The organism is Aquimarina macrocephali JAMB N27, from assembly GCF_000520995.1.
Lineage (GTDB): Bacteria > Bacteroidota > Bacteroidia > Flavobacteriales > Flavobacteriaceae > Aquimarina > Aquimarina macrocephali.
On the sequence record NZ_JACA01000050.1, the window covers coordinates 1 to 57,671 of the forward strand.

General features: G+C 32.7%; 47 protein-coding genes (1 of these 47 running past the window's edge). 29 read left to right on the forward strand and 18 right to left on the reverse strand.

Annotated elements, in window-relative coordinates:
• Window positions 1-1,544, forward strand: a 1,544-nt coding sequence (locus Z054_RS29080; protein ID WP_035093247.1) for a T9SS C-terminal target domain-containing protein, incomplete at its 5' end; no start/stop codon positions are given.
• Between the two features lie 70 nt (window positions 1,545-1,614).
• On the forward strand, window positions 1,615-2,490 hold the full coding sequence (locus Z054_RS0123135) for a PorP/SprF family type IX secretion system membrane protein (protein WP_024772401.1): 876 nt from the start codon (window positions 1,615-1,617) through the stop codon (window positions 2,488-2,490).
• Window positions 2,491-2,599: 109 nt separating this feature from the next.
• Here Z054_RS0123135 and Z054_RS0123140 read toward each other — a convergent pair whose 3' ends face one another.
• Complete coding sequence (locus Z054_RS0123140; protein ID WP_024772402.1) at window positions 2,600-3,853, reverse strand: ABC transporter permease; 1,254 nt, start codon at window positions 3,851-3,853, stop codon at window positions 2,600-2,602.
• Window positions 3,854-4,004: 151 nt separating this feature from the next.
• On the opposite strand from Z054_RS0123140, the gene purH reads away from it, so the two are divergent.
• The 6 genes from purH (at window position 4,005) to rodA (ending at window position 11,184) form a co-directional block, all read left to right on the forward strand.
• Window positions 4,005-5,537 (forward strand): bifunctional phosphoribosylaminoimidazolecarboxamide formyltransferase/IMP cyclohydrolase, encoded by a 1,533-nt coding sequence (gene purH, locus Z054_RS0123145; RefSeq protein ID WP_024772403.1) that lies wholly within the window; start codon window positions 4,005-4,007, stop codon window positions 5,535-5,537.
• Window positions 5,538-5,580: 43 nt separating this feature from the next.
• Window positions 5,581-6,609, forward strand: a complete 1,029-nt coding sequence (locus Z054_RS0123150) for a rod shape-determining protein (protein WP_024772404.1) — start codon at window positions 5,581-5,583, stop codon at window positions 6,607-6,609.
• A 131-nt stretch (window positions 6,610-6,740) separates the two neighbouring features.
• Complete coding sequence (gene mreC, locus Z054_RS0123155) at window positions 6,741-7,553, forward strand: rod shape-determining protein MreC (protein ID WP_024772405.1); 813 nt, start codon at window positions 6,741-6,743, stop codon at window positions 7,551-7,553.
• A 3-nt stretch (window positions 7,554-7,556) separates the two neighbouring features.
• Window positions 7,557-8,063 (forward strand): hypothetical protein, encoded by a 507-nt coding sequence (locus Z054_RS0123160; RefSeq protein WP_024772406.1) that lies wholly within the window; start codon window positions 7,557-7,559, stop codon window positions 8,061-8,063.
• On the forward strand, window positions 8,060-9,931 hold the full coding sequence (gene mrdA / locus Z054_RS0123165; RefSeq protein WP_024772407.1) for a penicillin-binding protein 2: 1,872 nt from the start codon (window positions 8,060-8,062) through the stop codon (window positions 9,929-9,931). Before Z054_RS0123160 ends, mrdA begins: the two co-directional genes overlap by 4 nt.
• Window positions 9,931-11,184, forward strand: a complete 1,254-nt coding sequence (gene rodA / locus Z054_RS0123170; RefSeq protein WP_024772408.1) for a rod shape-determining protein RodA — start codon at window positions 9,931-9,933, stop codon at window positions 11,182-11,184. The genes mrdA and rodA overlap by 1 nt, the downstream gene beginning before the upstream one ends.
• Window positions 11,185-11,202: 18 nt before the next feature.
• Here rodA and Z054_RS0123175 read toward each other — a convergent pair whose 3' ends face one another.
• Window positions 11,203-12,000: a DNA/RNA non-specific endonuclease gene (locus Z054_RS0123175; RefSeq protein ID WP_024772409.1), complete on the reverse strand. Its 798-nt coding sequence runs from the start codon at window positions 11,998-12,000 to the stop codon at window positions 11,203-11,205.
• Between the two features lie 761 nt (window positions 12,001-12,761).
• Here Z054_RS0123175 and Z054_RS31395 point away from each other — a divergent pair.
• The 5 genes from Z054_RS31395 (at window position 12,762) to Z054_RS31880 (ending at window position 16,196) form a co-directional block, all read left to right on the forward strand.
• Window positions 12,762-12,941, forward strand: a complete 180-nt coding sequence (locus tag Z054_RS31395) for a hypothetical protein (RefSeq protein ID WP_152538656.1) — start codon at window positions 12,762-12,764, stop codon at window positions 12,939-12,941.
• 216 nt (window positions 12,942-13,157) lie between these two features.
• Entirely contained in the window at window positions 13,158-13,337 is a 180-nt protein-coding gene (locus Z054_RS0123185) for a hypothetical protein (RefSeq protein WP_024772410.1), read from the forward strand.
• 405 nt (window positions 13,338-13,742) lie between these two features.
• Window positions 13,743-13,922: a hypothetical protein gene (locus Z054_RS31400; protein ID WP_152538657.1), complete on the forward strand. Its 180-nt coding sequence runs from the start codon at window positions 13,743-13,745 to the stop codon at window positions 13,920-13,922.
• A gap of 479 nt (window positions 13,923-14,401) precedes the next feature.
• Window positions 14,402-15,994 (forward strand): vitamin K epoxide reductase family protein, encoded by a 1,593-nt coding sequence (locus Z054_RS0123190; protein ID WP_024772411.1) that lies wholly within the window; start codon window positions 14,402-14,404, stop codon window positions 15,992-15,994.
• 31 nt (window positions 15,995-16,025) lie between these two features.
• Window positions 16,026-16,196, forward strand: a complete 171-nt coding sequence (locus Z054_RS31880) for a hypothetical protein (protein WP_161635331.1) — start codon at window positions 16,026-16,028, stop codon at window positions 16,194-16,196.
• 72 nt (window positions 16,197-16,268) lie between these two features.
• On the opposite strand, the gene Z054_RS0123200 is transcribed toward Z054_RS31880, so the two are convergent.
• Both Z054_RS0123200 and Z054_RS0123205 read right to left on the reverse strand, forming a co-directional pair.
• Window positions 16,269-17,381 carry an ABC transporter permease gene (locus Z054_RS0123200; RefSeq protein ID WP_035093249.1) on the reverse strand — a complete coding sequence of 371 codons (1,113 nt, stop codon included), beginning with the start codon at window positions 17,379-17,381 and terminating at the stop codon, window positions 16,269-16,271.
• Window positions 17,382-17,390: 9 nt separating this feature from the next.
• Window positions 17,391-19,529: a carboxy terminal-processing peptidase gene (locus Z054_RS0123205; protein WP_024772414.1), complete on the reverse strand. Its 2,139-nt coding sequence runs from the start codon at window positions 19,527-19,529 to the stop codon at window positions 17,391-17,393.
• Window positions 19,530-19,787: 258 nt separating this feature from the next.
• Here Z054_RS0123205 and surE point away from each other — a divergent pair, with 258 nt between their 5' ends.
• From surE to lpxB, 3 genes are all read left to right on the forward strand, one after another.
• Window positions 19,788-20,570 (forward strand): 5'/3'-nucleotidase SurE, encoded by a 783-nt coding sequence (surE, locus tag Z054_RS0123210; RefSeq protein WP_024772415.1) that lies wholly within the window; start codon window positions 19,788-19,790, stop codon window positions 20,568-20,570.
• Window positions 20,563-20,859, forward strand: a complete 297-nt coding sequence (locus tag Z054_RS0123215; RefSeq protein WP_024772416.1) for a hypothetical protein — start codon at window positions 20,563-20,565, stop codon at window positions 20,857-20,859. The genes surE and Z054_RS0123215 overlap by 8 nt, the downstream gene beginning before the upstream one ends.
• Before the next feature lie 217 nt (window positions 20,860-21,076).
• Complete coding sequence (gene lpxB / locus Z054_RS0123220; RefSeq protein WP_024772417.1) at window positions 21,077-22,192, forward strand: lipid-A-disaccharide synthase; 1,116 nt, start codon at window positions 21,077-21,079, stop codon at window positions 22,190-22,192.
• Between the two features lie 4 nt (window positions 22,193-22,196).
• Here lpxB and Z054_RS30535 read toward each other — a convergent pair whose 3' ends face one another.
• Entirely contained in the window at window positions 22,197-24,407 is a 2,211-nt protein-coding gene (locus Z054_RS30535) for an ATP-binding protein (RefSeq protein ID WP_084050558.1), read from the reverse strand.
• A 232-nt stretch (window positions 24,408-24,639) separates the two neighbouring features.
• Between Z054_RS30535 and Z054_RS0123230 the strand changes: the two genes are divergently transcribed.
• Together Z054_RS0123230 and Z054_RS0123235 are read left to right on the forward strand one after the other, a co-directional pair.
• Window positions 24,640-25,161 (forward strand): C40 family peptidase, encoded by a 522-nt coding sequence (locus tag Z054_RS0123230; RefSeq protein WP_024772419.1) that lies wholly within the window; start codon window positions 24,640-24,642, stop codon window positions 25,159-25,161.
• A 190-nt stretch (window positions 25,162-25,351) separates the two neighbouring features.
• Entirely contained in the window at window positions 25,352-27,397 is a 2,046-nt protein-coding gene (locus Z054_RS0123235; RefSeq protein ID WP_024772420.1) for a ComEC/Rec2 family competence protein, read from the forward strand.
• 13 nt (window positions 27,398-27,410) lie between these two features.
• Here the strand turns inward: Z054_RS0123235 and Z054_RS0123240 are convergent, their stop codons facing one another.
• The 8 genes from Z054_RS0123240 to Z054_RS0123285 all read right to left on the reverse strand — a co-directional run bounded on the left by Z054_RS0123240 (window position 27,411) and on the right by Z054_RS0123285 (window position 39,536).
• Window positions 27,411-28,682 (reverse strand): serine hydrolase domain-containing protein, encoded by a 1,272-nt coding sequence (locus Z054_RS0123240; RefSeq protein ID WP_024772421.1) that lies wholly within the window; start codon window positions 28,680-28,682, stop codon window positions 27,411-27,413.
• A 677-nt stretch (window positions 28,683-29,359) separates the two neighbouring features.
• Window positions 29,360-30,463: an FAD-dependent oxidoreductase gene (locus Z054_RS29090; RefSeq protein WP_024772422.1), complete on the reverse strand. Its 1,104-nt coding sequence runs from the start codon at window positions 30,461-30,463 to the stop codon at window positions 29,360-29,362.
• Between the two features lie 21 nt (window positions 30,464-30,484).
• Window positions 30,485-31,615: a serine hydrolase domain-containing protein gene (locus Z054_RS0123250; RefSeq protein WP_084050560.1), complete on the reverse strand. Its 1,131-nt coding sequence runs from the start codon at window positions 31,613-31,615 to the stop codon at window positions 30,485-30,487.
• Between the two features lie 96 nt (window positions 31,616-31,711).
• Window positions 31,712-32,821, reverse strand: a complete 1,110-nt coding sequence (locus tag Z054_RS0123255; RefSeq protein WP_024772424.1) for a helix-turn-helix domain-containing protein — start codon at window positions 32,819-32,821, stop codon at window positions 31,712-31,714.
• Window positions 32,822-33,755: 934 nt separating this feature from the next.
• A complete protein-coding gene (locus Z054_RS0123270; protein WP_024772425.1) occupies window positions 33,756-34,295 on the reverse strand; it encodes a thioredoxin family protein in 540 nt (179 codons plus the stop codon).
• Window positions 34,296-34,395: 100 nt separating this feature from the next.
• Entirely contained in the window at window positions 34,396-35,946 is a 1,551-nt protein-coding gene (locus tag Z054_RS0123275; RefSeq protein WP_024772426.1) for a peptide MFS transporter, read from the reverse strand.
• A 9-nt stretch (window positions 35,947-35,955) separates the two neighbouring features.
• Window positions 35,956-37,347, reverse strand: coding sequence for a peptide MFS transporter (locus Z054_RS0123280; RefSeq protein ID WP_024772427.1), 1,392 nt, complete (start codon window positions 37,345-37,347; stop codon window positions 35,956-35,958).
• 17 nt (window positions 37,348-37,364) lie between these two features.
• Window positions 37,365-39,536: a S9 family peptidase gene (locus Z054_RS0123285; RefSeq protein ID WP_024772428.1), complete on the reverse strand. Its 2,172-nt coding sequence runs from the start codon at window positions 39,534-39,536 to the stop codon at window positions 37,365-37,367.
• Window positions 39,537-39,919: 383 nt separating this feature from the next.
• Between Z054_RS0123285 and Z054_RS0123290 the strand changes: the two genes are divergently transcribed.
• The 6 genes from Z054_RS0123290 to Z054_RS0123315 all read left to right on the forward strand — a co-directional run bounded on the left by Z054_RS0123290 (window position 39,920) and on the right by Z054_RS0123315 (window position 46,627).
• Window positions 39,920-41,236 (forward strand): hydroxymethylglutaryl-CoA reductase, degradative, encoded by a 1,317-nt coding sequence (locus tag Z054_RS0123290; protein WP_024772429.1) that lies wholly within the window; start codon window positions 39,920-39,922, stop codon window positions 41,234-41,236.
• The gene (locus tag Z054_RS0123295) at window positions 41,237-42,160 is read left to right on the forward strand and encodes a GYDIA family GHMP kinase (protein WP_024772430.1); all 924 of its coding nucleotides are present in this window, start codon (window positions 41,237-41,239) and stop codon (window positions 42,158-42,160) included.
• Window positions 42,161-42,457: 297 nt separating this feature from the next.
• Window positions 42,458-43,117, forward strand: coding sequence for an ArsR/SmtB family transcription factor (locus Z054_RS29095; protein ID WP_035093252.1), 660 nt, complete (start codon window positions 42,458-42,460; stop codon window positions 43,115-43,117).
• A 12-nt stretch (window positions 43,118-43,129) separates the two neighbouring features.
• A complete protein-coding gene (locus Z054_RS29100) occupies window positions 43,130-44,245 on the forward strand; it encodes an MBL fold metallo-hydrolase (RefSeq protein ID WP_035093254.1) in 1,116 nt (371 codons plus the stop codon).
• Between the two features lie 32 nt (window positions 44,246-44,277).
• Window positions 44,278-45,480 carry an MFS transporter gene (locus Z054_RS0123310; protein WP_024772431.1) on the forward strand — a complete coding sequence of 401 codons (1,203 nt, stop codon included), beginning with the start codon at window positions 44,278-44,280 and terminating at the stop codon, window positions 45,478-45,480.
• Between the two features lies 1 nt (window position 45,481).
• On the forward strand, window positions 45,482-46,627 hold the full coding sequence (locus tag Z054_RS0123315; RefSeq protein WP_024772432.1) for a cysteine desulfurase family protein: 1,146 nt from the start codon (window positions 45,482-45,484) through the stop codon (window positions 46,625-46,627).
• Window positions 46,628-46,765: 138 nt separating this feature from the next.
• Here Z054_RS0123315 and odhB read toward each other — a convergent pair whose 3' ends face one another.
• Together odhB and Z054_RS0123325 are read right to left on the reverse strand one after the other, a co-directional pair.
• The gene (odhB, locus tag Z054_RS0123320; RefSeq protein WP_024772433.1) at window positions 46,766-47,977 is read right to left on the reverse strand and encodes a 2-oxoglutarate dehydrogenase complex dihydrolipoyllysine-residue succinyltransferase; all 1,212 of its coding nucleotides are present in this window, start codon (window positions 47,975-47,977) and stop codon (window positions 46,766-46,768) included.
• A gap of 69 nt (window positions 47,978-48,046) precedes the next feature.
• Complete coding sequence (locus Z054_RS0123325; RefSeq protein ID WP_024772434.1) at window positions 48,047-50,821, reverse strand: 2-oxoglutarate dehydrogenase E1 component; 2,775 nt, start codon at window positions 50,819-50,821, stop codon at window positions 48,047-48,049.
• A gap of 114 nt (window positions 50,822-50,935) precedes the next feature.
• Between Z054_RS0123325 and Z054_RS0123330 the strand changes: the two genes are divergently transcribed.
• Window positions 50,936-51,460, forward strand: a complete 525-nt coding sequence (locus tag Z054_RS0123330; RefSeq protein ID WP_024772435.1) for a hypothetical protein — start codon at window positions 50,936-50,938, stop codon at window positions 51,458-51,460.
• A 7-nt stretch (window positions 51,461-51,467) separates the two neighbouring features.
• Here Z054_RS0123330 and Z054_RS0123335 read toward each other — a convergent pair whose 3' ends face one another.
• The 3 genes from Z054_RS0123335 to Z054_RS0123345 all read right to left on the reverse strand — a co-directional run bounded on the left by Z054_RS0123335 (window position 51,468) and on the right by Z054_RS0123345 (window position 53,482).
• Window positions 51,468-52,094, reverse strand: coding sequence for a hypothetical protein (locus tag Z054_RS0123335; RefSeq protein ID WP_152538658.1), 627 nt, complete (start codon window positions 52,092-52,094; stop codon window positions 51,468-51,470).
• 67 nt (window positions 52,095-52,161) lie between these two features.
• Window positions 52,162-52,515: a hypothetical protein gene (locus Z054_RS0123340; protein WP_024772437.1), complete on the reverse strand. Its 354-nt coding sequence runs from the start codon at window positions 52,513-52,515 to the stop codon at window positions 52,162-52,164.
• Window positions 52,508-53,482, reverse strand: a complete 975-nt coding sequence (locus Z054_RS0123345) for a polyprenyl synthetase family protein (protein WP_024772438.1) — start codon at window positions 53,480-53,482, stop codon at window positions 52,508-52,510. The genes Z054_RS0123340 and Z054_RS0123345 overlap by 8 nt, the downstream gene beginning before the upstream one ends.
• Before the next feature lie 184 nt (window positions 53,483-53,666).
• On the opposite strand from Z054_RS0123345, the gene Z054_RS0123350 reads away from it, so the two are divergent.
• The 4 genes in view from Z054_RS0123350 to Z054_RS0123365 are tightly spaced (at most 7 nt apart) and all read left to right on the forward strand, a layout consistent with a single transcriptional unit that may run on beyond the window.
• Window positions 53,667-54,266 (forward strand): TetR/AcrR family transcriptional regulator, encoded by a 600-nt coding sequence (locus Z054_RS0123350; RefSeq protein ID WP_024772439.1) that lies wholly within the window; start codon window positions 53,667-53,669, stop codon window positions 54,264-54,266.
• Window positions 54,267-54,271: 5 nt separating this feature from the next.
• On the forward strand, window positions 54,272-55,633 hold the full coding sequence (locus Z054_RS0123355) for a TolC family protein (protein ID WP_024772440.1): 1,362 nt from the start codon (window positions 54,272-54,274) through the stop codon (window positions 55,631-55,633).
• Between the two features lie 7 nt (window positions 55,634-55,640).
• A complete protein-coding gene (locus Z054_RS0123360) occupies window positions 55,641-56,807 on the forward strand; it encodes an efflux RND transporter periplasmic adaptor subunit (RefSeq protein ID WP_024772441.1) in 1,167 nt (388 codons plus the stop codon).
• Between the two features lie 6 nt (window positions 56,808-56,813).
• Window positions 56,814-57,671, forward strand: the start of a protein-coding gene (locus Z054_RS0123365; protein ID WP_024772442.1) for an efflux RND transporter permease subunit. 2,640 nt of this gene lie beyond the right edge of the window; only the first 858 of its 3,498 coding nucleotides appear in the window; its start codon is at window positions 56,814-56,816; its stop codon lies beyond the right edge, outside the window.

The following is a 57,671-nucleotide window of genomic DNA, read 5'->3' on the forward strand; positions in this document are numbered from 1 at the left end:
GTGCTGCAACAGATACCGAAACCAAAGAAACCGTTACTCCAACGGGGTATTCGGTTGTAATAAATCAGAGTCCTATCAATGCAGGGAATGACAATGCAGTAAGCTATACATTTTCTTCTGCTGAAGTTGGTGCTACATACAATTATACATTTAGTACTTCGGGAGGAGCAGGAACAGTAACCGGATCTGGAACTGTGGCTTCTGCCGGAGCAATTATTTCTGGCATAGACCTTAGTAGTTTAACAGACGGTACAATAACATTAAGCGTAACGCTTACCGATACAAATGGCAATACAGGAAGTGCTGCAACAGATACAGAAACCAAAGAAACTGTTGCCCCAACTGGATATTCGGTAGTAATAGATCAAAGTCCAATCAGTGATCTTAATGACAACGCAGTAAGCTACACATTTAGTAGTGCAGAAGTAGGTGCTACCTATAATTATACTTTTAGCAGTTCTGGTGGAGGAACTAATGTAACCGGATCTGGAACCGTGGCTTCTACAGGAGCAACTATTTCTGGCATAGACCTTAGTAGCTTAACAGACGGCACAATAACATTAAGCGTAACGCTTACCGATGTAAATGGAAATATAGGAAGTGCTGCAACAGATACTGAAATCAAAGATATTGGAGCACCAACAGGGTATTCGGTTGTAATAAATCAGAACTCTATCAATAATGATAATCAAGGAGCAGTAAGTTATACATTTAGCAGTGCAGAAGTAGGTGCTACCTATAATTATACTTTTAGCAGTTCTGGCGGAGGAACTAATGTAACAGGATCTGGAACCGTAGCTTCTGCAGGGCAAACCATATCAGGAATCGACCTAAGCACACTAGACGATGGAACTATTACACTTAGTATAACACTCACCGATACAAACGGAAATACTGGTAGCGCTGCTACAGATACAAAAATTAAAGATACAGTGGCTCCAACAGCAACAATAACCATTAGTGACACAACTCTAACAACTGGAGAAACAGCAATATTAACCGTGATCTTTTCTGAGATTGTTACTGGATTTAACAATACAGATTTAACAATACCTAATGGAACTCTTACTTCTGTAACTTCTATTGATGGAAACATCACTTTCGCCGCTACCTATACACCAATTGCAGGAATAATCGAAAACGTAAATATCATTACATTGGATAATACCGGGATAACAGATGATGCGGGTAATACAGGAATAGGAACTACAGATTCTGCAAACTTTACTATTAACACTCAGGAGCCTATTCTCGCGACCACCTTAACATTTAATAAAGGATTTTCTCCTAATGGAGATGGGATAAATGACACCTGGGTAATAGACGGGATTGAAGATTTCCCTAATCACTACATCCAGATATTTAGTAGATCAGGCAATAAAGTATTTGATGCTAAAGGTTATCAAAATAACTGGGATGGGGTCTCCAATGGCGGTTTAGTGGTTGGAAATGGCAAGTTACCTGTCGGTGCATATTATTATATCATTGAAACAGGCAGTAAAGAAGTACAACCCCTTATCGGATGGATCTATATAAACTATTAAGATCTATAGTTTCAAAAATGAAGAGTTCAACTGTTATTATTTCCATCAAAATCAACAAAAAAAGAGTAAAATGAAGTATTTAAAATATATAGTTTTTGCTATTATCATATCATTCATAGGTAACGCCCAGCAAGATCCACATTTTAGTATGTATAGATACAATATGAATGTAATTACTCCTGCCTATGCAGGTACTAACGGTAGTCTAGAAGCATTATTTGCAGTAAGGAGTCAATGGGCCGGAGTTAAGGATGGGCCAGAAACCCTTAACTTTAATATAAACTCTCCGGTAGGTAAAAATGTCGGTATTGGATTAACCGCTGTAAGTGATAAGGTTTTTGTATTGGATGAAACACATCTTTATGCTGACTTCTCATATAAAATAAAAATTACTGAAGACTTAAATCTATATTCAGGAGTTAAAGTCGGAGGGTCTTTCTTAAAAATAAACCTTAATGAAGTGGGAATTGAAGACGACCCATTATTTACCCAAAATGTAAGTACATTCAACCCCAATGTAGGTGTGGGGTTTTATTTAAAAGCTAAGAAATATTACATATCACTTTCTGCACCTGGGCTCTTATCTAATGATAGATATGAAAAAGAAGGTTTAAACCCTGTTTCAGCCAGCGATGATTTGCAAGTATTTTTGGGTGGAGGATATGATTTTGATCTTAGTAATGATTTTAAGTTACGCCCCTCTGTACTAGGTAAAATCGTAAACAATGCTCCTATATCTTTGGATCTTACAACTTCAATAGTATATAAAGAGCGAATAGAACTAGGAGCAAATTATCGTTTAGATGAGAGTATAACTGCATTTTTTACAGCTAGCTTTTTAGAAAACATATTAAGTATTGGATATGCATATGAACATGTTACATCGGATATAAACACTTATGACAATGGAACTCATGAAGTAATTTTAAAATTTAAGCTAAAGTAACCAGGAAAACATAAATATTAATACTGAACTAATTTAAGCGACTTCTTTATTCAAAAGCCATGTCAACATTTTAGTTTTAATTAGCATAACTAAAGCAATTAGGATAAGATTACATCCCTGTTCTGATTGCTTCTACAGGATCTAATTTTGAAGCTGACAATGCAGGTAAAATTCCTGCAATCAGACCTATTATTGTAGAGGAGAACATTCCCCAAAACATATTAGAACTAGAAAGTATAAACTTAAAATCGCCTGTAAACTGTGAGGCAAATATTGAAATTAACCAAACCAATAAAAGTCCAATTAATCCACCAAAAATTGCAAGAATAATTGCTTCGAAGAGAAACTGAAATAATATAAATCTTTTTTTAGCTCCTAATGCTTTTTGTATACCTATTAGATTTGTTCGTTCTTTAACGCTTACAAACATGATATTAGCAATTCCAAAACCTCCTACCAGAAGTGAAAACATACCAATAAAACCTCCAATAGTAGACATTGTACCTGTTATATTATCTATAAAATCTGTAAACCCTTGTAATTGATTTACAAAAAAGTTATTACCCTCATCCGGTTTTAATCCTCGATATGCTCTTACTTTTTGTTTTAAGGCTGCTACAAATTCAGGTACATCAATCCCAGATTCTGGCTTAATGATAATAGCAGGAAAAGACGATTTATTATTATCTCCATAAATCCTTCTAACCAGATTAACAGGAAGAATAACTGCTGTATCTTTACTATCTCCAAAGAGGCCTGCTCCTTCTTTTTGAAGCACCCCTATTACGGTAAGCTTTCTTCCGTATAAACGTACTTTTTTCCCAATGGGATCACTAGATCCAAACAGGCTATTGGCTATCTCATCCCCTATGACGATTACGGGAGCACCTGCTACAGATTCTTGTTCGTTATAAAATCTTCCTTTTACGACCTGTAATTCTTCAATATCATAATAATCATTGGTAACTGGTGCAATTTCTACATTACTTACACTATTATCTTCATACTTAATCGTTTCAGGAGCTACATTCAAAATAAAACTAGCTGCTTTAAGATCAGGCATCGATCTATTAATATATTGATACTCCTCAAAAGTTACATCAGGAAATTGTTCTCGTTTCCATTGTGGTATATCAGAAGGGCCAAAAGAAAAACGCATAAGATAAATTGTACTATTATCCAGAGAGCTTATACTTCCTTTAATTTCTTGTTTTAATGAGTCTACCGCAGCGAGAACTCCTATAATCGAAAAAATCCCGATCGTAACACCTAACAGCGAAAGAAATGTACGCAACTTATTATTTCTAAGTGCATTAATAGCAAAATTAAAGCTTTCTTTAAGTACTCTAAGATAGATTAGCATGCTCTATTTTTTGGACTGGATTTTAGATTATTTAAATATAGGACGTTTTCCTTATATTTTTGTTACAATTTATTGAAAACAATTACACATAATTGATTGTCTAATTGGGTACTAAATTGCTATTTTTGCGTTTTACTAACTAAATTTTCTCATGAGCAACACAAAAACTGCTAAATCTGCACTAATTTCTGTATTCAGTAAAGACGGATTAGCACCTATCGTAAAAAAATTAGACGAACTTGATATTACAATTTATTCTACTGGTGGGACCGAAAAATTTATTAAAGATTTAGGTATTGATGTTATCCCTGTTGAAGATGTAACATCTTACCCTTCAATCTTAGGTGGAAGAGTTAAAACATTGCACCCAAAAGTTTTTGGAGGAATCTTAAATCGTCAAAATAACGATAGTGATGTTGCAGAGCTTGAACAATATGAGATCCCACAAATTGATATTGTTATTGTAGATCTATATCCTTTTGAAAAAACAGTAGCTTCTGGAGCTTCTGAACAAGATATTATTGAGAAAATAGATATTGGAGGGATTTCTTTGATTAGAGCAGCAGCCAAAAACTTTACCGATGTAACTTGTGTAGCTTCGGTTGATGATTATGCAGAGTTTTTACAAGTTATTTCTGAAGGAAACGGAACTATTTCTTTGGCAGACCGTAAACGTTTTGCTGCCAAAGCTTTTAACGTATCTTCTCACTATGATTCTGCAATTTTTAATTATTTCAATAGTGATCATGAAATTGCTTCTCTTAAAATAAGTGAAACCAAAGGTAAGGTATTACGTTATGGTGAAAATCCGCATCAAAAAGGATTTTTCTTTGGAGATTTTGATACCATGTTTGACAAATTACATGGTAAAGAACTATCTTACAACAACCTTCTTGATGTTGACGCAGCAGTAAACCTGATGAGTGAATTTAAAGGAGAGTCACCAACATTTGCAATTTTAAAACATAACAATGCATGTGGTTTAGCACAAAGAGAAACTGTTCTTCAGTCCTATGTTGATGCATTGGCTGGTGATCCTGTTTCAGCATTTGGAGGTATATTAATTAGTAATAACGAAATTGATACAGCGACTGCCGACGAAATTCATAAGTTATTTTGCGAAGTGGTTATTGCTCCTTCTTTTAGTAATGAAGCTTTAGAAATACTAAAAGGAAAGAAAAACAGAATTATTTTAGTACAAAAAGATATTGATTTACCAAAAACACAAGTACGTACTTGTTTAAATGGTGCATTGGTTCAGGATAAAGATCTTAAAACGGATGCCAAAACAGATTTGGAGACCGTAACTAAGGTAGCGCCTACATCAGAGCAAATAGAAGATCTTTTATTTGCATCAAAAATCTGTAAACACACCAAATCAAATACTATAGTATTTACTAAAGGAAAACAATTATTAGCAAGTGGAACAGGACAAACCTCTAGAGTAGATGCACTAAAGCAATCTGTAGAGAAAGCAAAGGCATTTAATTTTGATCTTAATGGAGCGGTTATGGCTAGTGATGCTTTTTTTCCTTTTCCAGATTGTGTAGAAATTGCAGACAACGCAGGTATTAAAGCTGTGATCCAACCAGGAGGTTCTATCAAGGATCAATTGAGCATTGATTACTGTGATCAAAACGGAATTGCAATGGTTATGACCGGAACACGCCATTTTAAACATTAATTTTATTACATTTACTGAATTTTAACCCCTTTTTTTGACTTTTATGGGATTTTTTGACTTCTTTACCGAAGAGATTGCAATAGATTTAGGTACCGCTAACACATTAGTGATCCACAATGACAAAGTAGTAGTGGATAGTCCCTCTATTGTAGCCAGAGATATTATGACTGGTAAAATTATTGCAGCCGGAAAGGAGGCTGCCATGATGCAAGGAAAAACCCATGAGAATATAAAAACTATTCGCCCACTTAAGGATGGGGTAATTGCTGATTTTGATGCCAGTGAAAAAATGATAAGTATGTTTATCAAAGATATCCCGGCATTGAAGAAAAAAATATTTGCACCTGCTTTACGTATGGTGATATGTATTCCTTCAGGAATTACCGAAGTTGAAATGCGAGCAGTAAAAGAAAGTGCAGAACGTGTAAACGGAAAAGAAGTATACCTTATCCATGAACCTATGGCAGCTGCAATTGGTATTGGTGTTGATATTATGCAACCTAAGGGAAATATGATTGTGGATATAGGTGGAGGTACTACAGAAATTGCAGTTATTGCATTAGGAGGAATTGTATGTGATAAATCGGTAAAAATTGCAGGAGACGTATTTACCAATGATATTATATATTACATGCGTACACAACATAACTTATATGTTGGAGAACGTACTGCTGAGAAAATAAAAATACAAATTGGTGCTGCCACAGAAGATTTAGAATTACCACCTGAAGAAATGAATGTTCAAGGTCGTGATCTACTTACAGGAAAACCTAAACAGGTTCAGATTTCTTATAGAGAAATGGCTAAAGCACTTGATAAATCTATTCTACGTATCGAAGATGCAGTAATGGAAACCTTATCGCAAACTCCTCCAGAACTTGCTGCAGATATTTATAATACCGGTATATATCTTGCAGGGGGAGGTTCTATGCTCCGTGGGTTAGATAAGCGTTTATCACAAAAAACAGATTTACCAGTTTATATTGCAGAAGACCCGTTAAGAGCAGTTGTAAGAGGTACAGGAATTACACTAAAAAACCTAAACAGGTATAAGAGTGTATTGATAAAATAATGTTTTGAAAAAAACATTCCTGAAATATACCTAAATTTCTGATTTTACGTTATCCTGCTTTAATACTTGCTAAGTAAGACTTAGCCCAAAACATAGAACGTTTAACTAAAGAAGTCATCATACTCTAAATCATGCAGCAGATTATTAATTTTTTAATTAAGAATAAACGTTTTCTGCTATTTCTTCTGCTATTATGTATAGCACTGATTTTCACCATACAATCACATTCATACCATAGAAGTAAATTTGTTAGTTCTACTAATTTCTTAAGCGGAGAATTATATAGTTGGCAACACTCTGTGAGTGATTATTTTGGTTTAAAAGAGGAAAACCAACGATTATTAGATGAGAATGAAAAACTTCGTAATCAATTAAGTGCTCTGGGGGCAGATTCTATTGCTACAAAATATTTAGACACACTATCATTTGATAAACCTTATACTTTTACTAAAGCCAGAGTAATTAAAAACGATTATAGCAAAATTGATAACTACATCTTGATTAATAAAGGTGAAAAAGATAGTATTGTACCCGACATGGGTGTTATAACAGATAAAGGTATTATAGGAATTATAGAGAATACTTCAAAAAATTATAGTAGAGTGATTTCTATCCTTAATAGTAATTCTCGAATTAATGCTGGATTAAAAAAGTCCAACCAGTATGGTTCTTTAATCTGGAATGGAAAAGACCCAAACATTGTTCAGTTAGAAACTATTCCGAGACAAGCAATTCTTAAAGAAGGAGATACTATTATAACACATGGTCGTTCAACCATTTTCCCTAGAGGAATAGGAATAGGAACAATTGCGAATTATAAATTAAATCAAAATAAAAGCTACTATTTAATAGATGTCAAATTATTTAACGACATGAGTGATATCGGTTTTATTTATGCTATAAAAAGTAGAGATATTGAAGAAATTAAAAGCTTAGAAAATTAGATCATGAACAGGGATACTTTACTACATATTGTTAGATTCATTGTTTTGGTTTTAATCCAGGTATTTATCTTAAACCATATTAACTTTTTAGGATATCTAAACCCTTATATCTATATCATTTTTATTCTTCTGGCCCCCATTAATATTAATAAAGGCCTTTTTCTTGTAGTAAGTTTTATGTTAGGGCTGATCATAGATATGTTTGGTGATTCTGGAGGCGTACATGCTGCCGCCTGTACCGTTATTGCATTTTTTCGTCCAGTAGCATTACGGTCGGTATTCGGACTTAGTTATGAGTTTCAAACTGTAAAACTAAGCAATGTTGGATTTGGTGAGCGTTTTGCTTATGTAATCTTAATGGTTTTAACACATCATATTGTACTTTTCTCGTTAGAAATTTTTAACTTCTCTCACATACTATTAATCATCAAAAAAACGTTATTTTCTAGTTTATTTACAATAGTGATTACCATGTTGGTTTTAGTATTGTTTAGAAGAAATGATTCATGAGAAAGTTACTACTCTACCTAATAATTATTACTACTGGTATTGTCTTTGTTGCAAGGCTATTTTATTTGCAGATATACAATACTTCTTTTGCTTCGTTATCAGAAGATAATGCGATTAAAGTAATTTACGACTACCCCCAAAGAGGTGCTATTTATGATCGAAATGGAAGGCTGTTGGTTACCAATCAACCTTCATATGATGTTATGGTTATTCCCAGGGAATTAAAACCTTTTGATACTTTAGAATTTTGTTCTATTCTTAATATCAGTAAAGATAAACTTATAAAAAGGCTCAAAAAAGCCAGAATCTATTCTCCAAGAGTCCCCTCTATTGTTATACCACAATTGACTAAAGATGAGTATGCATATCTTCAGGAGAAAATGAGGAAATTTGAAGGTTTTTATATTCAAAAACGTTCATTAAGGGATTATCAAACTGTTAATGCTGCAAACGTATTAGGGTATATTGGTGAGGTCAACGAAAGGTTAATAAAAGAAGATACTTATTACCTCTCTGGAGACCTTATTGGTATTGATGGTGTAGAAAAACAATATGAAAATGAACTTAGAGGTATCAAAGGAGTAAAACGAATTCAGAAAGATCGATTTAACAGAGATATAGGCCCATATAAAAATGGAAAATTTGACACCCTTCCTGTAAATGGAAAAGATCTTACCTTAACCCTAGACTCAAAACTACAGGCATATGGGCAAAAACTAATGGAAAATAAACGAGGAGGCATTGTAGCGCTAGAACCCTCGACAGGAGAAATTTTAGCGCTAATAACCGCACCTACGTACAAACCAGAGTTATTAGTAGGACGAAAAAGATCTCCGAACTTCACCAAATTAGTTTATGACACTATAGCGATACCACTTTTTGACAGAGGTTTAAAAGCAGAATACCCTCCGGGATCACCCTTTAAAACTGTTAATGCATTAATAGCATTACAGGAAGGGGTAGTCGATACTCAGGAAAGTATTTCTTGTAGAATGGGGTATTATTACGGAAAAAATGGAAGGAAACTTGGTTGTCATTCTCATAGAAGTCCGTTAAATATGATTCCAGGCATAGCGAACTCTTGTAACGCATATTTCGCGACAGTATATCGAAGAATTATTGAGAAATATGATACTCCTCAAGAAGGAATGGAAACCTGGAGGAAACATGTTGAAAGTTTTGGTTTAGGAAATTATTTGGGTTATGATTTACCAACCGGAAAAAGAGGAAAAGTGCCAACCGCAAAATATTACAATAAAATTTATCAATACCCAACTTATAAATGGTATGCATCAGCGACATTATCTAATGCTATCGGACAAGGAGAAGTACTTTCTACTCCTATACAATTAGCAAATATGACCGCAGCAATTGCAAATAGAGGACATTATTTTACTCCTCATATTATAAAAGCAATAGATACCAAACCTATAGAAAATGAAAACTATACTATTCCTAAGATTACAACTATTAACAAAGAACATTTTGAGCCTGTAATAGAAGGAATGTATCAAGTATACACCCAAGGTACTGCAAGGTCCTTGCAAGTTAAAGGTATTGAGATTTGTGGAAAAACAGGAACAGCAGAAAATTTTGCTAAAATTGATGGGAAAAAAACTCAGCTTACCGACCACTCTGTGTTTATAGCATTTGCACCAAAAGATAATCCTAAAATAGCAATAGCTGTATTTGTCGAAAATGGATATTGGGGTGCTCGTTATGCCGGAAAAATTGCTTCGCTAATGATAGAACAACATATAAACGGGGTCATCTCTAGAACAGATTTAGAAGATTGGATTCTTACACATAGCCTCGAAGAAGAATATGCCAAACCCTATAGTGGCGAACCTTTTAAAATTAATCAATAATGGCAAGATCCAGTGTGGCAGCAATAGATTGGATAACGGTCTTATTATTTTTATTACTTGTTAGTTTTGGGTGGGTAAACATATACTCTGCTTCCTCTGAGAATGAAGCTTTCTCATTAACAGATTTCTCACAGGCATATGTTAGACAGGCCTATTGGATTCTATTCAGTATCGTATTGATTATTATTACTCAGGCTATAGAAGCAAAATTTTATGAACGCTTTGCAGGATTGATTTATGTAATATCACTACTATCGTTATTAGGTCTTTTTGTATTTGGAAAAAATATAAACGGTGCAACATCCTGGTATCAGATTGGACCTGCCGGGCTACAACCTTCAGAGTTTGCCAAAGCATGTACTGCGTTAGCCTTGGCTAAATTCTTAAGTGATATGCAAACCAATATAAAAATTCTTGGCTATCAGGTTAGAGCTTTTTTAATTATTGCAATACCAGCCATATTTATTATACCCCAACCCGACCCGGGGAGTGCATTGGTTTATGCTGCTTTTTTCTTTCCATTGTACAGAGAAGGCCTGGCCACTATATATCTAATTGTTGGAGCTTCTGCTGCAGGATTATTTATCCTCACATTGCTTTTTAATCCAATATGGGTAGTTCTGGCGGTTGCAGCTATTATGCTTTTTATACTCATTAGAAATAGAAAACGAAAACCAAAATACTCAAGATATCTTCTTACTATTATTGTAGTAGCTGGATTCTGTTTTTCGGTTAATTATATCTTTAACCATGTATTCGAACAAAGGCATAGAGATAGATTTAATATTGTTTTAGGTAAAGAAGTAGATTCTAAAGGTATAGGCTATAATACCAATCAAAGTCAGATTGCTATTGGTAGTGGTGGTTGGATTGGTAAAGGATTTAAAGAAGGAACACAAACCAAAGGAGGCTTTGTTCCAGAACAACGTACTGATTACATATTTAGTACTGTTGGTGAAGAATGGGGCTTTCTAGGTGCAACTATGATTATAGCTCTATTTGTTTTATTATTAATTCGGCTTATTCACCTGGCCGAAAGGCAAAAATCTCAATTTAGTCGTGTATATGGATACAGTGTTGTCGGCATCTTATTTATTCATTTTACAATAAATATAGGTATGGTAACAGGATTAATGCCAACCATTGGAATTCCTCTGCCTTTTTTTAGCTACGGAGGCTCAAGTTTATGGGGGTTTACAATTTTACTCTTCATTTTTATTAAGCTAGATTCAAATCGAGTAAATGAGTGGTAAAGTCCAAAAAAATCAATATTAAAATTTCCACCCTTTTGTAGCCGAAGAGGCTTCTAATTGATTCTCTATTTTATCCTCTAATGTTGCAAAAAAATCAATCCCTGTAAGTTTTTCTATTTCATCTACAGATACAACAAAGTTTTTTAAAGGTGCTTTAGTATCTTTATGTGGCATCAAAAAAGCTATCATTTTTGGATCAGTAGAAGAATTATTGAATACAATTTTATAAAATTGTTTAGGCACAGAGATATGTTCATATCCAATTGTAGAAAGGTTATCTGATAATACACCTCCAGTTACTATATATACTCCATCATATACTTTGGCCCAATATCTTATTTTTTGCTCTAAATAATTCCAGATACCACTATTAAACTCATGATTTTGAGGTGTGACATTCGAAGTAAGAAATGTCTCTTCAAAAGCTTGGTATGTAAATCTTCTATCTCCCGCGGGGCATAAATGCCCTCTATCATATCCAGAATTCTTATAATTGCGCCAATCTGCAGAAGACGATTTCACTTTTCTGTCTTCTTCAAAAAAAGGTCGTTTAAATTCATTTGCAGATAAATGCTCCTTTTTTAATTCATAAGCTACCCATTCTGCCTGTTCATGTTTTTCAGAATATGATAATGAATAAAAATCATGAACTACTACGGCTCCTGTAGTAGATGTCGGAAGGTAATAAAAACCAAAATCGGTCGTATTCTTAGTTTTCTTATCCGTAAAATCATTATTTTCAATATACCCCTCAAAGTAATAAAACCCAACGGTAACTATAATAATCAATAGTGGGTACACATATTTTCTTTTCATTCTTATATCATTTTGAAGAAGCAAAAATAACAAAACATTGCTATTGATTTCTAATATTCAGACATTCAAATAACATCCTGTAAAATTTGACAAGATTGTCCTTATTTCTTGAAAAATCAAAGAATCAGGACAATATAGTATCAATAGCATCCTAGTTTTACAAAAATACTAGAAAGCTATGTGTTACTTAAAACAAATAGTAAAACCGTAGAGACATATACCTGAGTGTCTATAAAAGTTCGGAAAATTAAATCTTAAAACTTTAATTATGCTATCAAACATTTTAAACCTCACTAATGGTAAAACATTGAACAAAAATGAACAGCAATCTATTAACGGAGGAAGAATAAACGACAATTGCCAAGGTGATCCATGCATGGTTGATGGCCACGGTGCTTGTTGTAGTAGACTTTTTAAGTGTAAACTAAATATATGTCAACTCTATATATGAAGTTCTCCTTGTTAGAGGAAGTTTAGGAGAGGGTAATTTTCATAAATTCATCCTCTTTTATTATTCTCTATATCAACACATCTGTGCCTTGTTAATATTTGTGATCCAACAAGAGATATACTAAGGTCGAAAAATCCTTTTATATAAATTTAAATAGTACACCAACAAAAACATAAAAAATTACAACATACTAGTTTTACAAAACTATTAGAAAGCTATATGTTACTTAAAATAAATAGTAAAATCTTAGAAGAGACATATACCTGAGTCTCTATAAAAGTTCGGGAAATTAAATCTTAAAACTTTAATTATGTTATCAAACATTTTAAATCTCACCAATAGTAAAACATTGAACAAAAATGAACAAAAATCTATTAACGGAGGGCACTTTAACTGTGCTGGAAGAGCATGTAGAATCAGTGGAAATGGTGATGCATATTGCTGTGGAGGCGCTACCTGTCGTAATAATGTATGTGGTTATTGGAATTAAGAATTATAAACCTCTAGCAAGGAGGTCTCTTTTGTAAAAATACTAAAAAAAACCCCTATTTATTTATGATTCGTTACAAAAGGTAATTTTTATCAGACAAAAATAACTCAAAATCTATTCTACTACTTCAAAACAAATAGTAAAACCATAGAGACATATACCTGAGTGTCTATAAAAGTTCAGGGGAATACTATATTAATTTATTAAATTTTAATTATGTTATCAAACATTTTAAATCTTACCAATAGTAAAACATTAAACAAAAAAGAACAACAATCTATTAATGGAGGAAGAGCCAATAACTGTAATGGCAATCCATGCAGCAGTGGTAAAAATAATGTACCTTGTTGTGGAGGTACTACTTGTCAAAATAACTTATGTGGTTACTGGGCCTAAGAGAGTCATAAACCTCTAGTTTTTGGTTTATAAAAAGAGGAAGGATTCTTAGAAATTCATCCTCTTTTATTATTCTCTATATCAACACATCTGTGTCTTGTTAAGATTATTATTTGTGATCCAATAACATATCTAACAAGATCAAAAACTCCTTTTATATAAATTTAAATAGTGCACCAATAAAAACATATAAAATTGTCCTGATTTCTTGAAAAATCAAAGAATCAGGACAATGTAGCATTGATAGCATCCTAATTTCGTGAAAAATAACAATACAGTATTATCATAATTAAATTACTCAAAAACCTCACATTACTTTAAGAAAAATAATGAAAACTCTTAGAGACACATACCTGAGTGTCTATAAAAGTTCGGGGAATACATTAATTCATTTAAATTTTAATTATGTTATCAAACATTCTAAATCTTACCAATGGTAAAACATTGAACAAAAAAGAACAGCAATCTATTAACGGAGGAAAAAAACGTGGCTGTAATGGTGCTCCATGTAGCAAGGGGAAAAATGGCATATCTTGTTGTACAGGTGCTAGATGTATTGACAATGTATGTAGCTACCCTGTCTAAAAAAACAATGTAGACTATATATAAAAGTTGCCATTTTTTAGTTAGGAAAAAAGAGGATGGATTTCTAGAAATCCATCCTCTTACACCACATCTCTATTTACACAAACCCATCTTTTCTTTTAAAGAATCAACTACTTAATATGGATTTATATAATTCTAATACGCTATCATGACTATTAAGAATAGCTGGTTTTTAAAACTTTATAAAAGATTAACGATATTTTTATTATTAGACCGACCCAATTCAAAATATCATGTAAAATTATATTTATCAATGTTTTACATTAAAAAATTAACAAAAAAAAACAACCTTACTACGGTTTAACCATATATTTTTTGAGCTCAAAGCATTCCTTTTTACTCAATAAAATCTTTACTTTAGAGAAAATTATTTTCTGAAGTAAAATGACTTGTGGTATTTCTTGTCATTAAGAATTAAAATGCCACATAGTATACTAACAATACTAAGCCAGATACGCATGAATAATACTATTGAAAAAATTGTGGAAAGTGTTTTGATCCAAAACAGGATTGGAAATTATACCAAAAAGGATTTGGAACTACAATTACAAATACATCCCAGCTATCCCAGTTTTCAATCTATTACAGACACTTTAGATTATTTTGATATCGATAATATTGCCGTAGAAATCCCTATGGATGCTTTGGATCAACTTCCAAAAAGTTTTATTTCATTAATAACGGTAGAAAATGCAGAGGAAATCGTTACGGTAATCAAAAAAAATGATAGTATTGAACTTAAACATACCAGCCTAAAGAAAAAGAAATTCACTTTTAATGAATTTAAAGAAATCTGGATTCCCAAGGTAATTGCTGTTGAGTATAATGCAAAACAAAAACTTATTTCTAATCAATCTCTTATTCAAAACCTATTATTTGTTGGATTAGTAACTAGTTTAATTCTCGCTTTTTACGGAAGGCCCTGGGATATTAGTCAAATTCTCTTTTTACTGTTATCATTTACAGGAGTTGTTTTCAGTTTCTTTGCTGTACGAGAAAGCTTAGGAATACAGTCTCAGGCTATGCATCAATTTTGTACATCGGTCGGAAATACGAACTGTGGAGAGGTTATAAATAACAATAGTGGTAAACTTTTTAAGAATTTTTCTTTAGCCGATGCTGGGATAGTTTTCTTTGGTTCTATTTCATTATATCAAATACTTTATGGTTTCAATAGTATATTATTAGTCCCTTCATTGATAGGCATTCCTTTTATCTTATATTCTATTTATTCTCAAGCATTAATTGTAAAAAAATGGTGTGCTGTATGTTTGGCGATGGGCTCTATATCTGTTGGATTAGCAATCATAGCTATACTTAATATTCCATTTAATATTGATATTTCGGCTGTTGTAAGTTTTATAATGCTCTCGTCTTTATTTGCTTTAGCCTATTTATACACCAAAGAAAAAGTAAAAGAAAATAAAAAATTTAAAGCAGATAACTTTAAACTAAATCATTTCAAAAGAGATGGTCAGATTTATAATCATTTGCTTAGTATTTCAGAAAAGATTGAAGATAATTCGACAATACCAAATGAAATTATTTTAGGTAACCCTAATGCAAGTTTTAAAATTATTAGTCTTACCAATCCTATGTGTGGGTATTGCAAAGATGCTTTTGAGGCCTACACACGCGTTTTAAAAGCTATGGGGGATAAACTTCAAATTAGTATTCGTTTAAACGTTAAAACAGACGATACTAATGATAAAGCCACACAAATAGCTCTTATTCTTTTAGAAATCTATTATAGTAAAGGACCAGATGAGTTTATTGTTGCCTACAACAAGTGGTTTGCAGACAGAACTCATAGTAAATGGATAAAAGAATATGGCATCCCTCAAGATAATCAAAACCATCTTGAAGTTTTGAAAAAACAATCTGAATGGGCACAAAAAAATGATCTCTACTATACTCCTGCATCACTTATTAATACTACGTTATATCCTAAAAAGTATAATTATAGTGAGTTTTTCTATTTTATGAGTATGATGACAGAAAATCAAGAAGATACTATTTCTGAGGTTCAGGAACCTCTTGAAACTGAATAACAAAAAATCTTTAACCTTAAAACCTATTGATATGAATCAGATTTCAAAATTGAAAGATGCTAAACATCTTTCTAAAGAACAACAAAAAGACATAGCAGGAGGAATAACTCCTCTAATTTTTAAGAGAAGAGGTTGCAACCCTGCCTTAAGTTGCTGTTATCATAACGGAACTACATGGGTGCAAGGACCGCCTTGTTTCTAAAAAAACGATAATCAAATTTTAAAAGCAGTAAATCGTGTTGAGTATTATATACTCAACACGGTTTTTTATTTTCTACCCTTTCACGTCTAATGCATCTCGAAGTGCATTTCCTATTAGCATAAATGCCATTACCAGACTCATAATCCCTAATCCAGGGATAATGGCAAGATATGCTTTACCTAAGATAATATAAGAATAATGATCTTTGATCATTGCTCCCCAGCTTGGCATTGGTGGTTGCGCTCCTATTCCCAGAAAACTTAGGCCGCTTTCGATAAGAATCGCTCCTGCAAAGTTCGCTGCAGAAATCACAATTACAGGTGCTAAACTATTGGGTAGTATATGTTTTGTAATAATTCTAAAGTTGGTAAAACCCAATGATTTTGCAGCAGTCACGTATTGCATCTGTTTTACACTTAATACCTGTCCTCTAACCACACGAGCTACTTCTACCCACATTGTTAACCCAACTGCAATAAAAACCTGCCAAAAACCTTTTCCTAAGGCCAAAGTAATAGCAATAACCAACAACAAAGTAGGTATTGACCAGGTAACATTTATTAACCACATGATCATGGCATCTACTTTGCCTCCAAAATATCCTGCGATTGCCCCCAATGATATTCCCAAAATCAGAGAAATTAATACAGCCACAAAACCAATAGAAAATGAAATCCTAATACCGACCAGCATTCTGCTTAACAAGTCTCTTCCGTATTTATCGGTACCTAAAATAAAGGTCTGTGTTTTTATATAGGTATTAGTTATCTCTTCTGATGTTAAACCTTTTGGAAAACGTTCAAATTTGATTTCTTTTGACAATTCTATAATTTCTCCTTCACTGTAAGGAGAAATTTCTAGTGTGCCATTTTGTGTAGTATACCGATCAATAGGGGTTTCTGTATCTGTATTTTTTTCTCCAAAAAAGATTTTACTTAGAAAAGATTGATCAGATACATCCTGAGAAGGAATAGTGAGCATTTTAACTTTAAACCCAGGGGGTTTAGAATGAATGGATAAATGCATTTGATTTGCATTCTGAGAATTATCAGGAGCCAATACATAAGCAAAAACCGCAATGATTGCACAAAGAACAATAAAATAAAAACTCAAGACGCCCCAAAAATTCTTCTTGAATTTTTGGAGCGCCAGTATACTTAAAGAGTTTGATTTTTCTTTGGGCATTAATATGTATTAATTCTTTACCGTAGTAAGTGGATTTTTAGATCTTCGAATGTTATTGATTTTCAAATCTTCAAGAACACTAATCGCCTCTTCTACATAAACATCTTTACTAAGGCTTTTATGCCATCTTTTTCTTTTCTCTGTTAGAATCGAATCCTTTTTCATCAATTCTTTTTCATAAGGTAAAGATTGAAAAGTTAAATTGGTCTTATAATCACTAATCGCATCAAAACGCTCTGCTTGTTTCTCGTTAAGTGCAATATTTAACTTATACTTACTAAACTGTAAAGAATATTTGTTTATATCTCTTTTTTGTCTAACCCACTTTGCATTTTCTTCAATTAATTTTAATTGATCATTTTTAGACATTCTTTCTTTACTATTATTGATTGTTTGATCAAAATCAATATAACCATCCCAAAGGTCATAATCAGCAGCAGCTATTTTATCCCATGGCAGCGGATTTTCCTGATCTTTTTCACCAATATCAATATAACTATAACGATCTGGAACTACAACATCACTTTTTACTCCTTCTAACTGTGTAGAACCTCCATTAACTCTATAAAATTTTTGAGTAGTAAGTTTTAAGGCTCCCAGATCTCCAAAATCATTACTGCGCATCCATCTATTAAGATCCATTACGTTTTGAACAGTTCCTTTACCATAAGTTTGCTTGCTTCCTATAATGATTGCTCTTTTATAGTCTTGCATCGCCGCAGCTAATATTTCTGAAGCAGAAGCAGATAATTCATTTACCAAAATAACTAATGGACCATCCCAAAGTATATTTCTGTCTTTATCACTTAAAACCTCTGGAGACTCTCCTTTTGTTCTAACTTGTACTATCGGACCTTTTTCTATAAATAGTCCTGCAATATCCACTACAGTTTGTAAAGAACCTCCTCCATTATCTCGTAAGTCAATTACCAGACCATCCATATCTTGTTCTTTAAGACGGATAATTTCTTGTTTTACATCTTTAGCAGCATTACGTTGATTATAATCTTGCATATTAAAATAAAACTTTGGTAAATTAACAATCCCAAATGTTTTATCATTCTTTTTAACTGTAGATGATTTTGCATAAGTCTCTTCGAGCTCTACAACATCTCTAACAATCTCTATAATCTCGATAGTACCATCAACCTTCTTTACTGTTAGCATTACCTTTGTGCCTTTTGGGCCCTTAATTAAACTTACAGCATCATCAAGTCGCATCCCTACAATACTTACAGGTTCCTCTTCATCTTCTTGCTTTACTTTCATGATAAGATCCCCTACTTCAACTTCATTACCTCTCCATGCAGGACCTCCAGAAATGATCTCTATTATTTTTACATTATCATTTTTCTTTTGTAATCTGGCTCCGATTCCTTCTAACTTTCCTGACATTGCAATATCAAATCTATCTTTGTCCTGAGGAGCAAAATAATAGGTATGAGGATCAAATTCTTCTACAATAGAATTGATATATATAGAAAACCAATCTTTTCGTTCTAAATCATCTGCAAATTCAAAATATTCTTTTAGTGAAGTTTTTGTGATTTCACGAGATTCTTTTTCTAAGACAATCGAAGTTTTACGGCTATAATTACTGTTTTTGGTAACAGAATCTATTTGCTCTTCAACTTTATCATAATAGCTGGATAATGCATTAAACTTAAGTTGCAATCTCCAACGATCTTTCATTTGACTTTTACTATCTACATAAGGTAAGTTTTCATAATTTGTATCGATACTTTCGTCTTTCTCGAAGTTAAAAGGTTGTTCCAAAATTTCTTTATGTAACGTTCTAGCCTCTGCCATTCGCTGTTGCAAACGATCATAAGTTAGATTAAAGAAAGTAATTTCTTTATTTCTGATTTCATCATCAATCAGTTTTTCAAACTTCCTAAATTCTTCAATATCACTTTTATAAAAATATCGTTTCAGAGGATCTAAGGCATCAACATAATCAGAGAAAACTTCCTTAGAAAAATCATCATTTATATCCTTTGCATCATAATGCCCTTTACCTAAGACATAACTTATTAAATCAATTAGTAATTTATCTTTATCAGGATCATTTTCAACCTTTGTGGTAAAACTGCAAGAAGCTGCCGAAACGATCACGGTAAGCATCAAAATCAAAAAACTCTTTTTCATACGCTCATTTAATTTAGGGATTCAAGGCAAAATACATTAAAAATCGTGCCAATAACACGTAATAATACTAAATTTTTCTTAAATGAGCTAATATTATTTCCTACTCTTTATTCTCATAAAATCCCATCTGTTCGTATTTATAGTTTTATAATTTTTCAATGAAATATTTATCATTACTAATTTAGTAGATATTGACTTTTTAGGAATTCTTATTTCGTATAAAAAAAGTGTATTTTTACAATCGTAAAATTTTAAGCTATGCCGCAAAAAAGACCACTGATTTTAGTCACTAATGACGATGGGGTTACTGCCCCGGGAATACGTGCACTTATAGATGTTATGAATGAAATTGGTGATGTTGTGGTAGTTGCTCCAGATAGTCCGCAAAGTGGAATGGGTCACGCTATAACAATTAATAGCACTCTCTATTGTGATCCTGTTGTTATTAATAAAAATGCTCCACAAAAGGAATATAGTTGTTCGGGGACTCCCGTAGATTGCGTAAAAATGGCATCCCGTGAAATCCTTGACAGGAAACCTGATTTATGCGTAAGTGGGATTAATCATGGCTCAAACTCAGCAATTAATGTAATCTACTCGGGTACAATGAGTGCCGCTGTCGAAGCAGGCATTGAAGGAATTCCTGCCATTGGGTTTTCATTACTTGATTATAGTATGGATGCAAATTTTGAGCCTTCGAAGAAATATGTAAAAATTATTGTAGAAAATGTCCTCAAAAACGGGTTACCAAAAGGAGTAGTTCTTAATGTGAATATTCCAAAATTAACCGAAGAAGACATAAAAGGTGTAAAAATTTGCCGCCAGGCGAATGCCCATTGGGTAGAAGAGTTTGACAAGAGAATAAACCCGATGGGACGAGAGTATTATTGGCTTTCTGGTGAATTTATTAACGAAGACAAAGGTGAAGACACTGATGAATGGGCACTACATCACGGCTACATCTCTATAGTACCTACTCAATTTGATCTTACTGCTCATCACTTTATACAAGAACTAAACAATTGGTCATTACATGATTAAAAAAGAGATTATTATTGGTTTTACAATCGGCTTATTTGTGAATGCTATAGGATTTATCTTGTGCGTATTTATTTTTTCTGCACTAAGCTCTCAGGGATTATCATTTACTGAAATGGTAAAAGCTTCTGCAGAGAATGATTCTTTAGGAAGCTTAATTGCTTTAGGAGCGATGCCTAATCTAATTGTTTTCTTTCTTTTTTTAAGAAAAAATAATATATATCGAGCTCGTGGCGTGCTTCTTGCTACGCTTATTGCGGCTATTTGTATTGCAATTAGTAAATTTGGATGATCTTAAAAACATAATATCATATTTTTTAGATAAAATCGGTAAAACAAATGTTAGTTTTCGATACTTCGGAAACGTTAAATTTGTAGTTGTTTGATATTTTATCTGCCCTTAAGAAAATTAAAAAACATGAAATGAGCATGCTAAAAGCTTTATCACTCCAAAACAATGATTAATAGCGAACAGCATGTGACTTTTGAAAAATAGTAAATATAAACACATGAAATACTACCTCATCGCGGGAGAAGCATCTGGGGATTTGCACGGTGCAAATCTTATGAAATCAATTCTTAAAGAGGATCCTCAAGCAGAATTCAGATTCTGGGGTGGAGATCTTATGCAGGCTGTTGATGGCTCGATGGTTAAACACTATAAAGATTTAGCATTTATGGGGTTTATAGAGGTTTTATTAAATTTGTTTACCATTCTTAAAAATCTAAAACTTTGTAAACGAGATATTACAAGTTTTCAACCAGATGCAATTGTTTTTATAGATTATCCGGGGTTTAATTTGCGTATTGCAGAATGGGCAAAAGAAAAAGGATTCAGGACACATTACTATATTTCTCCTCAGATATGGGCATGGAAAGAAGGAAGAATAAAATCTATCAAACGATGTGTTGATATGATGTACGTAATTCTACCGTTTGAAAAATCTTTTTATGAGGATAAACATGAATTTCCGGTTCAATTTGTAGGACATCCATTAATTGATGCTATTGCAGATCATAAGCAAATTATGCCCGAAAAATTTAAGGCTGAATATAATTTGGACGATCGCCCTATTATTGCCATACTTCCTGGAAGCAGAAAACAAGAAATTCGTAAAATGCTTGAGGTTATGCTTACTGTTGTAGATGATTTCCCTAATTACCAGTTTGTCATTGCAGGTGCACCAAGTCAGGAAACTTCTTTTTATGCTCCTTTTATTAAAAAACAAGGAGTTCACTTAATTATGAATCGAACATATGATTTATTAAGTCTTAGTAATGCTGCCTTAGTAACTTCGGGTACTGCGACTCTAGAGACCGCCTTATTTAAAGTGCCAGAAGTTGTATGCTATAAAGGGAGTTATATTTCTTATCAAATTGCAAAACGAATTATTAGCCTTGACTATATTTCTTTGGTAAACTTAATTATGGATAAACCAGTTGTATCCGAATTAATACAGAATGAATTTAATCCTAAAAGACTTAAGGAAGAACTTACGATAATAATTGATGATTATAAAAGAGCTGTTATGTTTTTGGATTATTATGATCTTGAAAAAAAACTTGGTGGTAGAGGTGCCAATGATAAAACCGCAAAATTAATTGTGGAATCTATAAAAAATTGATTTTCTATTTGTCACAACACACCATAATGGTTTCGTAAAGCAATTTTGGATCTACCGGCTTATTAAGAACAGTGTATATTCCTACTTCGTTAAATTTTTCTCTGTTTAGCTTTTCGGATATTGCCGTTAATGCAACTATTGGTATTCCTTTATCAAATTGTTTAATATATTTTGTTGCTTCAAAGCCATCCATTTTTGGCATCATAATATCCATCAAGATCATAGAATATTTATTTTTCTTAACCATATCTACTGCTTCTTTTCCATCATTAGCAGAATCACAGTAAAAGCCATAATTTGAAATTATTTTTTCTGTAATTAATTGATTTACCTTGTTATCTTCAACCAACAAAACATTAATACTCTCTAGCGATTCGTCATGACCATTTCCCGAGAAAGTATTTTTCTCTATTAGCTGTTCAGGAATATCAAATTTCATGGTAAACAAAACTGAAGTCCCTTTTCCTGGTTTTGATTTTAAAATAATATCACTTCCTTGTAATTTCAGTATTTTTTTTACGATCGACAACCCTAGTCCGGTACCTCCATATTTTCTATTGATTTTAACTGATCCCTGATGAAAAGCTTCAAAAGCCTTACTAATTTGCTTTTCAGACATACCTATACCGGTATCTCGGACAGAAAACTCTATTTCTGCTTTATTATCTATTTTCGAAACCAGTGAGGCTTCAATATAAATATCTCCGTTTCTCGTAAACTTTAAAGCATTATCCAATATATTCAAGAAGATTTGGGAAACTCTGAGGGCATCCCCTTTTAGATGACCAGAGATATCACTATCTATTTTTCTATGAATTTTATTGTTATTATCCTTCATTAACACAGAAGAATCTATTAAGTTATTCAATAATTCTCTTAGATCAAATTTCTCATTTTTCAGCTCTAATTTTCCTTTTTCAAGATCATTTAGATGAATTACATCGGCAATCAAATTCAATAAATAGTCACTAGATAAATTGATTAACTTCATTTGGTTTACCTGATGAGGTGTCAATTCTTCTTTTTGCAATAAAAATGTTGTTCCTTTTATTGTATTTAACGGAGTGAGAAGTTCATGAGTTACCGAATCCAAAAATTCTGATTTAGCTTCTAATGCTTCATCTACTTTTTGATTAGCTTCTACTAATTTTCCATAATTCTTTTGGAGCAATCTATTTATTTTAGTTTTATATAAAGAGACTCTGTATTGAATTATACTCATTAGAATTAATCCCAGAATAATTATTACACTTAACGAGATAATATAACCTCTATTTCTTAATTGCTCGGCTTTTAAGTCATTTTCTAGTTTTATCCTTTTATTTTCTTCTTCTTTCAGATTTAATTGATTGGATAATGCAAGTGTGGTACTTACTTCTCTTGTTCTTTGTGCATGGTACTCTAAAAGATTATTAAAGGATTGACTATAAAAAAGTGTTGCATTTTTATAGTCTCCAATCTTCTCATAATACAACCCCTTATTAGAATACAACCTTCCTTCAAAGTTTAAATCTCCAGAATAAGCAGATTTTTCCTTTTCAATAGTGTCAAAATAGAGTTCTGCTTTTTCAAATTCTTTTAAATTGATATAACTTTCTGTCAAAAACAGATTTAAATTCTTTCTTCTATCCTGTTTGACTCCTGTTTTTCTTATTGCATTTGTTGATTTTAGTGCATGTTCAATAGATTCATTCCATCTTTTTTCCTGCAAATACCTCACACTAAGGTTGTAATTAATATCAATCACATCTTTAGTTTTCCCATATTTCCTTAATAGCTGTTCTGCAATAAGATAAGCTTGATACCCTTCTTCTTTTTTTCCTTGCATAGATTTATGCACTCCAAGTCCTTCATAATACAATCCTAGCTGTCTTTTATTATCTATTAGTTTAATGATTTTTAGATTTTTGGCTAAATACTCTTCAACTCTAAGGGTATCTCGAGTACCAAGAAAAAAATCTATTTTCGTTCTATTAATCTGAATTTCAAGCAAGGGATCATTAACTTTTTTTATCAATTTTTCTGCGAGTTCTAAAAAATAGATCCCCTTTTCTTTCCCTTCCTTTGTTTGTGTTGAAAATGACTTTGAAGATTCTTCTAAAATTTCCCTTATACTATCAGAATTTATCTCTTTATCAGCAACTTGTGCTGTCAAAGAGACAATACCAAAATGTATTAAAAAACACATACTATATGGGAGCACCTTCAATTTCATCTGAAGAATATTAATAAGTATTTAACTAATAAGGTATTAAAATATATTGTCTTTTACTCTATAACCTTAGACAAATACCGCAAAACCCGTAATTCCAAGGTGTAAATAAATACTTTGTACTAGTACAAAGTATTTATTTATGGCAATAATAAAAATTGGAAGGTTCTTAAACAATATTAACTCTTGAAAATTTTAAGCAAAAACGTGTACTTTTGTTACAAACCCAAGTCTAATGAAAAGAGTAGTCTTTTATCTTTTAATTACTATAACTATAGTTTTAACCTCTTGTGGGAGTTCTTCTAAAAACAAAGCGGTTATAACTTCAAAAAATAAAACTAGCGTTAAGGTCAAAACAACCAGAAGCCCTAACTCCAAAAAAATTAAAAGCATTGTGAGTTATGCTAAAACTTTTGGTGGTACCCGATACAAATTTGGAGGTACTACAAAAAAAGGAATGGATTGTTCTGGCTTGGTATATACTTCATTTAAGAAAGAGAATATTGTCCTTCCGAGAACCTCCAGAACTATGGCTACCCAGGGCAAAGCTATATCATTAAAAAAGGTAATCGTTGGTGATTTACTTTTTTTTAAAACCAATAAAAGAAAAAATGTTATTTCTCATGTAGGGCTTGTCGTTGAAACCAAAGGAGTCATTAAGTTCATACATGCATCTACATCAAGAGGGGTTATTATATCTAGTCTTGATGAGAAATATTGGAACAAGTGCTTTGCTGGTGCCAGAAGAGTCTTATAACCCGCGTATTTACACTTCTATTTTACCGGGAAAATAATATATCCTCTTATAAATTCCTAAACAAGGTTGCTCCTACTTCCTTAATAATCCCAGTTCCGAAAAATGAAACTGGGGTCCCCTATCATTGTACTATGAACATTTTTGAGCAATTAATGATTACTCAAAATAACTTGTTACATAAGTCTCTAATGTGAAACTCATTAATATTCCATTTATAGTTATCACTATTTCGACCCTACTCGGTATACTTATAGGGCGCCATCTGACTATTGTTCCTAAAATTGTAGTATTAACTTTCTTAATCTCTATCTGTATACTTGGTGTTTCATGGAAACAATCAAAAAAGATATTCAGCAAAGGATATTCCTTTGTTATTATAATGGTTGTTGTTTTTATCATTTTTGGAATAGCTTTAGTCAAAATCCACAACCCAAAGAACTATTCTAGCCATTATAGCAATCATATTAATCCGAAAGTGCAACCATATGATATAGGAATTCAATTTTATATTAAAGAACGATTAAAGCCTTCATTCTACTATAATAAATACATTGTCTCTACCAAATTTGTAGATGACAAAGCAGCACATGGTAAAATATTACTTCAGGTCGCTAGAGATAGCTCACAAAACATTTTGGATATAGGCAACACTTACACCACATTCACAACGCTAAAACCTATTCCTCGTGCCTTAAACCCATACCAATTTGATTACTCAAAACATTTATATACTCAATATATATCACATAGGATCATTGTATTGCCTCATCAGCTTATTGATAATCATAAAATTGAATATTCACTAGGGTACTTAGCAAATCAAATTAGAAAAACCTGTACTTTAAAATTATCCAAATATGATTTTGACTCCACACAGTTATCTATTATCAATGCCCTGCTTTTGGGACAAAGGCAAGATATAAGTCAAGATACATTTGATGATTACCGAGATGCTGGTGCTATTCATATTTTGGCAGTATCGGGGCTTCATGTCGGAATCATTTTACTACTATTAAATTTCTTTTTAAAACCTCTTGACAGATATTATAAAAATGGAAAAATAATCAAATTAACTCTCACTATTTTATCGCTTTGGTGTTTTGCTATTATTGCAGGGTTATCCCCATCGGTACTTAGAGCAGTCACTATGTTTTCTTTTCTTGCCATAGGAATGCAAATTAGATCCAAAACAAGTATTTATAATTCATTGTTTATTTCTCTGTTTATATTAATCTGCTTTAACCCTTTACTATTGTTTTCGGTAGGGTTTCAATTAAGTTATTTAGCAGTTTTTGCGATAGCCTGGATACAACCCTTATTATTCAAAATATACCGGCCTAGGTTTTATCTTTCTAAAAAACTCTGGGAAACATTTACAGTTACTATAGCTGCTCAACTTGGACTGCTACCTCTTTCTCTTTTTTATTTTCATCAGTTTCCGCTTTTATTTTTTATCTCTAACCTCATTATTATTCCTTTTTTGGGAGGTATTCTCGGGTTTGGGATATTGGTTATTCTGCTCGCTTATCTAAATATTCTTCCTGAGTCTATAGCAGCTTTATTTGGTAATTGTATTGACATTATGAATACTATTATTGCATGGATAGCCGATCAAGAAAGTTTTGTTATTAAAAATATTCCTTTCTCGACCAGTATAGGTATTATCTTATATTTCATTATTATTCTTTCAACAATGCTGTTTAAAAAATATGAAAGAAGAAAATTTTATTGGTTAGGGATATCCATTATTATACTACTTTCAATTTTGATCTACGAAAAGCATACGGCATCAAATCTGGAAGAATTAATTGTATTTCATAACCAGCGTAACACTACTTTGGGGATCCTAGAAAACGAGCAATTGAGAATCTACAGTAAAGATACTATTGCTGTAAAAACACAACATTTCTTATTCGGTAACTATCTCACCAAAAATCAAGCTACTTTGGATACCGTTATGCGATTAAAAAACATTTACCAATATAAAAAACAAACTATTATGGTTATTGACAGCACTTCAATCTATCATATCAAAAGCTTTCAACCTGATATTATTATATTATCAGATTCTCCAAAAATTCACCTGGACAGAGTAATAGATAGCTTACATCCAAAACAAATCGTTGCAGATGCAAGTAACTATAAAAGCGATATCGATCAGTGGGAAATTAGTTGTAAAAAACAAGAAATCCCTTTTCATCGTACAGACAAAAAGGGAGCCTTTATATTAAAATAAGCTTTTAAAAATTTTATAGCAATACTAAAGATTCTTTTAGCAATTGATCGTTCTGAGTAGTCATTATCTCTTGTATCATTTTATAAATTGTAGGTATACAATTTTTGGCCATTTTATTTTGACTGTTAAAGAGTACACAGATTCCTAGATCTTCGTTAGGATAAATTGCAATCTCACTTCTATAGTTATTAACACTTCCTCCATGATGCACAATAGTACTTGACTCTTTGGTATCAGCGTCTACAAAAGAATGTACGCGCCATCCTAATCCGTAGAAAGATTTTGAATATCCAGGCCACTTCTGATAATACTGTCTTCTTCCTCCTACTTGTATTTTTGGACTAAATACTGTGCGCATTGTATTAGGCATCATAACTTCTGGATTATTTCCGAGCAAAAATTTCATCCACTTACCCATATCTGTTATACTTGCATTAATTCCTCCTGCAGCTATGGCATTATTATAATACTTTTTATTAATACGTTTAGAACGCCATCCATGTCGAATACGCTGATGTGGTTGTGCCACATTATCAGATTCTTTAAGAGCTTCATAACTTGCCGAAGCAGTAGTCATTTGTAGAGGTTTAAAAATCCTATTTTGAATAACTTCTCTCAAAGGTTTACCAGTAACTTGTTCTATTACCTTGCCACTTAACGCAAAAACAGCATTTTGATAGCTATATATATTACCCGGTTGTTCAATAGTACGTACCTCTTTAAATTTGCTTGCAATTCTTGTTATTGATAATCCATCTTCTACTAGATTGGTAAAACTATGATATGGTAAACCTGTAGTATGTGATAACACATGAGACAAGGTCACCTTTCTGGTTCGTTCTTTACTAGAAAGCTGAAAATCAGGAACATAATCTACAATTCTATCTTCCCAATTTAATAAGCCTTCTTCTACATGAATTCCCGTAAGTATACCTGCAAAACCTTTAGAAACCGAACCGATTCTAAAGATTGTTTCTTCATTGATTTTATCTTTTAAAGCTATATTCCTTTTACCATAACCATCTACATAAATAATAGAATCACATTTTACAATAGCCACTGCTGCTCCTACAATTTGATTCTGATTTATAGCTTTGTTAAAATACGCCTGGATAGAATCGGCCAATCGTTCTTTAAGTGAATTCGGGAAATAAACTTCTGTGGGTTGCGATATTTGAATAGCTTGAGGTTCTTGAGCTAATTCTGGTTGTTTAGCGGAAACAAAAGAAAAAAGTAACGCAATAAACAACATAGATGGGACAGCTATGACTAGTATTTTTTTCATAAGTAGGTTTACAATTCAAAAAAGAATAAATAAAATCAAAAAAGCAAATACAATCTGTAGAGTAGGTATTAAAATTGAATTAGGCTAGATTAGTTTTATTTTTATTTCTTGAATCAGATTTGGGTATTATTTTAGGTTTATTATTAACTAACGAATAGATCTTCAATTAATTGCACTACCCCTTTTTAGGGCTAACACTAAAGCACTTCGAATTGACTTAATTCTATGACTACAAAAGATAGTTACATACAAACTTAATCTCAAAATCATTCTTAATCTTTGAGTTTGAAAGAAAAATCCTTCACAAAAACAAAAAAACATTCTATTTGAATGTTATTGTGGTCAATTTACGATAAAAACACTAAAAAACAAGACAAAATACACAAATCTGCAAATAACACCATTTTCACTTTGAATTTACTTCCTTAAAACTCTCTTTTTCGCCTATGCTACAACCCTCGATTTATGTAAAAACAGGAGTTTTTAATGACTACTACATAAAACAAACTTGAAAATATTTTACAGTACCTCATATATAAGCCTTTAAGAGAAGTTAATAGGTAAGCGTAGTGGGCGCAGGGAACATAGTTAAAAAATGCGTACGCCAGTTCTCGACCCTACCTGTGAGATGTTTAGGGAGTGAAATCCCTCTTTTCTAACTCAACTGTAAGCAGTTTTTAATTTCCTATCTCTTCTATTGTATTTTTCGCTGACTGTGCAGCAGTATGTACGGAAACCCAATCTTCTCCATCTGTATATGCTCCTCCAGCAAAATATATTTTGTCAGCTACGGTTTCTCTAAGTTTTTTTACAGTTCTCCAATCTGCAAGATCTGTCATATAACCAGCTTTAATAAATGGCTCATCATTCCAATTTTGAGAAATATGCTTTACATAATTGGGAGTTGCTTGGTTGGAATAAATACCATCAAGTTCGTTTAAAATAAAGTCCTTCAGTTGATTGTCGGAAAGTGAAATATAGTCAATAGCAGGTTTCCCTACTGCAAACAAACCAAGAATATTCTTAGAAGTGTTCTGACCAAAAGCAGCATTGTAATATATTTTTTTTCCATCGCTTGAAGGAGTAATTTCAAATTCAAATTCGTTATTGTAAAAATTTTGAGAGAATTCGATAAATGCTTTAAAACCCTCCCAAATAGTTGTGCCATTTATTGCATCCTGTTTGTCTTGTGGTAAGGTCGGGATAAAACTAATATCTCCATCTTGAAGGATTTTAGTCGGAACTGAAACAATGACTTTATCAGCAATATACTGTCCTTTTTGTGTCGTAATTACAATTTGGATACCAGAATAATCAATAGATTGTACTATGGAATTGTAAACAATTTTGTTAGAAATAGAAGGTACGATATACTCTTCAAAAAAATTGAACCAAGAAGAATTGACAAATTTACGATCTGGATCATCTGGAATAGTTTCTACATTGACTTGTGTGGTAGAATCGTTTACTATTTCCTGAAAAATATTTGTATTTGTTTCCAGCCATTCTGCACCTAATGGTATAGGGAAATCCGCAAAATCGGTATTAATTTTCATTCTGCCTCCATAAATTGAAGTAGCTTCTAAAATCTCAAAATCAATTCCTTGTTGTTGTAATAAATATCCAGCGGAAAGTCCTCCAGCTCCAGCTCCAATAATTATTACTTTTCCTGAAAATTTTATGTTGTTTACATCATCTTTGTTACAGGAAGTTAATACAGTTTGAAATGGTAAACTCACTCCAAGAATTCCACACATTTTTATAAATTCTACTCTTGTCATCCTTTAGTTTTGTTTATGCTTTTATAATTTTAATCCGAATTTGTATGTTTCAATAAGTATTTCTTCCAAATTGACTTCGCCTTGATTTGTAAGGATTATAGCACCAATTTTTGTTACAGAATTAAATGCCATTATTGTTGCAACACCTTGTTCTCCACCATCGTGACCCCAAAGTTTATTTCCTGAATCCATTAGGAATAAATGCAATCCCATTTCATTATCTAATGAAGGAATTTGAAGTGTTGCCATTGAATTAACTGTGTCTGCATTTAATAATTGGTAACTGTTTGACAAACCACCTTGAACAAATGCGTTTAAAAATTTATGCAAATCTTTTCCTGTAGACCTTAGTCCTCCATTTGGATAATCGGAAAATGTATAATGCCGAATGGCTTCAAACTGACCATTTGTGTAATTGTATGGTTTAACAATTGTTTGAGATATTTCATCTAATCTCCAAAACGTACTATTCATATTCAATGGATTAAAAATATTTTGTTTGCAATAGGTATTAAAATCAATTCCACTAATCTGTTCTACCAATAGTCCTATTAGCGCATTTCCTTCATTAGAGTATTCGTGTTCTGTTCCTGGTTCAAAGGCATAAAAATTTTCAGTGGAATTATACCCTCCTCCTCCAGGAACTAAATAGTTTTCTAAGAAAAATGCTAAAGAAATTTGAGGGTCTTCTCCATAATAATACTGATTATCTAAAACACTTCCATCTGCAATTCCTGAAGTGTGTGTTAATAGCATTCGGAAGGTAATACTTGTTGAATGATTAGGAATATTTACATCAAAAGGCAGATAGTCGTTTATATTATCATCCAGAGAAAATAATCCATCATCGTACAGTTGCAAAAGTGCAGTTGCTGTAACCACTTTTGATATAGATGCTAATAGAAATAAATCGTTATTTGTTAATGCCGTGTTTTGTTCTAAATTAGATTTGCCTATATAGTTTTCATACAAAATGTTGTTCTCCTTAAAAATCAAAATAGACATAGCAGGAATTTTTTGAAAATCCATTTCTTCTTGAATATATTCTTCAAATTCATCTTTATTATTAATTTCAAAATCATCTTTGTTACAACTTTGAAATGAAACAAAAAGAAAAATTAGTATAAAGGAATTCATTATTATTATTTTCATTTTATATTTTTAATTGTTTATATCGCATCTAAACTTAAAACAAATTAAACAATAATTCTTTTGAATTATGAGGGTTTATCAATCCGAAAACGTGTTTTAGGACATTTCTTTAATATACTGAGAAGGTGTGATATCTGTTACTTTTTTGAAATTTGTATAAAAAGAAGACTTTGAATTAAAGCCAGCAGCTTCTCCAATGCCAACAATACTATATTTTGTTTGTTCATTATTTGCTAGCATATTTTTCACAGCTTCAACTCTATATTGATTGATGTATGAATAAAAATTTTGTTCTGAATTTTGATTAATTGCATTAGATATTTGCCGCTCTGGAATGTTCATTGCCTGAGAAAGTACCTTTAGATTTAAATTAGGATTTAAAAAAGGATGTTCGGTCTTCATGAAAGATTCTATTTTTACAAATACCGAATCCATTTCATGATTATTGGTGACTTCAGAATTATCAGTATCTATTTTATTTGGTTTTTGATAGCTTAAGTCGTGAAGTGGAATTTCAATTTCTAAATTTACTTGAAGTAACGCTCCAATTCCAATGTAAAATATTAAAGCTAATTCAATAATGGCATAAATTACATAAGATTGATTATCCGTATCTGGGCTATTAGAAAGTAAGTAAAACAGTGTGTAGTAAATTTCGTTGACAATAATGATGATACAAACCCATTTTAACCAGTTTAAGTACTTGTAATGAATTGTGGATTGAAATGCATATAGATTTCGGTTGTATAGCACTATCTTCTTAAGAATAATGATCTGTATAAAAATGGTATAGTTTATTGTTAGATAGTTGTATACTTCATCAAAATAATTGAGGAAGTTACTATTTGAATCAATAATGCTAAGTTTAGTAAGGAGAAGTATAAAACAAAGAGTTCCAAATTCAAGAATTCCAGGGAGAAAATTGAGTATTACTTTTTTGCAAGAATTTGCTGTTCCTATAATTTTACTGTTAATGTGTAAAAGAATAAGATTAGGAAGCAACAAAAAGAATTTAAACGGATATAGTAAATGGAATTCGATCTCAATATAATCACCATAAGATTCATTGGTAATAGCCAAAGAAAGGAAAAGTAAAAATAATGCTATATATTTGGAATCACGTTTTCCATTCCGTTTTAAGATTAATAAAACAAATCCAGTAACGACTCCCTGAGCTATTGCGATATTATGTATTAAATCAATCAAATATTAGTCTTTGCTCGTATGTTGGTGTTTTTCCTAATTGACTCTTAGTGTATTTTCCTGTACTAAGTTTGTCTGTTTTTTTAATTTTTAGACATCCTTTTAGGGTGTTCCACGACCACAACTGCTTACAACGATTTGTAGTCAAGTAGACAAAGGTGGATTCACCCCCAAGCCTCTCCCTGAATCGTACGTGACAGTCGCCTGTCACGACTCTTGCTGTTAAACTCGAAGTAATAGATGTTTATTTTTAAAAGGAAATACTTCTTAAAAACACTTATTTTGCAGAATAGGATTAGGAAGCAAACAATTTATAATTAAAGACCTATTACTTCGAGGTTAATATACAAATCTAATGTATTAAATTACCTGACAAAACCCATTTGCCAATGATAAAATAAATTAGAAAATTGTTCCTGTACTCTTTTAAACCATCGATAAGTACGTTTCATACTGGTTTTATAGCGTTTTATACCGTTACCTTGCCCATCTAACTAAGCGATTGTTGAGTAACTTAAATACTCTATCTAACATCGATGGTCTGAATTTACAGCAGTAACTTATCCACACCCCAAATCATCAGGTTCTGGACTTACTACATTTGACATAAGGAGGTTATTTTATCTGTTGGAAGGGAGTTTTTCTCTCTCGATTTAGAGAGAATGATAATAAAAACAGCAACCTTTATTATTCTTGACAAAGAATAAAGGTGTTAAAACTTTGGTTTATTAGTTGAATTATCAGGTAAATTTTGATCTATTTTTGTACTTTAATAATATATTTAACTGATTATCAGCTCTATTTATTTTCTTTTCCAGTAAACTAAATGCACAACTGGTATACAAGTGTTTTTTATAGTTAACTACATTTAAAAAAAAACTTCCTTTTTTGATCATGTGATCAAAAAAGGAAGTCTTAAAAAGTATAGTAATTTATATTAATTTTCGAAAGTACTTACAAAGGACTGTTCATATTTCTGCCATGCATCTGCACTAGTTAGCTTTTTATAATCATTATTATTGATCATCTTAAGGTATATCTCTAATTGTTGTGGCGTTTTATACCCTACCACAGGAGCAATAAGATTTCCTTTTTCATCAAAAAATACCATACTAGGATATCCAGTTATTTTGAGCGCATTCGCAAAAAAATGTTGACTATTTCTACCTTTCCTATCCGGATTATAATTTGGATTGGTATAGGTAAAATCATTGTATTTTACTTCTTCTGTTCCTTCTGCATTAAACTTTACTGCATAGTAGTTCTTATTTACATAGGAAACTACGTCTTTATTATGAAAAGTTCTTTTGTCCAGAAGTTTACAAGGTCCACACCAATCTGTATATACATCCATGAAAATCTTTCTAGGTTCTTTTTTCTGAGCCTCTAAAGCATCATTCATAGACATCCATTTGATTTCTTGTGCTTGAGCATAACAGCATAATAGAAATCCAAAAATAAAAAGTAGGTTTTTCATAAATCCAAAATTTTTATAACTACTCGGAAACAAAAATCATTCCTTATTAAAAATTCATTTGCCTTTGGGAAGCAAGTAAAGTTATATATTTTATTACATACTAATGCACTCCATGCATCATTTTCTTCATTTTTGAAGTAATTAAAATCAATATTACTCCAACAGTTATCGGAACTATAGTAAAGATCAAAAAGAAAGCTGACATCGAGTAGTTATTAACAATTACATCAATATAACTTCCTACAAAACCAGCTAATTTATTACCAATAGCAATGGCCAGATACCATAGACCAAACATTATTCCTATTTTTTTTGCTGGTACTAATTTTGAAACATAGGATAATCCTACCGGAGATAAACATAATTCACCCATAGTATGCAGTAAGTAAGCCACAACCAACCATACTAAACTAACGGATGCAGTTTTTGCTCCTTGAGGAATCGATGCAGAACCCCATGCTAGCATTCCGAATCCTACACCTAATAATATCATTCCTAATCCAAATTTCACAGTGGCAGAAGGGTTATATTTACTTTCCCATACTTTAGAAAATAAAGGTGCTAGAGTAATAATAAATAATGAGTTCAAAATCAAAAACCAGGAAGCCGGAATTTCGGTTGTTTCCTGTGGAAGAATTACAGAAAGTTTCCATAATGCAATTGCCCATACACTTAAGAAGCTTATCCCTAAAACAATATTGGATAATGATATTTTTTTAAACGTTTGTGCAAACAGTTTAAATAAAACCCAAGTGATAACTCCTAAAGGCACAATCGTTATTAATGTGTCTACTATTTTAAATATTGATGCAGAACTTCCACTTAATACACGTTGCGTAAATTTATTTGCAAAAATAGTCATAGATCCACTGGCTTGTTCAAAAGATGCCCAGAAGAATACTACAAAAAATGCTAAGACCCCTACAACAATGTAACGGTCTCTTTGTACATGAGCAGGCACTTTTTCTTCAACTTCATCTGGTATGTTTTCAATAGCATCTGATAAATCTACTTTTTTGGATGGTGCTACTCCTACATTCTCAAAAATACTTCTACCAAACCAAAATTGCAGCATTCCCAGCATCATAAAAATACCAGCCAAACCAAATCCCCATGCCCAACTTAAGTTCTCACCTAAGAAACCACAAAGTAAAACACCAATAAAACCACCAGAGTTTACACCCATATAAAAAATGGTAAAAGCTCCATCTTTCCTTTCGGGAAACTTATCATACAGACCACTAACAATCGATGTAATATTTGGTTTAAATAAACCATTACCTATGATTAAAAGTCCTACACCTATATACAGTGTAGTTTCTGTTTCTAATGCCATTGCAGCATGCCCCAGCGTCATTACCAGAGCACCTAGTGCAACTGCTTTTTGATATCCTGTAAATTTATCGGCAATCCACCCTCCTATAACGGGGGTTACGTAAACTAAAGAAGTATATGTTCCTAAAAGAGCCAGTGCTCTTTCATTAGACCATTCCCAACCTCCATCTGCAAAAGTAGAGGTTAAAAATAACACAAAAATTGCGCGCATTCCGTAGTACGAAAAGCGTTCCCACATTTCTGTGAAGAATAATACATATAATGCGGGTTTATGACCTAATAGACTAAAGTCATTTGAATCGTCTTGAACCGTCATGATATTATTTTATGAGTTATCTGCTAATTCAAAACCTTCAGCTTCTTCATGTATAGTTCCTTCTCTATCTTCAACACCATGTGTTAGAACTTCTAATTTTTTTCTAAAAATCATAACGAGTAATCCAAAGATCACACAAAAAACGGCTATTCCTGTAAAAATGGTAAACTCTCCAAGGTTTTCTGCAGATTCTCCTAATAAACCAGCCAGCTTATTTCCAAAACCAGTCATTGCAAAATATACCCCCATCATTAATGCTCCATATTTAACCGGAGCCAATTTTGTAATAAACGACAATGCCACAGGTGATATACATAGTTCTCCAATAGTATGAAATAAATATGCTAATACTAACCAATACATTGCAGAAGATCCATCAGAGTTAAACTCCATAGATGCAGCTGTCATGAAAAAGAATCCGGTTCCCATAATAATAAGCCCTATAATCATCTTAAATAAAGAACTTGAAACTTTTCCTTTTAGTTTTCTATTCGCCCAGTACCAAGCTATAGTGGTTCCCAAGAAAATTATAAACATGGCATTTAGAGATTGAAACCATGAAGCAGGAACTTCCCAACCCATTAGCATTCTATTTGTTTTTTCTTTGGCGTAGATATTCATTAATCCTCCTGCTTGCTCAAAAGCTCCCCAAAAAACGATCACTAAAAGAAATGAAATAAACAAGACAACAATCCTATCTTTTTCGATCTTAGTTAATGGTTTTTTCATTGCTTCTTTATCTTCTTCTTTTTCAGAAGCTCCTAAAAAGTTACCTACTTCCCCAAGGTATTTTTGACCTAGTAGGTATTGTAATAATCCCAATGCCATTCCTATTCCTGCAAGACCAAAACCGTAATGCCATCCATGTACTTCTCCTACATATCCAACTATTAAACTTGATAAAAATGCGCCAACATTAATTCCTATATAAAAAATAGTAAATCCTTTATCTCTTCGTATATCTCCTTGTTTATACAAACCTCCTACCATAGTCGAAATATTAGGTTTTAGCATTCCTACTCCTGCTATGATTAAGCCAAGACCAGAATACCAGGCCCACATTTCTTCAACAGCCAAAATACTGTGTCCTGCAACCAATAAAATCCCTCCGACTAAAACTGATTTTTTTTGTCCCAGAAATTTATCTGCAATCCATCCTCCAGGAATTGATGCTACATAAACCAACATCGTATACCATCCATACAGTGCTAAAGCTTCTCCAGATGACCAGCCTAAACCTGCATTTTCATCCACGGTTTTAGCTGTTAGATATAACACAAAAATTGCTCTCATACCATAGTATGAAAAGCGTTCCCACATTTCTGTGAAAAATAAAATGTATAATCCCACCGGATGCCCAAAAAGCTCTTTCTGATGAGCTGCTTTAACTGTATTTGCCATTGTGTTTGTTTAATTAATTATAAGTTGTTTTTAATGAAGTTAGTCATCTTATTATATAAATGTAATCTAGTATTACCACCGTAAATTCCATGGTTTTTATCGGGATAAATTGCCCAATCAAAATCTTTATTTGCTTGTATCAATGCTTCAACCAATTGCATTGTATTTTGAACATGCACATTATCATCTGCACTACCATGTACTAATAAGAATTTTCCTTTTAATCCATTCACAAAATTAATAGGCGAATTATCGTCATATCCTTTTGCATTCTCCTGAGGAGTCATCAAATATCGTTCCGTATAAATGGTATCATAAAATCTCCAACTCGTAACCGGAGCCACAGCAATTGCCATTTTAAAAGTATCCGGAGCTTTAAACAAACAATTACTAGACATAAAACCTCCGTAACTCCATCCCCAGATCCCAATTCGGGATGCATCTATATACTCTAATGCTCCAAAATGCTTTGCAGCAGCAACCTGATCCAGAACCTCTAGATTTCCTAGATCATTTTGAGTAGCTTTTTTAAACTTGGCGCCTTTTAAGCCAGTTCCTTTACCATCAACACAAACAACAATATATCCCTGTTGTGCCAACATCATATACCAATAATCATTTGCTCTATGCCAGGAATTCTTTACCGATTGAGATCCTGGTCCAGAATACTGATACATAAACAATGGATATTTTTTCTTTGGATCAAAATCTTTGGGCTTGATCATCCAGGTATTTAATTGTTCTCCATTAACTTCTATAGTAGAAAACTCCTTTGGTCTTACATCGTATTTTGCCAGTTTCTCTAGCAGCCCTTTGTTATTCTTGATTTCACGAACAACTTTTCCTGTCTTGCCATCATTTAGCGAATACTCATAAGGAGTAGTCGCATTAGAAAAGTAATTAATATATAAACTAAAATCTGCACTAAAGTCTGCATCATTAGTTCCATCTTTTTGACTTAATCGCTTTTTATCTTTTCCATCCAAAGTAACACTATAAATATCTCTATTGATACTTCCGTTCTCTACACTTTGATAGTATATAGTTTTATTCTTTTTATTATAACCATAATAACTAGTTACTTCCCAAGGTCCTTTGGTAACCTGATTTACCAATTCACCAGTTGCTGCGTGATGATATATATGATTATATCCATCTTTTTCGCTAGTCCATATAAAGCTATTATCGTCTAAGAATGTAAGATTATCTGTAATATCTATATAAGCATCATCTTTTTCGTTAAGTACAACTTTTGCAGCTTTGGTCTTGGCGTCTACAAAAATTAAATCCAGATTATTTTGATGCCTGTTCATTACCTGTACGCTCAAAATATCTGGATTTGCTGTCCATTTTATTCTAGGGATATAAAAATCTTTATAATCGCCTAGTTTAATTTGATCTAATGCCATTGCACTAATATCTGCTACATACAGGGAGACTTTTGCATTCTTCTCTCCTGCTTTAGGGTATTTAAAAACCTCTTGTTTTTGATATAAATCTTTACCATAAACATCCATAGAAAACTCAGGCACTTCTCTTTCATCAAATCGCAAAAATGCAATTTTGTTACTATCCGCACTCCAATCAAAGGCTCTAACAAACGAAAACTCTTCTTCATACACCCAATCTGTAATCCCGTTGATTATTTCATTTTTCTTACCATCATCTGTTAATTGCACTTCCTGTCCGGTCACAAAATTTAGCATATAAATATTATTATCCAGAATGTATGCTATCTTATTTCCATCTGGAGATAACATAGGAGATTGTATTTTTTTATCACTGACTTTAAAAATACCTTTAGAAGGAACATCATAAACATGATAAATCCCTTTTGAAGAACGACGATATATCTGCTCTAGCCCACTAGAAAGTAAAACTCTATTTTCATCTTTACTAAAAGAATATCCTTGAAACGTAGATAGGTCATCAATAGAAGCAGTACTTATTAAGGTTCTTACTTTTTCACCAGTTTCATATGAATAGACCTCAATATTAATTGCTCCAGAAACCGCATCCTTTTCTATAACCGAATATTCGATCCCATTCTTCATAGAATGCAATGATTGCAGCCCTTCTGTTCTGAAAGTTCCCCCCAAAATTTCCTGTAAAGTAAAAGCTTTGTCTTGTGCTGATGTTACAAGCCCTATAAAAATTGTAATCGTAAAAAACAATTTTGTAATTTTCATATGATATAATTTTAAAAATTGTTGACGCCAAGAATACTCAAAAATCCGTGAAAAATACAACAATTGCTGTTAAATACAATAAAATCATAAAATCATACGTGTTTTTTTTATCATATTATCAATAACATCTAGAGTTTTGCCTGCTTATTTCATTATTTGCAAACAAGTATATTTACGCAATTACTAACCAACACAAAGCTCATAAAACAATCATTTACACCTGTTTATTGTCTAAAATATTAATCTTAAAAAATCTCTATTTCTCAATTTCATATCTAAATCAACACATCTAGAGTAATGCTTTTGATATATCAAAAATCATTTCCCTATGTGTATGACAAAACAGAATAGTATATTTGAAGCCACTAATAACAACAAACATAATGGCACCTGTAGTTTCTGGGTTTTCTAAACTCTCTAAAGCTGATAAAATCAAATGGTTAGCAAAACACCATTTTAATGATGATCAAAATGCAGTAGACACTTTAGTAACCTATTGGAATTCTGATGAGGGACTTCAACAGCTTCATGATGAATTCACCGAAAACACTATTTCTAATTATTACCTGCCTTTTTCGGTAGCACCAAATTTTCTTATTAATGATAAGCGGTATACGCTGCCTATGACCATCGAAGAAAGTTCTGTGGTTGCTGCAGCAAGTAAAGCTGCTAAATTTTGGCAAACACGTGGTGGTTTTAAAGCCGAAGTGCTATCAACTATAAAAGTTGGACAGGTGCATTTTACATATGTCGGAAACTCTGAAAAACTGCAACAATTTTTCTCTATAGTTAAATCCAAGCTATTAACATCTGCATCCCATATAACTAAGAATATGGAAAAACGAGGTGGTGGAGTAATTGATATAGAGCTTCGTGACAAAACAACAGAAATTGACAACTATTACCAATTGCATTGCACTTTTGAGACGGTTGATGCTATGGGAGCTAATTTTATTAACTCCTGTCTGGAACAGTTTGCAAAAACAATGGTTACAGAAGCAAAAGAATATCATAGTTTTTCTACTCCCGAAAAAGATATTGAGATTATTATGAGTATTCTCTCCAATTATGTTCCGCAGTGTTTGGTAAAAGCATCTGTATCTTGTGACATAAAGGATTTACCTAGCACTACATCGCTTTCTTCTCTGCAATATGCCAAAAAATTTGTGAGAGCAGTACGTATTGCCGAAGTTGAACCTTACCGTGCAGTAACACACAATAAAGGAATCATGAATGGTATCGATGCAGTAGTATTAGCTACAGGGAATGATTTTAGAGCAATCGAAGCAGGAGCACATGCTTATGCATCAAGAAATGGAAAATACACCAGTCTTACTCACGCAGAAATACAAAATGATATTTTCACTTTCTCTATTAAATTACCTCTTGCACTAGGTACTGTTGGTGGCTTAACTTCACTTCACCCTTTAGTAAAATTGGCATTGCAGCTTCTTGAAAAACCTAATGCCAAAAAATTAATGGAAATAACAGCTGTAGCAGGACTTGCTCAAAATTTTGCAGCCATAAATTCATTAATTACAACAGGAATCCAACAAGGACACATGAAAATGCACCTGATGAATATCCTTAATCAATTTAAAGCTACAGAAGGCGAAAAAAAACAGCTTATAAAATATTTTGAAACAAATGCTGTTACCCATAATGAAGTAGTAACACAAATTGAAAAACTAAGGGCTTAAATGAAAAAATCCTTTTATAGTCATGGTAAATTATTGCTTACAGCCGAATATTTGGTATTGGATGGAGCATATGCCTTAGCCATACCTACCAAAAAAGGACAATGGTTGTTAATTGAAGAAAGTGATGCCTCTGAAATTATATGGAAAAGCTTTGATGAAGAAGGAAACTGCTGGTTTGAGACTAATTTAATCTTAGAAGATAACACCTTTAAGTCAACTCAGGATAATATTAAAGAAAATAACATCTCTACTATTCTTATTGACATTCTTACTGCCGCAAAAGAATTAAATCCTAATTTTCTTTCCCCTGAAAAAGGATATCGTATAGAAAGCAGATTAGAGTTTCATAGACAGTGGGGACTTGGATCTTCTTCTACATTAATTAACAACATTGCACAGTGGGCAAAAGTAGATGCTTTTGCTTTACTTGAAAAAAGCTTTGGAGGTAGTGGATATGATATCGCATGTGCACAGCATGACTCTCCTATTTTATACAAACGTAATGAAGGTAATCCTACAGTAAAAACTGCTAATTTTGACCCTCCTTTTAAAGAAAATATTTTTTTTGTCTACCTAAATCAAAAACAGGATAGTAAAGCTTCTATTAAACACTATCAGGCATTACCTTTAAAAGATTTTGATAATGCAGAAGTAGCGGTGAATGAAATTACTTCTAAAATATTGGATTGTTCTACTCTAGAGGAGTTTAATACACTAATAGATTTGCACGAAGAAATTATTTCTAAAATCATTAAAACTCCCACAGTAAAGTCTACCTTATTCTCTGATTATCCAGGTAGTATTAAAAGTCTTGGCGGCTGGGGAGGTGATTTTGTTTTGGTTACCGGAAATTCTTCAGAAATGGAATACTTTAAGAAAAAAGGATACCATACAATTATTCATTATGATAAGATGGCGCTATAGTTATTCCTAATAACCAAACGAACATCTACTTATTCCCAAAAACCATAATATTTTAATTGATTTACCGATTTTTTTTATTGGTCAAGACTTCTCACATGTAAATTATTCCTTAAAAAAAACGCTATAGTGGCATTACGTAAAACTATAACTATCTCTTAATCTACATAGACATCAGCAAAAAACATAAATTAATTTCTCTTTTTTTACGAGTTACAATCAGCTGATTATCAAAAAAATATGTTAAAAAATTGTTTTCATTCAATTATTCAATATATTTGTTGAATAATTGAATTTATAATGAACAAACAAGAATTTAAAAACAGTATTTACCAAGAGATTGCTAATGTCGCAAAAGCTTTAGCAAATCCCTATAGACTTCGGATCCTTAATCTTATATCTCAAGACGATTATTCTGTAGAGCAAATTGCAGATGAGATAGGAGTATCAATCGCCAACGCATCACAACATCTACAAGTACTTAAAAAGGTGAAACTTCTTAAAACCACAAAGAATGGGCATTATGTGATTTATTCTTTATCCAACAAAAATGTGTATACGCTTTGGAATTCTCTACAGAGCTTTAGCCTACAAAACAGTCTCGAAATACAAGCAACTCTACAAAACTTTAAACAAGAGAAATTCGCAGCAGTATCCTCTATCAACATTGATGAAATAGTAGCAAATAGCAATTTTGATGACTTATACTTTTTAGATGTTAGGCCTGAAAAAGAATTTAAAAAAGAAGCTATTGCAAATGCAAAATCTATACCTATAGAATTACTCAAAGACAATATAACTCAGTTACCAAAAAACCAACAAATAATAGTGTATTGCAGAGGTCCTTTATGTGTCTTTGCGGATGAAGCGGTTCAATATCTACAGGAAAACGGCTATGATGCAATTCGTCTTCAGGAAGAAGTCTTAGAGTGGAAACAAAAAGGATTACCTGTTAACTAAAAAAAGAGTACGATGAACTTAAAAAACACAAAAACTATCAAAGTAGCAGATCTCAGAATTTTATTAGAAAACAAGGTTCCTATTCAAATTTTAGATGTAAGACCAAAAGAAGAGCGGGAAGAGTGGAAAATTCCCGAGAGTGATTTTGTAGATGTATACACTCAACTAAAAGCAGGGGAAAAAAATCTATTTTCAGACATTAATTTTTCCAAAGACATACCAGTTGTAACGGTTTGTAGTGCCGGAAAAACCAGTTTAATAGCTGCAGAACAACTTCAAGACAGAGGAATAAAAGCATATTCTTTAGAAGGCGGAATGCGTGAATGGACAACCGCATGGAATACAGCACAAACAAAAGACAGCAAAGAAACAACAATCATTCAAATTCGAAGAACAGGAAAAGGCTGTCTATCTTATATTTTAGAAAACAATGGAGAAGTTATAATTATTGATGCTTCTATAGACTCTAAAGTTTATACCAATATCGTTCAACAAAATAATTGGAAAATAAAATATGTTATAGATACTCATATCCATGCAGATCATTTTTCGAGAGGAAAACAGTTAGCAGAGAAATCCAATGCTATTTTACTACTTCCTAATCAGAATATAGTAACGTATAAGTTTGAGCCAATTGTAGATGGCACTATTCTTAACTTTGGGAATGCTAAGCTTAAGGCAATTCATACACCTGGACATACACATGAAAGCTATTCTTACTTGGTAAATAACGAATCCTTATTCTCTGGAGACACCCTATTTACAACAGGTGTTGGAAGACCCGATTTAAAAGCCACAAAAGAAATTGCAAAACAAAAAGCCAGTTTACTGTATCAATCACTGCAAAAATTAGTTACACTTCAAAGTTCACTCATTGTTTATCCTGGTCATATTAGTCATCCTGTTTCATTTGATGAAAATATGGTATGCAGTAACCTCGAGGACATCAAAAATAATGTGAATGTATTGCAACTCGATAAGGAAGGTTTTATTGATAACCTATTGCAAAAAATCCCTGAAACTCCCCCAAATTATGAAGAAATAGTAAAACTAAATATAAAAGGAAGTGCAAAAGGAGCAGATTTAATTGAACTGGAGGCAGGTGCTAATCGTTGTGCCATTTCTTAATACACTTCATAAAACAAGTTAATCATAACCAAATGGAAGAAAAAAACATACAATTAGGGTTAAAAGAAAATTGGAGGCAATTTACACTTTTGTTGATTGTAAATGCTTTTGTTGGAGGAATGGTAGGATTAGAACGTACTATACTTCCAAAATTGGCCGAAGAAGAATTCTCTATTATTGCTACTTCTATAGTACTATCATTTATAATTGTCTTTGGGATAACAAAAGCCATTACCAATTATTTTACAGGAGTATTAGCAAATAGCATCGGGCGCAAAAATTTATTGATTATTGGATGGTTAATAGCTATTCCTATTCCGTTTATCTTAATCCATGCCCAACATTGGAACTGGATTATTTTTGCTAATGTATTATTAGGAATTAATCAAGGACTAACCTGGTCAAGCACCGTAGTAATGAAAATCGACTTAGTGGGAGAAAAACACCGCGGATTAGCCATGGGACTTAACGAGTCTTTTGGATATTTTTCTATCGCTCTGGTTGCATTCACTACAGGATGGATAGCTTCTGAATATGGTTTACGCCCGTATCCTTTTTACCAAGGTATAGGCTTTGTTGTATTGGGTTTACTAATTAGTATTTTTTTAATAAAAGACACTGCAAAACATGTTGCTGTAGAAACAAAAACAAATGATATAAAACCTCTCCCAAATATTTTTTGGGACACCACCTGGAGGAACAATAATCTAGGGTCTATTTCACAAGCAGGATTTATTAACAACCTAAACGACGGCATGATCTGGGGAATACTTCCAATTATCCTGGCTAATAGAGGCTTTAGTTTAAAAAACATCGCAATCATTGTAGCCATATATCCTGCTATATGGGGTATCGGACAATTAGTAACCGGAACATTATCTGATCATTACAACAAAAAAATGATGTTATTCACAGGGATGGTGTTACAAGGTATTGCATTAATTTTGATGTTTTGGACATCATCTTTTATTCAATTCCTTATACTCTCGTCGATCTTAGGAGCGGGAACTGCCATTGTATATCCAACCTTTTTATCTGCCATCGCAAGTTTTACACACCCCAGTCAAAGAGCCCAAAGTATAGGAGTTTTTAGATTATGGAGAGATTTAGGTTACGCTTTTGGTGCATTATTGACAATTATTATGGCTCAATTTTTTGAAGTAGATATTACAATAATTGCAATAGGAGTATTAACTATAGTATCATCAATCATTATCAAAATAAGGATGACATAACATGGATACAGCATTTATATATTTAGATCACAATGCTTCTACACCAGTCGATTCTAGAGTAGCAGAAGTAATGTTACCTTTTTTAACTAATCATTACGGAAACCCCTCTAGTATTAATACTCAAGGAATAAAAGCAAAAGAAGCCATTGAAAAAGCCCGTAAACAAGTAGCAAATCTAGTAGGAGCTACTCCCGAAGAAATCATATTCACTAGTGGTGGAACAGAATCAAATAATCATGCCATTATTGGTACAGCATTGGCCCATAAAACAAAAGGGAATCACATCATCACCTCATCAATAGAACATCCCGCTGTACTAGAAGTTTGCAAACACCTAGAAGGTCAAGGATTCAAAATTACTTATATAGATGTTGACAAAAACGGAATTGTTGATAGCAATAAAATCGAAAAAGCAATATTACCAGAAACTATTTTAATTTCTATTATGCATTCTAATAATGAAATTGGTAGTATACAACCAATACGGGAAATAGGTGAAATCGCAAAGAAACACAATATTCTTTTTCATACAGATGCTTCACAGTCGATAGGGAAAATAACAGCTAACGTTATCGATCTAAACGTGGATTTATTAACCATTGCAGGTCACAAATTTTATGCTCCAAAAGGTATTGGCGCATTATACATCAAAAACGGAACCTCTTTGCATAAATTAATGCATGGTGCAGGTCATGAATTTAATAAACGCCCAGGAACCGAAAACACAATGTACATAGCTGGTTTAGGTAAAGCTTCTGAAATAGCTCTTCAAGAATTTGACACAAATACTGTGCAAATGCAAATGATGAGGAATTATTTATTAGAACAATTAAATAATCTAAATTTAGATACTTTTGTAAATGGAGATTTACAAAAAACTTTACCCAACACTCTTAATATCAGCTTTAGAAATATTGATTCGAATGCAGTTATATTCAGTATAAGAAATGAAATAGCTATATCTGCAGGTTCTGCTTGTCATTCTGGTACAACCAATTTATCTAATATACTCAAATCAACTTTATCTGATTATGAATACGCCAAAGGAACATTCCGGTTTTCTGTAGGTAAAAACACTACCAAACAAGAAATTGATAATGCTATAGTTATTCTCTCAAGAACTTTTAAAAAGTATCAAACTGTATAGAAATTAAGAGTAATAATGCAAGGCGTCTCATAATAAATCCTATATACTAAACTACAGGTTTCTGTTTTAAATTTCTCAAAACAAAAGTGCCTCAATTATATAATTGAGGCACTTTTGTTTTATACTAAAAATACTTTATTATAATTCTAAAGTTTTAGTTACATTATTATCCATTAGTAACTCTTCTGGGTTTTCTAATGCTTCTTTTACCGCTACAAGGAATCCTACAGATTCTTTACCATCGATAATTCTATGATCATAAGATAATGCCACATACATAATAGGTGCTACTACAATTTGTCCATCTCTTACAATTGGTCGCTCTACAATATTATGCATCCCTAAGATAGCACTCTGTGGGGGATTAATAATTGGCGTAGATAACATACTACCAAAAACTCCACCATTAGTAATAGTAAAAGTCCCTCCTGTCATTTCATCAACAGTAATCTGACCATCTCGTGCTCGGATTGCTAATCGTTTTACTTCTGATTCTACTCCTCTGAAACTTAGATTTTCTGCATTACGAATCACAGGTACCATTAGCCCTTTAGGGCCTGAAACAGCAATACTAATATCTTGAAAATCAAAAGAAATCATTTCTTTACCATCGATCATCGAATTTACAGATGGGTACATTTTTAATGCTCGTACACATGCAAGAGTAAAGAAAGACATGAATCCTAAACTTACTCCATGTTTACTTTTAAATGTTTCTTTATACTGACTACGAAGATTAAAAATAGGTTGCATATCTACTTCGTTAAACGTAGTAAGCATTGCTGTTTCATTTTTAACTGAAACCAAACGTTCTGCTACTTTACGACGAAGCATTGATAATTTATGACGCGACTCTCCCCTACTTCCAAGTCCAGGAGTTCCCAATGCTGGTTTTGCATCTAATGCATCAGCTTTAGTAATACGCCCGTCTCGGCCTGTTCCTTTTACCTGACTAGCATCTATACCTTTCTCGGTAAGTACTTTTTTAGCTGCAGGAGAAGCGGTTCCTGTAGCATATGTTTCTGTCTTAACAGGAGTTTCTTCTTTTTTCTCCTCTACTTTTGGAGTTTCTTTAGCAGGAGCTGATTTAGCAGCACTACCTTCGGGTTTGGCCGCTTCTGTATCAATAAGACACACTACTTGACCTACTGCTACCGCATCACCTTCTTCTGCCATAAGTGTGATAACTCCACTTACCTCTGCAGGTAATTCTAAGGTTGCTTTATCACTGTCTACTTCGGCAATTGCCTGATCTTTTTCGACATAATCACCAGTCTCAACAAGCCATTGAGCTATTTCTACTTCTGTAATAGATTCTCCCGGTGATGGGACTTTCATTTCTAAAGCCATAATTCTGAATTTATCCTTTGTATAATTTCCTTCGGAAATTTTTAACTATACTTACTTATTTACTAAATTTTATCTTCTTTGATTATTCTTTGTTTTATCAAATACATAATCAATTACTTGTTGATGTCTTCTTTTCGATCTGGTTGCACTCCCAGCTGCAGGAGCTCCATATGATCTTCTACTTGCAAATCTAAATATTTTTGCTTCATCATAGTTCATTAACATATGACTTAACGCTCCCATATTGCGCGGTTCTTCTTGTGCCCAAACCACTTCATCTGCTTTATATTTTTTAATCATAGCATCCATTTCTGCCGCTGGTAAAGGGAATAATTGCTCTATTCTTACCAAAGCAACATCTTTCCTTCCTAGTTTTTCTTTTTCCTCTAATAAATCATAATAGAATTTACCGGTACAAAAAACCAGCGTTTTTACAGCTGTCGCTTTTGCATCGGGATCATCTAATACTGTATGAAACTTTCCGTTAACAAATTCATCTACAGAAGAATGTACTTTAGGGTGACGTAACAAACTCTTTGGTGTAAATACAATTAAAGGTTTACGGTATTTTGCTTTCATTTGCCTACGTAGCAAATGAAACAAATTAGCAGGCGTTGTTACATCTGCTACAAACATATTATCTTTTGCACAAAGTTGAAGATATCGCTCCATACGAGCCGAAGAATGTTCTGCTCCTTGCCCTTCATAACCATGTGGTAACAACATCACCAAACCATTTTGTAACTTCCACTTATCTTCTGCAGAAGAAATATACTGATCCAGCATAATCTGTGCACCATTACTAAAATCTCCAAATTGTGCTTCCCAAATAGTTAATGTTTTTGGACTTGCCATCGCATACCCATAATCAAATCCTACTACTCCATACTCTGACAATAATGAATTATAGATATAAAAATCTGACTGATCTCCTTTTAGATTATTTAGTAATACTACCTCTTCTTCACTATCTTCTACTTTAATAACAGCATGTCTATGCGAGAACGTTCCTCGTTCTACATCTTGCCCGCTCATTCTAACATCATATCCTTCTTTTAACAAAGAGCCATAAGCTAATAGCTCTCCCATTGCCCAATCTAACTGGTCTGTATCAAAGAATCTTTTATGTCGGTCATTTACTATTTTCTCTATTTTACGAAGAAATTTTTTCTCCGAAGGAAGCCTGGTAATAACTTCTGCTATTTCGGTAAGTTTATCTTTTGGATAAGTAGTATCAACTACTTCCATCATTTTATCTTCTTGTACTCTTTCAAAACCAGCCCATTCATCTTGCATAAATGGAGTTATCGCAGTTTTTTCCTGCTTACGAGAATCCTCTAACTCTTCTTCAAGAGATGCTTTATATTCTTTTTCAAGTTTTGCAACATGGTCTTTATCTATAATACCTTCAGAAACCAGTTTTTCTGCATAAATATCTCTCGGGTTATTGTGTTTGGCAATAGCCTTATACAACTTAGGCTGGGTAAAGCGTGGTTCATCTCCTTCATTATGTCCATATTTACGATACCCAAGTAAATCTATAAATACGTCACGGCCAAAGTTCATTCTAAAATCTAATGCAAAATTAGTTGCATGAACTACTGCTTCTGCATCATCTGCATTTACATGTAAAACAGGAGATAAGGTAACTTTTCCAACATCAGTACAATATGTCGATGAACGCGCATCCAGATAGTTGGTGGTAAACCCAATTTGATTATTTACTATTATATGTATAGTTCCTCCGGTTTTATATCCATCTAGCTGAGCCATTTGAACAATCTCATAAACTAGTCCTTGTCCTGCTACAGCCGCGTCTCCATGAACTACTATTGGTAATACCTGAGAAATATCTTCTTTATAATGTGTATCTTGTTTTGCTCTGGTTATTCCTTCTACCACAGCACCTACCGTTTCTAAATGCGATGGATTTGGAGCAATATTCATATTAATCGCTTTTCCAGAATCCGATTCTCGTTTAGAAGTCCAACCCAGATGATATTTTACATCTCCATCAAATACTGCTTCTTCATAGTCTTTTCCATCAAATTCGCTAAAGATATCTTTTGGGCTTTTTCCAAAAATATTTGTAAGTGTACTTAAACGACCACGGTGTGCCATACCCATTACAAATTCTTTTACTCCTAAATTGGCTGCCTTTTCTACTAATGCATCAAGGGCAGGAATAAGAGATTCTCCTCCTTCGAGAGAGAATCGTTTTTGTCCAACATATTTAGTATGTAAAAAGCTTTCGAATGAAACTGCTTGATTTAATTTTCTAAGGATATGTTTCTTTTGTTCTACAGAGAATTTAGTTCTATTAGTATTAAAATTAACCCTAGCTTGTATCCATTCTCGTTCTTCGGGGTCACGAATATACATATATTCGATACCAACAGAATCACAGTATATTTGTTCTAGAAGAACAATAATATTACTTAGTGTACTGGGTCCTATCCCAATAATTTCTCCTGCATTAAAAACCGTATTAAGATCACCTTGACTTAATCCAAAATTTTCTAAAGCTAATGTTGGGATATATTTTCTTCGCTCTCTTACCGGGTTTGTTTTGGTAAACAAATGCCCTCGAGTTCTATACCCATCTATTAATCGAACTACCTGAAATTCTTTTTGAACATTTTGGGGAATGGCAACAGTTTCACCTGGTGCTTGATCAACATACATAGTTTCTCCTGAACTATTAGCGCTTTCTAACCCAAAATCAAATCCTTGAAAAAATGCCCTCCAACTGGGTTCTACACTATCAGGGCTCTGTAAATATTGATCGTATAAATCTGCAAAAAATGCGGTATTAGCCGCATTTAAAAATGAATATTTATCCATATGTAAGTATTCAACTGTCTTTTAAATAATAAAACGCCACAAAAATACAATAATTACGGTATATTAGGTATCGAATTATTTATATTTATCTTATAATTTTTCATAAAATTAACAATGAAAGTAAATGTTCATCAAAATATTAAAATCGTTGTCTTAGTTCTTTCAATTCTATTTTCCTTACAAAAAAGTTATTCTCAAAACAATGATTTTTGGTCCAACATTAGTTTTGGAGGCAATCTGGGAATCGGTGTTGGTAATGATACTTTTAGTGGAGTAATCGAGCCATCAGCGTTGTATAATTTTAATGAACAATTTGCTGCAGGAATAGGAATTAGTTTTGGGTATATCGAATCCAATAATTTTACCGCAACTAATTATGGGGGAAGTTTACTCGCTTTTTATAGCCCAATACGAGAAATTCGTCTCTCTCTTGAGTTTCAGGAAATGGGGGTTTCGAGAACTCTTGAAATTGAAAACACAGTAGATCTCAAAGAAGAGTATTGGTATCCGTCATTATTTATTGGTGCAGGTTATCGCATAGGCAATATAAGTGTTGGTATTCGTTATGATCTCCTTTATGATACCGATAAAAGTATATACGGAAATGCCTATGTTCCATTCGTAGGTGTATTTTTCTAAGATTGTCTTACCACAAATAAAAAATACAACCATATGGCTTTCCACCATATTTTACGAGTTTTTTTTCTGCTTTACGAAGTATTCTATATTTATAACGTAGGTCTTCAATATCTATAGTGCAATCTACTTTTTTAAAACTAAGCGTATTAAAAAAATCTTGATCCCACTCTGACTGTTTTTTCATATCCTGCCTTTCATGACACATTACAATACGGCTTTGGCTTAAAAATGATCGATTCTCTGTAACATCTAACACTTTTTCCATCGAAAAAGAGGCCTCTCTTTCACTCTTGGTATAACGAGTATTAGCTCTAATAATCTCGGTAAATGTTGTATATAACCGTAGCGTATCATTTTCTATATAGTAATATTCTAAACTATTATCCCAGTTTTGTTTATAGATATGTTTTATCAGTTTTAATTGATCATTTTTATAATAATAATAAATATTCCCAGAGAAATACTCTGAACAATTATACCTTTTAGACACTTGTTTAATCAAAGTATCCTTTTCTTTTTTACCAACTTCTTTCAAAAACTCTTCATAAGAAGCATTCATCTTATCTTGAGAAATCTCTTGGCCATAATTAAAGGTTAAGACAAAAAACAAAAAAACACTACTATATAACTTCATACATTTAAAATTTCCTGTTATCCTATATTCTATTTTACATCTAGATAATTTTTTGATAAACATAACCTCATCCTCTGTTTCTGTACCAAACTTTTTGCCACTCTCGCTTTAGAATCAAATATGTAGCATATTCTGCCATATCAACACTATCTTCAGAATCCAGGTTTCTTATTTCAGCTTCAGAGACATCTACTGCATACAATAAGTTAAGATACTCATTAAAAGCATTCTGCAATTTTTCAATAAGCAAATACACTACTTCAGAAAACAAATCCTGAGGAGCCTTACTTTTGATATCATAATCAATCCCTGCACGATTCAAGTCTTTTTGTAACTGCATCAGAAATTGAGGGTACAGATCAGAATTAGAGACCTCATCCATTAATTGCTTTGCAGTAATAAGACTATATTTACTAGACACTTCGGTTCATTAATTTTTCTCCAAACGATTTCAATATCGTTTTTTTATCTTCTGCAATAGAGAGATTTTCTAAAACTGAAAATGCTTTATTGGTATATTTCTCAATCTCTAATCGTGTTTTATCTTTTGCTCCTGTAGTCTCGAAAAGATGCTTTATGATATCTATTTTTTGAGATGGATCATCTGGGCTAAGAGAGAATAATTCTCTTAATTGTTTCTGCTCATCTTCACTTGCAAACTCCAAAGCTTTTAGATATAAAATAGTTTTCTTATTCTCGATGATATCTCCTCCTACTTGTTTACCAAAGGTTTTTGGATCACCAAAAGCATCTAAATAATCATCCTGAAGTTGAAATGCTAATCCCAATAATCTTCCAAAATCATAAATCGAAGACCTACAATCTTCTGGAGCATTGGCTACGACAGCTCCCATTCTCATTGCTGCACCAACTAAAACCGCCGTCTTATATTCGATCATTTTGATATATTCGGGAATAGTTACATCATCTCTGGTTTCAAAATCAATATCATATTGTTGCCCTTCACACACCTCTATTGCCGTTTTGGTGAATAGTTTGGCCAACTCTCTAAAAGTATTTCCTTCATAATTTTCAAATAATTGATACGCATTAATCAACATCGCATCTCCTGAAAGAATTCCCGTATTTATATCCCATTTCTCATGAACAGTTTCCTTGCCTCGTCTAAGAGGTGCATCATCCATGATATCATCATGTATTAATGAAAAATTATGAAAAACCTCTATTGCTAATGCCGCGTCTAGAGCCTTTTTATAAGACCCTCCAAAAATTTCGGAAGTCATTAATACCAAAATCGGTCGTAATCGTTTACCACCAAGATTAAGGATATAAGATATAGGTTCGTAAAGATTCTTGGGTTCTTTAGTTATCGTTTTTTTAGATAGATATTCTAAAAAATACCTCTGATAATCAGAAATTGTGTGCACAGTATTTTTTTATGCTAAAGTAATTGAAACTTTTTAAAAAACTGATGCTAATTATAATCTCATATCTAAAACATTTTATCAATCAAAATTTGACATAGTGTTAAAAATTTGTGAAACTCAGGAAACTTTTATTGTTTTTAAAGTTTCCTGATGTACATTTGGCCAAAAAATAAGAATCCCTTTAATGAAAGACAAAATAATAGAAAAAGCTAATGACATGTTTTTGAATTTGGGTTTTAAGAGTGTCACCATGGATGATCTTGCTACTGAAATGGGTATTTCTAAGAAGACAATTTATACTCATTTTCAAAATAAAACCGAATTAGTAAAAGCTACCACAGATCATTTGTTTTGTATTATATCTAATGGAATAGACACTATTGTAGATAAAAAAAATGGGCCTATCGAAGAGTTATATGCAATCAAAGCCTTTGTGATGCATCATCTAAAAAATGAAAAAACTGCTCCACAATATCAACTTCAAAAATACTACCCAAAGATATACAAAACTCTTAAAGCTAAGCAATTTGAGGTTATGCAAGAGTGTGTTATTGAAAACCTGGATAGAGGGATAAAAAAGGAGGTTTTTAGAAAAAATATAGACATCCAATTTATTTCAAGAATATATTTTAATGGAATGATCGGAATTAAGGATCAGGAAATGTTTCCGATGCAAAAATTTCCTATAACTCAGCTTATGGCAGATTATCTGGAATATCATGTTAGGGGCATTGCAACAGAAAAAGGATTAAAAATTTTAAACAATCTACTAATAAAAGAGTAATATCTATGAGAAACAACCTTTGGTTAATCTGTCTGGGTTGGTTATTTACAACCACAATATTAGCCCAACAGCCACCAGCAAATTCTTCATATTCCTTTACACTAGATGAGGCGATAGAATTCGCATTAGAAAACAGTTATCAATCTATTAATGCAAGACGCGATGTAGCTAAAGCACTTAAAAGAAAATGGGAAACCACAGCAGATGGTCTTCCTCAAATTAATGCATCGATTGATTATCAAAATCAATTAAAACAACCTGTTTCGCTATTACCAGGAGAAGTTACTGGCGGGGATCCGGGAACTTTTGTCCCTGTAGTTTTTGGAACAAAACAGCAAGCATCGGCAACAGCAACTCTAAGTCAACTTATTTTTGACGGATCATATTTGGTTGGTTTGCAAGCAGCAAAGAGTTTTTTACAATATAACAATGATGTTGAAGAAAAAACCCAACTCGAAGTTCGTAAAGGTGTTATTAACGCTTATGGAAGCGTACTTGTTGCTCAGGAAAGTGTAAAGATTCTTAAAAATAATGTCACTACTCTAGAGAAAAATTACCTGGAAACAAAAAAGATTTTTGAGAATGGTCTGGCAGAAGAGGAAGATGTAGAACAACTACAAATTACTTTATTACAGATTACAAATCAGCTTAGTAACGCAGAACGGTTAGAAAAAATCTCCATACAAATGTTTAATTTAACTCTTGGAGTACCTGTCGATTCGAATATTGTACTTTCTGATAATTTGGATGGTCTTGCTTTGAAAAATATGGATCGATCTGTTATCGCCAAACCATTTATTATAGAGAATAATATAGATTACAGATTAGCACATCTTCTTACCGAACAAACGCGGTTAGAGTTAAAACTAGAAAAAAGTAGGGCACTCCCCTCTCTGTCTGCTTTTGTTAATTACGGTACACAAGCGAACAGCAATTCTTTTACCTTTTTAGACAGTGATCAACGTTGGTTTCAATCTTCTATTTTAGGAGCAAGTCTTAATATTCCAATTTTCAGTTCTTTAAAAAGAAGTGCCCGAACACAACAAGCCAAAATAGCTGATGAACAGTCAAGAACCGATTTTCTGAGAATTCAACGAGAGATACAACTTAAATATGACACTGCTATAAGTGATTACAAATTTTCGATAGAAAGTTATAATACCTCGAAGCAAAATTTAACACTTGCAGAGCGAATTGAGAAAAAAAATCAGATTAAATATACAGAAGGTCTTGCCTCTAGTTTTGAATTAAGACAAGCGCAATTACAATTATACTCTTCTCAGAATGAAGTATTGAATACTATGCTTAACATTATCAACAAAAAGGCAGAACTAGAAACGATTTTAAATACACCAAATAATAATTAACCATATTATGAAAAAGATACTTACCATATTATCTATATCACTTCTTATCATTTCATGTGGACAAAATGATACAAAGTCTATCGATAAAATTATAGAAGACGGTAATCTACAAGCAATACGTGCCAAAAGAACCGAAATAGCAGCCAAACAACAAGCCGTTGCTGATCAATTAAATCAATTAGATGAAGCAATAGCCTCTTTGGATTCTGTAAAAAAACTTCCTTTGGTAACCACAATTACGGCAAAAGATACGCTGTTTAATCATTATCTGGAGTTACAAGGAAATGTAGAAACCAAGAAAAATTTAGTTCTATATCCTGAGATGAGTGGGATTATGACCAGAGTTTATGTTAAAGAAGGACAAAAAGTATCCAAAGGTCAATTACTTGCCAGAATTGATGATGGTGGATTAGGTCAGCAATTGTCACAAGTAGAGGTACAAGCACAATTAGCTAAAACTACTTTTGATCGTCAAAAAAGACTTTGGGAACAAAAAATTGGTTCGGAAATTCAATATCTCGAAGCTAAAACAAATTTTGAAGCACAGCAAAATGTGGTAAATCAGATCAAACGCCAATTAGCCAAAACAACTGTAAACGCACCGTTTTCTGGAGTTATTGATGATGTGATTACAGAACAGGGAAGTGTAGTTTCTCCAGGGCAAACAGAACTGATACGTATAGTTAACTTAGATGATATGTATATTGAAACCGAAGTGCCAGAACGTTATATCCCAAGTGTTACTGTGGGTAAAAATGTAGAAGTACATTTCCCGGTTCTCGGAAAAACAATTAGCACAAAAATTCGTCAAGTAGGAAATTATATCAATCCAAACAATCGTTCTTTTATGGTAGAAGTAGGTATTCCTTCAAATGGAGGAACTGTAAAACCTAACCTTACAGCCAAGGTAAAAATCAATGATTATACTAATGAAAAAGCGATCTTAATACCACAAAGTATTATTTCTGAAAATGCAGAAGGAGATCAATATACCTATGTTACCTCTGGAAAAGATGGTCAGAATGTGGCTGAAGCCAGAAGAGTAATTGTAAAAACAGGGAAGACACAAGGAGACCTTATAGAGATCACAGAAGGTATTAATAATGGAGATGCTATTATTAGTGAAGGTGCAAGAAGTGTAAAAGATGGTCAGAAAGTTAAAATTTTAAACTAACAATCTATGGAAGTTAACAAGAAAAAAGTAGATAAGGAATTTAAGTTATCGTCTTGGGCGATAAATAATCCAACTACTATTTATGTAATGATTGGCATATTCTTGGTTTTGGGGCTTTCTGCATATTTCTCTATGCCCAGAGAAAATTTTCCTGAAATCAATGAAACCAAAATTTACATTAGTGTTCCTTATCCAGGGAATACTGCAGAAGACATTGAACGTTTAATTGTAGATCCATTAGAAGACAAGTTAAAAAGTGTAAGTAACGTAATAGAGATTCTATCGACTTCGCAAGAAGATTATGCCATTATAACTGTAGAATTTGATGAAAAACTCTCTGTGCCTGCTGCTAAACAAAAAGTAAAAGACGAAGTAGATTCTGAAACAGCAAATGAAGACTGGCCTACTTTTAATGGCGCTAAAGTAGAGCCTAATGTTTTTGATTTGAGTATTTCTGAAGAAACTCCAATCATGAATATTAATATTTCGGGAGATTATCCGGTAGGTAAACTAAAAGAATTTGCAGAATATCTTGAAGACGAAATAGGAGATCTTAAAGAAATCAAAAAAGCAGATATTCGTGGTGCTCAAGAAAAAGAAGTAGAAGTCGCTGTAGACATCTACAAAATGATGGCTGCCAAAGTGAGTTTTGATGATGTAATCAATACCATCCGCAATGGAAACATGACTATGTCTGCAGGAAACATGATCGCTAGTGGACAAAGGCGTACGATACGAATACTGGGAGAAATTGATCGCCCATCACAATTAGACGACTTTGTGGTAAAATCTCAGAACGGAGCTGTATACCTTAGAGATATTGCTAAAGTAAGTTTTAAAGAAGAAGATAAAACTACCTATGCA

Coding starts and splice junctions, on each gene's coding strand:
- Z054_RS0123315 (WP_024772432.1), top strand. CDS start 45,482: ATGGATACAGCATTTATATATTTAGATCACAATGCTTCTACACCAGTC.
- Z054_RS0123160 (WP_024772406.1), top strand. CDS start 7,557: ATGAACAGGGATACTTTACTACATATTGTTAGATTCATTGTTTTGGTT.
- Z054_RS0123135 (WP_024772401.1), top strand. CDS start 1,615: ATGAAGTATTTAAAATATATAGTTTTTGCTATTATCATATCATTCATA.
- mrdA (WP_024772407.1), top strand. CDS start 8,060: ATGAGAAAGTTACTACTCTACCTAATAATTATTACTACTGGTATTGTC.
- Z054_RS0123330 (WP_024772435.1), top strand. CDS start 50,936: ATGAAAGTAAATGTTCATCAAAATATTAAAATCGTTGTCTTAGTTCTT.
- Z054_RS0123285 (WP_024772428.1), bottom strand. CDS start 39,536: ATGAAAATTACAAAATTGTTTTTTACGATTACAATTTTTATAGGGCTT.
- Z054_RS0123335 (WP_152538658.1), bottom strand. CDS start 52,094: ATGAAGTTATATAGTAGTGTTTTTTTGTTTTTTGTCTTAACCTTTAAT.
- Z054_RS29100 (WP_035093254.1), top strand. CDS start 43,130: ATGAACTTAAAAAACACAAAAACTATCAAAGTAGCAGATCTCAGAATT.
- Z054_RS0123215 (WP_024772416.1), top strand. CDS start 20,563: ATGATTAAAAAAGAGATTATTATTGGTTTTACAATCGGCTTATTTGTG.
- Z054_RS0123205 (WP_024772414.1), bottom strand. CDS start 19,529: ATGAAAAAGAGTTTTTTGATTTTGATGCTTACCGTGATCGTTTCGGCA.
- Z054_RS0123200 (WP_035093249.1), bottom strand. CDS start 17,381: ATGCCCAAAGAAAAATCAAACTCTTTAAGTATACTGGCGCTCCAAAAA.
- Z054_RS0123270 (WP_024772425.1), bottom strand. CDS start 34,295: ATGAAAAACCTACTTTTTATTTTTGGATTTCTATTATGCTGTTATGCT.
- surE (WP_024772415.1), top strand. CDS start 19,788: ATGCCGCAAAAAAGACCACTGATTTTAGTCACTAATGACGATGGGGTT.
- Z054_RS0123325 (WP_024772434.1), bottom strand. CDS start 50,821: ATGGATAAATATTCATTTTTAAATGCGGCTAATACCGCATTTTTTGCA.
- Z054_RS0123175 (WP_024772409.1), bottom strand. CDS start 12,000: ATGAAAAGAAAATATGTGTACCCACTATTGATTATTATAGTTACCGTT.
- Z054_RS0123275 (WP_024772426.1), bottom strand. CDS start 35,946: ATGACGGTTCAAGACGATTCAAATGACTTTAGTCTATTAGGTCATAAA.
- mreC (WP_024772405.1), top strand. CDS start 6,741: ATGCAGCAGATTATTAATTTTTTAATTAAGAATAAACGTTTTCTGCTA.
- Z054_RS29095 (WP_035093252.1), top strand. CDS start 42,458: ATGAACAAACAAGAATTTAAAAACAGTATTTACCAAGAGATTGCTAAT.
- Z054_RS0123355 (WP_024772440.1), top strand. CDS start 54,272: ATGAGAAACAACCTTTGGTTAATCTGTCTGGGTTGGTTATTTACAACC.
- Z054_RS30535 (WP_084050558.1), bottom strand. CDS start 24,407: ATGAAATTGAAGGTGCTCCCATATAGTATGTGTTTTTTAATACATTTT.
- Z054_RS0123150 (WP_024772404.1), top strand. CDS start 5,581: ATGGGATTTTTTGACTTCTTTACCGAAGAGATTGCAATAGATTTAGGT.
- Z054_RS0123360 (WP_024772441.1), top strand. CDS start 55,641: ATGAAAAAGATACTTACCATATTATCTATATCACTTCTTATCATTTCA.
- Z054_RS0123185 (WP_024772410.1), top strand. CDS start 13,158: ATGTTATCAAACATTTTAAATCTTACCAATAGTAAAACATTAAACAAA.
- Z054_RS0123140 (WP_024772402.1), bottom strand. CDS start 3,853: ATGCTAATCTATCTTAGAGTACTTAAAGAAAGCTTTAATTTTGCTATT.
- Z054_RS29090 (WP_024772422.1), bottom strand. CDS start 30,463: ATGACAAGAGTAGAATTTATAAAAATGTGTGGAATTCTTGGAGTGAGT.
- Z054_RS0123350 (WP_024772439.1), top strand. CDS start 53,667: ATGAAAGACAAAATAATAGAAAAAGCTAATGACATGTTTTTGAATTTG.
- Z054_RS0123280 (WP_024772427.1), bottom strand. CDS start 37,347: ATGGCAAATACAGTTAAAGCAGCTCATCAGAAAGAGCTTTTTGGGCAT.
- Z054_RS31880 (WP_161635331.1), top strand. CDS start 16,026: ATGAATCAGATTTCAAAATTGAAAGATGCTAAACATCTTTCTAAAGAA.
- Z054_RS0123310 (WP_024772431.1), top strand. CDS start 44,278: ATGGAAGAAAAAAACATACAATTAGGGTTAAAAGAAAATTGGAGGCAA.
- Z054_RS0123230 (WP_024772419.1), top strand. CDS start 24,640: ATGAAAAGAGTAGTCTTTTATCTTTTAATTACTATAACTATAGTTTTA.
- Z054_RS31400 (WP_152538657.1), top strand. CDS start 13,743: ATGTTATCAAACATTCTAAATCTTACCAATGGTAAAACATTGAACAAA.
- Z054_RS0123250 (WP_084050560.1), bottom strand. CDS start 31,615: ATGAAAATAATAATAATGAATTCCTTTATACTAATTTTTCTTTTTGTT.
- odhB (WP_024772433.1), bottom strand. CDS start 47,977: ATGGCTTTAGAAATGAAAGTCCCATCACCGGGAGAATCTATTACAGAA.
- purH (WP_024772403.1), top strand. CDS start 4,005: ATGAGCAACACAAAAACTGCTAAATCTGCACTAATTTCTGTATTCAGT.
- Z054_RS0123240 (WP_024772421.1), bottom strand. CDS start 28,682: ATGAAAAAAATACTAGTCATAGCTGTCCCATCTATGTTGTTTATTGCG.
- rodA (WP_024772408.1), top strand. CDS start 9,931: ATGGCAAGATCCAGTGTGGCAGCAATAGATTGGATAACGGTCTTATTA.
- lpxB (WP_024772417.1), top strand. CDS start 21,077: ATGAAATACTACCTCATCGCGGGAGAAGCATCTGGGGATTTGCACGGT.
- Z054_RS0123295 (WP_024772430.1), top strand. CDS start 41,237: ATGAAAAAATCCTTTTATAGTCATGGTAAATTATTGCTTACAGCCGAA.
- Z054_RS31395 (WP_152538656.1), top strand. CDS start 12,762: ATGTTATCAAACATTTTAAATCTCACCAATAGTAAAACATTGAACAAA.
- Z054_RS0123290 (WP_024772429.1), top strand. CDS start 39,920: ATGGCACCTGTAGTTTCTGGGTTTTCTAAACTCTCTAAAGCTGATAAA.
- Z054_RS0123190 (WP_024772411.1), top strand. CDS start 14,402: ATGAATAATACTATTGAAAAAATTGTGGAAAGTGTTTTGATCCAAAAC.